This window comes from Aquimarina sp. BL5 (genome assembly GCF_003443675.1).
Classification (GTDB): domain Bacteria; phylum Bacteroidota; class Bacteroidia; order Flavobacteriales; family Flavobacteriaceae; genus Aquimarina.
The window spans coordinates 288,357-346,027 of sequence record NZ_CP031963.1 but is presented as its reverse complement, the minus strand read 5'-3'; the positions used below and the strand labels follow the sequence as shown (position 1 = coordinate 346,027).

Below are 57,671 nucleotides of genomic sequence, written 5' to 3'. Positions count from 1 at the left end.
ATGGAGAAAAACGTTTATATACTCATAAATTAAGGGTGATTAAACGAATTATTTAACTCTTTATCTTATTTACTTTCTCTAATAGGTAGATTTCATAATTACACAGATCATACCGATACAATTTCAAAACCCGTTGTGCATTTAGGAAAATGCAAGTTGAAAAAGTGTCAATTCAGGAGTGGTTTTTCATAGTGAAACAAAGAAAAATTAGCCTGCCTGTCCGCCTAAGGCGGAGTATCGAGAATAGCTTTTTTATCTAAAGCTCGTATTCGCGATAGCTCTGCTGAGCTTGTCGAAGTATACTTCCTCTCAAGTTAGAAGCACTTGAATTGATGAATTTTATATAAAAAAACCTAAATGCACAACGGGTTTTTAATAATATTTATTCAAGTATTTCGTTATCTGATTCTTCCTAATAACCTTAATGTATTTACATGTAGATTTTAATATGGTTTTACCATAAGAAAATCATTTATTCTGTAACCATTAATAGGAATGACAACTACAGTTAAAATACAACTATCACGTTTTCAATATTTTAACACACCCTATTTAATCTTTTCCTTTTAATTCTATAAAATAACTTAACAAATCATATGTACTCCCTTTTTAAATATCAGAATCAATTGTTAGCTACTCAATTTCATAAATTGTAAATGATTAATATCAAACATAATTATTAACTCTAAAACCTAAAACCTAACACAAATCATGAAACGCACACAAACTCGAATTTCATCATTAGGAACTATAATGATGATTTTAACTCTGTCCTTTATAGGACATACACAGACAGTAAATATCAACGGAATCCTACAAAAATGGCATAAAATAACCGTCTCTTTAACCCTACCTGGAGGCAATTTGTCAGAAGAAGCAGGAACATTTAGAAATACCCGAATGGATGTAGTTTTCACAAGTCCTAGTGGTAATAATATCAGGGTCCCTGGATTTTTTGCTGCCGATGGTAATGCTGCCAATAGCAATGCAAAAGCTGGTAAAGTTTTTAAGGCCTATTTAAGACCAAATGAAACGGGTAACTGGACATATAGAGTCCTGTACTATACAGGAAATGATGTTGCAATAAGCAATGTTGGTAATTTACCATCTCCAGTACACAATCTTACAGGAAGTATTGGAAGTATCGCTGTATCTAATAAAACAGCTCCTGATTTAAGAGCAAAAGGACGCTTAGTATACAAAACAACAGGTACTGACAGCGAACGTCGTTATCTTCAGTTTTCTGAAACAGGAGAATACTATCTAAAATTAGGCCCTGATTCACCAGAAAACTTCCTGAATTATAATGATTTTGATGCTGATGTAGCCGGTAATGTGAATTCAGGATTTACTCCTGAGCATCAGTTTAACCCACATGCATCAGATTTTAACACCGGAAATCCAACTTGGGATGGCGGTAAAGGTAAAAATATCATTGGAGCCCTGAACTATCTAAAAAATCAAAACATGAACTCTGTTTCTATGAGTCTTTTTGGTGGTGATGATAAAAATGTATATCCATGGACAACAGCTGGCGCTAAATTCGTATATGATGTGTCAAAACTGGAGCAATGGGAAATTGTTTTAAACCATGCTGAACAAAATGGATTATTATTACATTTAAAATTAGCTGAAAATGAAAATTGGGATGCCTTAAACAGTACTCAGTTAAAAACGTATTACAGAGAAATGATCGCTCGTTTTGGGCATCACCTTGCTATAGAATGGAATTTCTCTGAAGAGTATAGAGGGACTCCTGCCAGTGCTATTGAGCGTATAGATTTTATGGCAGCTAATGACCCTTGGCAAAATCATCGCGTAATTCATACGTATCCTGATGAGCATAATAAATATACTACTTGGTTAAATCTTGACGCAAAATTAACTGGAGCTTCTATACAAAGTTCTAGTAAAAACAATTATGCTTCTGCTTATAATGGTCCTGACGGAATATTAACTTGGATTAATAATTCAAAGAATGATGGTACTCCTTGGGTAGTAGCCTCTGACGAGCAAAACCCTGGTGGCACTGGAATATTTACTTCTCAAGACATTGCAAATAGTAATGTAAAAACAGAAGCAAGAACGCGTATCCTTTGGAAAACTATGATCGCTGGTGGACCAGGTGTAATGTGGTATGGTGGTGGACAAGGTGATTTTAAAACCGAAAATTTTAATCGTTTTAACACATTATTCAACTGGTCACGTTATGCAGTAATTGACTTTTTCCAAAATAATAATATTGAATTTTGGAAAACTTCTAATAATGACAACCTAGTATCTGGTTCTGCAAATTGTCTAGCAGAAGCAGGAAGAACTTATGTAATTTATCTAGAAAATGGAGGTTCTACTAACCTAAATCTTAATGGACAATCAGGAGATTTTTCTGTACAATGGTTTAATCCACGTAGCGGAGGGGCACTTTTAAATGGTAATGTTACTCAAGTTGCAGGTGGTGCTAACAGGAGTATTGGTAATCCTCCTAATTCTGCAAACTCTGATTGGGTAGCTTTAGTAAGACAAAATGGAACAGACCCTGTTTCTGGAGTGAGTATCACACAAGCATCTGTATCTTTTAATGTAGGAAGAACATCTAATTTAACAGCGGCTGTAATTCCTTCATCAGCCGCTAATAGAGATGTAACATGGAAATCTAGCAATACAGCTGTAGCAACAGTAAATGCAACTGGAGTTGTAACTGGTGTTGCAGAAGGCACGGCTACTATCACAGTGACTACTGTAGATGGTGGTTTTACAGATACTTCTACTGTTACTGTTACTCCTGCACCAGTAGTAACAGGTGCTTGGGTAGAAAATGATGGGTATTTAGTAATTGAAACTGAATCACTTGATTTTCCTACAAACTCACTTTGGTCAAAAAAGACAACTGGAGGAAATCAGCCATTAGGTAATGGTTATATGCAATATGATGGCCCAGATCGTCAATTTGTTGATCCACTTCCTGATGGAGTATTAAAGTATAATATCAAGATAAATACTCCTGGTACTTATCAATTTATTTGGCGTACAGGGTATGGGTTCAATTCAACAACATTTGATGGTGCAAATGATTCTTGGTTAAAAGTAAACGGAACCGATTTCTATGGAACTAAAGGAGGAGCTAAAACAGGAAGCTTGAATGAATGGATGAAAGTATGGGTGCAAAAAGATGCTTTTGTAAATGAATGTACCGGAGAACATGCTGGTGTAAATGGACTTACCATTTTTGCAGACTTCGATACACCTGGTTATTATTCAATTGAAGTAGCAGGACGTTCAAAAGGTCATGTTATCGATAGACTATTCATGTTTCAAGATGGAAAACGTGCTATTGCTTTGAACAATAGTACTCCAGAATCTCCGCGAGAAGGTAATACCAACCCTATAGCGGTAACTGGTGTATCTGTTTCTCCTGCAACGGTTTCAATCAATGCAGGACAAACTAGTGCTTTAACACCTATCTTCACTCCTTCTAATGCAACGAATAGAGCAGTAACTTGGGAATCAAATAATACTTCAGTTGCCACAGTTAATATTAGTGGTGTAGTTACTGGTATTGCAACAGGTAATGCTATTATAACTGCTACTACGGCCGATGGCGGGTTTACTGCTAGAAGTACTATTACTGTAGGAGGAGGATCCTCTTGTTCTAATATAACCCTAGGTGCTGTAAGTGATTTTTCAAATTTTGAACTTACAGGATTCGTACCAGGATATATAGATACTGCTAGAAATGCTTTAGCTATTGATGCTTCACAATACAAAGACCAATTTGCTGCTGCAACAACTTCATTTAGTGGTCAAGCAGGAACTTATGATGTGGTTATTAATACACTTGCTGAATTAGATGGTGAGAGTACCTATAGAATATTTATTGATGAAGTCTTAATTGGAACATTCCAAAACCCAACTACTACTGTAGATTATTCTCCAGCTAGTCAAACTTTTACTGGTATTACTGTAGCCAATGAAGCTGTACTTAGAGTAGAATTTAATTCAAACTCAAATGGACAAGTACCAGAAGGAGGAGGATTTGCTTTTTCTAGAGGTCGTTGGACATCATTAGAGTTTAAATGTACTGATAGTACAACTCCAACGGTAGATTGTAGTACTGCTCCAACTGGCTTGGCAGTTTCTAACGTAACTGACACATCAGTTACATTATCTTTTGATAATACAACTACAGATACAAGAACTTTTGAATTAAGAGCATTCCCTGAAGGTGGATTTACGGGTGATATAAACACTGGAGGTGTTGGTTTTGCTGCTGCTGGTGCTGGGAGCTCTTCTGTTACTATGACTGGTTTAGTAACTGGTACTGCTTACGATTTTGTTTTCCGTGCGTTATGTGCCGGAGGAACTCCAGGAACAAGTCCATTAGCTCCAACGGTTGTAGGGACTACCTCAGGAGGTACTACAACAATAGCTGTAACCGGAGTTAGTGTTTCTCCAACAACAGCTTCAATTGAAGTTGGACAAACTAGTAGTTTAACGGCTGCTGTTGCTCCTGTTAATGCAACAAATAAGAATGTAACTTGGTTTTCTAGTAATACAGCCGTCGCAACAGTAAATACAAATGGTGTAGTTACTGGAGTAGCTGAAGGTACTGCAACGATTACTGTTACTACTGCTGATAGCGGGTTTACTGCTACAAGTAGTGTTACTGTAAATACTGTTACTTCACCAAATATTTTTGCTATACCAGGAACTATACAAGTAGAAAATTTTGATTCGAAAAGTGGCGATGTAAAAGCCGAAAACACACCAGGAACAAATGGAGGTCAAAATTTAGGTTTCATTAAAAACAATAATTATACCGAGTATGATATTGATGTAGCTTCTAGTGGAACGTATACGCTTACTGCTTTTACTTCTTCTAATGGTGTTGGAGGGAATATTGTGTTATCTATTGGTGGAACTAACTTAGGTACTATTGCTGTTCCTGTTAACAACGAATGGCATAATTATAATACTCCCGTTACAACTGATATACAATTGAGTCAAGGTACGCAAAGACTTAGATTAACATATACAGGAGCTGCAGGTTTCTTATTTAATTTTGAAAGAGCAGAGTTTACTTTAAAAACTACAACACCAACTGCAGACTGTAGTATTGCGCCAACAAGTATAGCAGTATCAAGTGTTACCGATACATCAGTAACTTTATCTTTTGATAATACCCCTAACGATACTAGAACAATTGAGGTAAGAGCATTTAATGATGGTACTTTTACAGGTGCTTTATCTGGTGCTTTCGCTTTTGCTTCTGGATCTTCAGGTATAACGTCAATTATTGTTAACAACTTAGTAGCAGGTACAACATACGATTTCGTTGTACGTTCTTTATGTGGTGCGGGAGGAAATGGTCCAAGTCCGGTTACTACACTTTCTGGTAGTACTTCTGGAGGTACCACTACTACACCGCAAACAGCAACCTTAAACCCTGTAGACGATGCATATATACAGGCTAGTAATAATTCTACAATAAATAATAGTGTTCTTTATGTTGATGGAACAAACCGTGTTTCTTATTTAAAATTTGATGTTTCAGGTATCAACGGAACTATTACATCTGCAAGCTTAAAGCTTACCGGAAGTACTGACGCTGGTAGTGGAGTAATTGACATTAATCTGGGAGCTAACAGCAATTGGACAGAAACAAATTTAACTTCTGCAAATGCTCCTGCTAAAGGTGCTTCATTAGGAAATGTAAATGGTCCTTTCTCTAATGGTACGGTTAAGGATATTACTTTAACAGGTGTTACTGTTAGTGGTAACTTTTTAACCTTAATCGTTAGTCAGGCTATCGGTGGAGATGCTAACTTTAATTCTTCTGAAGCTGCGACTGGAGAACCCGAGCTAACGATTGCTTTTAACGGTACAACAAATCGCATCAATAGGTTGGACGATAAGATAACAAACAATGCTTTAATTGTATACCCTAATCCAATTGTTGGAGATCAATTCAATATAAGTCTTGGAGATAACAATGGTAAATCTTATGTACGAATTTATGATATCCTAGGAAATGTTATATATCAAGAAGCTACCAATACTAAGAATCTAACTTTAGATTCTGGGATATTTACTTCTAAAGGAATATACATTATAAGCGTTAAAACCCTAAGTACCACTAAAACACTTAAATTAATAGTTCAGTAGTTCAATAATGTAAACCGCCACTATTCTGTGGCGGTTTTACAAACTTATTATTATGAGCTATTCCAACATATAATTAGCTTTTTATAACACTATGCTTTAAAGTAATAGCTAAGCACAAGTATTTTTTTAAGCTAACTATAAAGAAAGAGTGGTTAATTCTTTAATCGCTAACTGGGATATAAAAAACCCTGACAATAATGAAATTCTTAAAACCTTTTTAAACACTATTAATCATGAAAACTAAAACTAGTATTTTTTTAACTATGATCTTTTTGGTTATGTATTCAGTAACCTTTGCTCAACGTCCCAGTTTTAATAAAAATAAGGATATTTTAATTGCCTGTTTTGACATTAAGCCCGATCCTGATGATATTCACGCAGTAGCTGCACTAGGTAGTATGCTAGTGCACCCCGATTTAAGCGGCGTAAATTATTTTGCCGTAGCTGGTGCATATGGTAGTCAAGGTGGCAGTTACCTCCAGTCTAATTCGCTTTTTAACTTGGCTTTTGGTAATAACTGGACTGATGCACATTCCAATAGATCTGCTGCTATCGCTGCTATTACTAGCAAGGTAACCCCAATACTTCAAAACGGAGGAAAAGTTTGGGTACAGGAAGGAGGTCAATCAGATGTTACTGCTGATTGGTTGATGCCATTGATTAATGCCAACAACGGTATCAATTCGACAACAACTAAAAACAATGTCATTCTTGTACAACATGATGATGGTTTTAATGAGGGGCAGGCAAACCAATCGAAACTTAACAATGTAAAAGCTAACACAAGGTATTTTCTTCTGGATGATGGTAATGCAGGTTGGACAGATTCTTGGGGAGATCATGGACCCTGGTCAACACCTATGTACAGGAATAGAAGTAACTCATTTGTTGATAATGCTAAAAATTCTCCTAACACAGTAGCTAAAAATCTATGGACAGAAGCGGATCGTCTTTTTAACAGTTATTTTCCAAATGGATTTCCTCATGATTGGTCATTCTTCTTCACTGATGGCGTTGACTATTCTGATTGTGTAGAAAATTGGTGGATTTTTGAAATAGGTACAAATGCAGATACGCATGCCAAATTTTGGTCAAGATATGTGATGAACACGAATAGTGGCGGAGGCAATAATGGCGGAGGTGGTAACCAGTTGGCCATTGGTTGTGCTAATATCCCATCTACAATTACATCTGCAACTTCACTTAGTGTACCTATAACATATTCTCACAATGAAGCCGGAAATAAAGACATTGTTGTCGTGGCTTGGCAGAATGGTACTTGGAAAGGAAATGGTTTTGCAAGAAATATAGCAAAAGGTGATAACAAGTCGGTTAATGTTACAGTCAACATCAATCCCGCTCCATCGGGTTCTGGTTGGAAGTTAACAGCTATTATTAGACCAAACGCTACAGGATGGGTACCTGCAGATAAAGAATGTGAGAAACCCATAACATTTTCAAGTAATCAAGGTGGAAACAATGGAGGTTCCGGTAGTGGATTTTATATAATCAACAGGCAGACTAATTTAAAAATTCGCCCACAAACGACTGCAGATGTATCACCAATTATCCAAGTTGCCGCTTCTCAAACAGGTAATGATGTTCTTTGGGAAAAGATAGATACAGACAATGGATATTTCTATTTAAAAAATGTAGCATCTGGAAAGTACTTTAGACCATCAACTGATGCAGACGGTGCTCTTCTAGAGCAAAGACCAACAAGTTATAGTGGAAATTACACGCAATGGAAGCAAGTAACTTCAAGCGGAGGATATTTTTATCTACAAAACAGACAAACTAATAAGTACTTTAGACCAGTTGGGAATGACGTAAACAGCCCTATGGAGCAACGTCCTGCTACATATACTGGTAACTATACACAATGGAAGTTTGAGAATACAACAAGAGCCAAAAACGGAAATGGTTTGAATGCAGATCTATCGGATACTTCTAAATTCCTTGTTTACCCTAACCCATCACATAACTTTATCAAATTAAAAGGGGTGTCATCAGGAGATATCGTTACAGTTATTGATCTTTCTGGTAAATTAATAATCAAAAAAACAATATCCAAAAACGAAAACGCGGAATTAGATCTATCCAATATTGAAAGTGGAGTTTATTTTGCAACTGTGAAAAATAATGTAAAAGAAAAGACCATTCGATTTATTAAACAATAGATGCTACTCATATAATTAATTTGAATTAGACTAGGAAAAGGTTATCTGTATAAAAGAGATAGCCTTTTCTTATTATGAAAACACTAATCATAAAAAATCATTTAGGTAAACTATAATTTTTCTTTACTTATTTTCTCTTATCAATAATAAGAAGTAAAGAATTACCAACTTCGGTTATAAAATATTCTACTCGATAAGGTATTTCAACATAAGTTTTTCTATCCTGTAAAAAATAAATAGATAGCATAATTTGAAATAATTTTAACTACGTTTGGTACTATATCCAAACCGTTTTTTCTATATTTAGTAAGGATCAACACTACTACTAAATGTATTCGCATCATTTAAAATTTATTAATGTCAAACCAGAAGATAACCATAAACTTCTGGAAATTGGGCGTCAGACATTTTATGATGCCTTCGGACCTCCTATTAACACTAAAGAGAATATTAGTCATTATCTAAGTCAGAAATTTACTTTAGAAAAAATTACGAACGAGATTCTAAACCCTGAATCACAGTTTTATTTTGTTTTTCATAAAGACGAAATTATAGCATATCTTAAATTAAATTTGGGAAAAGCACAAACCGAAATTGTAAAAGGAAAATCACTAGAAATCGAACGAATTTATGTAATAAAACCCTATCAAGGCAAAGGTATTGGTCAACATCTTTTTAACTATGCTAAACAAATAGCAGATGAAAAAGCTTTGGAATTTATATGGTTAGGAGTTTGGAATAAAAATAAAAGAGCTATTCAATTTTATGAGCGAAATGGATTCAAAACCTTTGATAAACATACTTTTATGCTAGGGTCTGAGAAACAAACAGATGTCATGATGAAGTTTATACTTTAACAAAATGTAAAACTTTAGTATTTTTATAACATTAATATTTCAGAATTATAATTAATTTTGAAACGATCATTTCAATAACATGCCAAAAGTAGAAACATTTAATAGAACAGAGGTCTTGCAGAAAGCGACAGAAGTATTTCATAAAAAAGGATACAACGGTACTTCTATGCAAGATTTGGTAGATGCAACCGATCTAAACAGATCTAGTATTTACAATTCTTTTGGGAGCAAATTAGGGATTTTTATGGAAGTCCTTTCATTTTACCAAAATAATACAGATGAGAATTTTGGTAAAAGACTAGCTAAGGCCTATAATGCTGCAGATGCTATTAATGTGATTTTTGAATATACATTAAATGATATTATTAATGATACTGATAGCAAAGGATGTCTTATTGTTAATTGTAAATCTGAAATGACTAATCAAGACGTAACTATAAAGTCATTTATAGAGAAGAATCAGGACCAAGTGGTTGCAATGCTTGAAGACATTGTAAATAAGGGTCAAATGGAGAAAATATTTAACACAGATCAGACACCTAATCAATATGCATTATATTTATATACTTCTCTTCAAGGATTAAGAATGACCTGTATTATAAATAAAAGTGAAGAAGATCTAAAAAATATAATCAAAACAGTACTAAAAGTACTATACTAATTTTTTTTAACCTAATTTGAAATGATTGTTTCAAATAAAAATTTAATATAATGAACAAATTGAAAAACAAAGTAGCTGTTATTACAGGAGCCAATAGCGGTATCGGATTAGCAACCGCCAAATTATATTTACAAGAAGGTGCGAAAGTGGTAATTTCTGGACGACGTCAAGAAGCCTTAGATGAAGTAGCTAAGGAATTAGAAGGTGATTTCATAACTGTTAAAGCGGATGTAGCTATAGCAGAAGATAATAAACATTTAATTCAGGAAGCAACTAACAAATATGGAAAAATAGACATTTTATTTTTAAACGCGGGAATAGCGCCTCCCACTCCTACTACAGATATCACAGAGGAACATTATAATCACATATTTGACATTAACGTAAAAGGCCCTATTATAGCAACAAAAGAAGCATTGCCTCATATTAATGATGGCGGAACTATTCTTTTCACCAATTCTGTTGTGCATCAAAAAGGTTTCGACGGATTAGGAATCTATTCTGCCTCTAAAGGAGCGTTAAGAGCATACCAAAGAGTACTTACATCTGAAGTAAAAACCAGAGGTATTCGAGTAAATGCAATTGCTCCAGGACCTATAGACACACCTATTTATGGAAAAATGGGATTGCCAGAAGATGTTGTAGAAGAAATGGGGAAAGGATTTGCTCAACAAGTGCCACTTGGGCGTTTTGGAACATCAGAAGAAATAGCAAAATCGGCTTTATTTCTAGCCTCTGAAGATGCATCCTATATTAATGGAGTAGAATTAGAAGTAGATGGCGGATTAAGTCAGATATAATTAGATATTAGCTTATTAAAAAGCAGTAAACCTTTCAGATTTCTATAATTTGAAAGGTTTACTTTTTATAAATTCAACCAATATGTAATCTTCAAGACAATAGAACGAGTCCGTACATCAAAAGCAAATCGATTCATCGGATCTACATCACCAGTAAGGTAATTGTCTGTATAAACCAAAATAAGATCAGATACAGGTGCAAACCTCCATTGAATACGAGCATTGATGTTTGTATTATCATTTTGTGAATTATACTGTACAAAAATAGAAGTAAAAAAACTTTTGGAAAAAGTATAATCTATCCTTGGACTGATCAAATAGGTTTGTCTAGTTCCGTCTAAATGTGGTAAATCAAAGACATTTACAGCATAGTTTAAAGAAAGAAATCCCTTAGGCTGAAAACGTAAATTAAAGCCACCTCTAGTACCATAGCGCCAACCATTAAAATATTCTCCAATATACGGGCTTAAATTCCAACTGAACACTTTTCTTCTGTCACTTCTATAATTTCCGGTAAAACTAACCCACGAAAAGTCTTGATCAGCTGCAAGTTCTTCTGAATCCGTACCTGTAGGATCAAATGGATCGAATAAATACACGTAGCTATGATTCAGATTAAATCCGAAGTTCGATCTTTGGGTTAGCTCGCCACCCCATCCAACTGACAAAAAATGATCTGTTTTACCAAATCCTGGACGCCAAAAAATATCTGCTTCCGCTCCATAGCTATGATTATTCAAAAAATCATTCTGAGGATAATAGCGCAGTTCGGCGTTAGGACTTATTCTAAAGTAATCAGTCCTTGGAACGAATCCAACCTCTGCGTTATAGTCTTCATGAACATATTCGTGTTTCCAAAGTGCTCCAAATTTTCTTGTATTATAATTTAAAGTAGTTCCTTGAGCAATAGCTACATCGGTATCAGGAGAAAAAGTTCCATGGACAAAACTTTTACCAAACCAAGTATTGCTTCGTGTAGAATAATTATAATCAATACCAGCCATTCTATTGTACCTATTAATATCTAGCGTATCTAAGTTTTCATCAAAATTGACAGCTTGCTTATTGACTGCAATAATTCCGATATTCGATCGTATTCCTATTTTACGCTGTACAACCGCTACTCCAAAGTTAGTTCCAGGTATACCTTGCTCCTTACTGGATGCTGTTTGCATATTTAGTAAACCTACTCTCGTCTTAGGATCCAGTTTCCCACTAATACGCAATCCTCCATAAATTCTATTCTGCACCAATTCTTCTGTAACAACATCCTCGGCAGCACCAATACGTCTAGAAAAGAATGGATTGATATTAGAAAAACCAAATTGCCCAAAAAGATCTGCATTTTCTAAAAAGAACTGCCTTCGCTCTGGAAAGAAAATTTCAAAACGATCAAGGTTTGTAATCTGCTCATCTACTTCTACTTGAGAGAAATCAGGATTTACGGTTAGATCGAGATTTAATCCTGGTGTCAAGGCAATTTTAGCATCACCACCAACTTCAAAAATCTCTTCAGTAGGGGTGTGATCTTCATAATCTTTATTAATTCCAGATGAAACAAAAGGTATTAAGGATACTGCACTACTCTTGGTTATTAAATCTTCTTCCCAAATCATATCTGCAGTATATGCTAGCGTAAATACAACTTGATTACGAGGTGTACCGGGATATGTACTAATCTCATTAGATTGTGTATCGAAACGGTAGCTTGTAAACCCCCACTTTTTTGAAGGTATTGGATATCTAAAAGTGCTAAAAGGAATTTCTAATTCGGCTGTATAATAACCATCATACTTCTTCGCTTTTCCTTTCCACTTATTATCCCAGGAAGTAGAAAAGTCCTGAAACGTATTTCCTCCATTACTAATCGTACCTTCTCTTAGAACGCCTTCTGGATTTATTCCAAAATAAAATGCATTTGTTTCATCATCAAAAGTATCAAACAATAGCGTGATGTTATCATTTCCTCCTGCTCTATAATCTCTTCTCAATGATTCTACAACCCAATCATTCCCTTTCGCATAACATTTAATCCCTATATACAGATTCTTTTTATCTGTGCACATATAGATCTCCGTTTGCGCAGCAGCAGGCAAAGAATCATTAGGAAAATATTGAGCAAAATCTTTTGCAGGGGTCAATTTAGTCCAGATAGCTTCATCTAATTGACCATCTATGTTCATGATCTCATCTGTAGTCCCAACTACAAAAGATTTTTTTTCTGTATTTCCTGATTGAGCAAAATTTTGATATCCCCAGACTATGCAGAGTACAATGATCCAAAACCTCATATTGAAACTTTCGTATTAATTTGTGATGCTTTCTTACTTTTAATATTGAATTCTCAAAAATAGAATACGAAAATTAACTTTGTGTTAAAATTATTACAAACAAAACAAGTAGAGACTTTGGAAATAGCAAAATAGAATAAACCATTACAATTCTAAAATCTGTCGAATCATTTGATTAGTAAATCCCCACTCGTTATCATACCAGATCATAACCTTGACTAAATCGCCATCTACAACTCTAGTCATAGACGCATCAACAGTTGAAGCATATGGATTCATCTGAATATCAGAAGAAACGATAGGTTCATAAGTAACATCTAATACTTTAAGATATCTATCTGTATTCGCTTCTTTCTGAAGTATTTCATTAATCTCCTCTGCTGTAGTATTTCTTTCGGCAATAAATGTAACATCACTAATAGAACCTACAGGAACCGGAGTTCTAATCGCTATTCCATCGAACTTACCTTCAAACTGAGGCAATGCTTTAGTTGTTGCAACCGCTGCACCTGTAGATGTTGGAGTAAGATTGACTGCTCCTGCTCTACCCATTCTTGGGTTTTTCTTAGAAGGTGCATCTACTAATGTTTGTGATGCTGTATATGCATGAATTGTATTAAGAATAGCTTTTTTAATTCCAATTGTCCTTCCTAATATCTCTACAACGGGGCTAATATTATTGGTTGTACAACTTGCACAAGAGAATATAGCGGTTTTCCCATCTTCAGTATTCACTCCGTGAACGACAGTGGGTGTATCTTTACTTTTGGTTGGACCAGAAATTACAACATTAGTTGCACCTGCTTTTATATGTTTTTCAGCATCTTCGCTATTGGTAAAAAAACCAGTACTTTCGATTACAATATCAATATCATTCTCTTTCCATGGAAGTTGTTCAGGGTCTCGCTGATTAAAATATAATATTTTTTGTCCATCCACCTGTAAATGATCTTCATGAACACGAACTTCTTTATCATAAATACCATACACACTATCATATTTCAAAAGGTACTGCGCATTTTCTATCGACATTAAGTCATTTACTGCAACAACTTGTAATCCTGGCTCTTCCATGAGTACTTTAAGTGATGCACGCCCTATTCTTCCAAATCCATTAATTGCTACTCTTTTCATGTTTTTATTGTTTTGTTGATTAACTGTACGGTTAAAATTATTTTATAGTTGACGAGAAATGTAAATAAAAATTACATTATTATTCGATTAAAGATACTCCATTAAGGTCCGTAGTTAATACATCACTCATATAATCAAAATAAGGGCGTAATAATTCATAATGATAAATCAGTTTATCTAAAAAACCAGAAGAAAACACCTCCTTATCGGTAAATTTATGCTCTACAAAAAACGACTTATTTTTAATCAAATCAATAGCGGGGTGATCTTTACTAAACCCTTTGGGTGCAGTCTTAACCTGATACCCCGTATTAAAACTACCAAATGCTTTCTTGAAATCTGAATTAGCCAGAATCTCTCGTATTTCTTGATCATCCATTTCAAATTCTTTACGGATACGTAACAAATCTTTTGGCTCCGGACTAAAAAAACCACCAGCCATTAAAGAATTACCAGGTTCTAAACGCAGATAATAACCTCCTCGACGATAAGCTCCTGACCTACTAAAACTTACACTTCTATGTACATTATAAGGTGTTTTATTTTTGCTGAAGCGAACATCACGGTTAATCCTAAAAACCTTTAATTTCTCTATCTCATCGTGCTCATTCAGTCTTTCTTGGACTGAGGTATAAAATACTTTCAACTCCTTTTCATTGGCTTGATAACGTTTTTTATGTTCTTGCATCCATTCTCTGTGGTTGTTCTTTTTCAAATCTTTTAAAAACTCAAAGGAAGATTTTGGTATCGTACTCATAAAATTACTTTAGTGTTAAAATTACTAAAATCTAATCGCTGAGTAGAAGTTTAACTAAATTTTAAACAATGAAATCCTCTTCACTTTTTGCTTTAGCCTAAAATGCAAATATGAATGCAATACAAGAAACCTTCTTTAAACGAAATCAAAGAAGGTTTGTCTAGCAATAATTTGGACTGACTAAGAAATATTGTAAATGATACTAAAACTGTTCTAACAAATAGTTTATTAAATCAGTAGTTGTTACGATTCCCGCTAGTTTACCATTGTCGATAACTGGTAATGCGTGGAATTCTCTACTAGCCAGTATTTCAGCCACTTCCTTTATTGTTGTACCAGAGCTAACACTTACTAGATTCTTTGCCATTACTTGTTCTATAGTGAACATCTCATACACTACGGTATCTACATTGCCATCATTATCGTTGATTGCATCAGCAAAACTTATACGCAGTAAATCTGTATAACTTAACATTCCAATAATCGAATCGCCTTTAACTACAGGTATATGTCGGATTTTATGCTCTTTGAATAGCATTTCTGCAGTTTCTAATCCGTTTGTACTATTTAATGTGATTACATCAGAAGTCATTATTCTGGAAACTGGAGTCCTTTTTTTCATGTTGAATTACTTTAAAAATGATATTCAAAAGTATCATCCTACTCCAATAAAAATTATGATAAATATCAGTGGATAAAAGAATAAAAAATAAAAGAATTTTGATAGATGTATATTTCACAAACCATATATGTTATTCACGTATTTTTTAAATATACATGGACAAAACAAGATTGTTTTCTTCTGAGTTTTTAACCAAATTTTATGGATTACTATCAATTCTTACCATTCTTTGTTATTATTATTGTAAAAATGTAAGTAATTATGGCATATTAGGACGAATATATTCTTTATTCTATATATTTACTAGACTTTTCAAAAAAGGCGTAATGACAAAAGCAAAAGATCAAATCATAGCTAAAATTGAGGAACAGAAAAAAAATCCTAATCTTAGACTAAAGCTAAAAGAAAGAACTGAGTATTTTACCAATCTACTTTTCTATACCTTATTCGATTCTGAAACTGAAGTAGAGAAGAATATTGATATTTTAGAACAAACCTTCGAGGAGCTGGTTGATCTTGCGTGTTGGGAAACTGAAAAACCATGTAGCAGTATCTGGCAATCCTATTTAGAGAAATTACCGGAGGTTTTACAAAAATTAAATAAAGATGCAGACTCATTTATAACCAGTGATCCCGCAGCTAATTCTATAGAAGAAGTGTATCTGGCATATCCAGGATTTTACGCAATTGCTATATACAGGTTAAGTCATGAATTATTAAAATTTGGTTTACCATTGATCCCTAGATTAATGACTGAATATTCTCACAGATTAACAGGTACCGATATCAATCCCGGTGCAGAAATTGGAGAATCTTTTTTTATTGATCACGCCACAGGAATCGTTATTGGGGAAACAGCAATTATAAAAAATAATGTGAAAATATATCAAGGTGTTACATTAGGTGGTTTATATGTAGATAGAAAACTTCGTAATGTAAAAAGACATCCAACCGTAGAAGATAATGTAACCATTTATGCAAATGCTACTATACTTGGTGGCACAACAATAATTGGCGCTAATAGCACTGTTGGCGGTAATGCGTGGATTACCTCTTCTGTACCAGAAAACTCCATTATATCCAATACTTCAGAAATCAAGATCAAAAAAGTTGTTTAATGTCGCATAGCATTTTAGACCTCATAGGAAACACACCTTTAGTAAAGGCTACTTCCATTATTAAAAACCCGAATATTACATTATATCTAAAACTAGAAGGACATAATCCTGGTGGTAGTGTAAAAGATCGTGCAGCATATAACATGATCAAATCTGCATTAGACCGGGGCGATATAGATCAAACTACTAAACTTATTGAAGCAACCAGTGGAAATACAGGTATTGCACTGGCTATGATTGCTGGGATTTTCAAATTAGACATAGAACTAGTCATGCCGGAGAATTCTACAAAAGAACGTGTACAAACCATGCGTGCATATGGAGCAAAGGTTACATTAACTTCTGAAGACGTTGGTATTGAAGGAGCGCGAGACTATGCTGAAGCTAAAGTTACTAATGAAGGTTATATAATGCTTAATCAGTTTGCCAACGATGATAACTGGAAAGCTCATTACAAAACGACGGGGCCGGAAATCTGGAGGGATACGGAAGGAAAAATTACTCACTTCGTCTCCTCTATGGGAACTACTGGAACTATTATGGGAACTTCTACTTATCTCAAAGAACAATCCCAAAATGTACAAATAGTTGGTGTGCAACCTACGGATGAATCTAGAATTCCTGGAATCCGAAAATGGCCAAAAGAATATTTGCCAAAAATATTTAATCCTGATAAAGTAGATCAAGTTATAGAAGTTAGTCAGGAAGAAGCTACCGAAATAGCTAAAAGACTAGCAAAAGAAGAAGGTGTTTTTTCTGGAATGAGTAGTGGTGGTTCTGTTACTGCAGCCCTAAAATTAGCAGAAACTCTGGATAGTGGAGTTCTGGTAGCAATTATTTGTGATCGAGGGGACAGATATTTAAGCTCTGATTTGTTTTTATAAATAAGAACAAATTTTACAACCTGCAGTAAACCAACCACAACCATTAACAAACCATAAATATCAGCATATGAAACATGTTTTCGTGTATCTTCTTATTTTATCTACTATAACATCCTGTTCAGAAAAGAAAGTGACTTATAAAAGCTTTACAGAATACCCAACTCCAACAGAAACAAGCCTTTGGCTAGAGTACACTAAAGAAGCTACTATTTTCAAAATATGGTCTCCCATTGCCGAAAAAGTACAACTTCATTTATACAAAGAAGGTAATGGCGGGACTCCCTTAGAAACTGAAACTTTGAAACAAGAAGAAAAAGGGATTTGGACATTACGGATTGATAGAGATTTACACGGTACTTATTATACGTATCAAACGATGGTCGATGGTAAATGGTTAGAAGAAACTCCTGGTATTTATGCAAAAGCTACTGGAGTAAATGGTAAAAGAGCTATGGTGCTGGATTTTGAAACAACAAATCCTGATGGATGGGATCAAGATAAAGGTACTGCCCTTACATATCCAAATGAAGCTATTATCTACGAATTGCATATAAGGGATATGACGATACATCCACAATCAGGATCAAGTAAACCTGGTAAATATCTCGGACTGGTAGAAGAAGGTACTAAAGGTCCCGATAGTGTTGCAACAGGAATTGATCACCTAAAAGAATTAGGTATCACACATGTTCATCTTTTACCAACTTATGACCACTACTCTATTGATGAAACAAAATTAGATACGCCACAATTTAATTGGGGATATGATCCACAGAACTATAACGTGCCAGAAGGTTCATTTTCTTCTGATCCATATAAAGCCGAAGTGAGAATCAAAGAATTTAAACAAATGGTCAAGGCATTTCATGATAATGGAATTGGAGTCATTTTAGACGTGGTTTATAATCATACTGGAAGAACTGAGAATTCTAATTTTAATTTAGAAGTTCCTGGGTATTATTATCGTCAATGGGAAGATGGTAAACCTTCTGATGCTTCGGCTTGTGGAAATGAAACAGCTTCAGACCGAGCAATGATGCAAAAGTATATTACCGAGTCGGTAGCATATTGGGCGAAAGAGTATCACTTAGATGGATTTCGTTTTGATTTAATGGGTATCCACGATACCGAAACGATGAACAAAGTAGCCAAAACGGTAAAGACTATAAACCCAAATATCTTTGTATATGGCGAAGGATGGACCGCTGGTGACTCTCCTCTGCCAGAAGAAAGAAGAGCTTTAAAAAAGAACACTTTGGCAATGCCACAGATTTCTGCTTTTAGTGATGACTTAAGAGATGGGCTAAAAGGTTCTGTTTTTAAGGAAGAAAGTATTGGTTTTGTTAGCGGAGCAAAAAATGCTTCAGCATCTGTGAAAATGGGAATTGTAGGATCCATAAAGCATCCACAAATTGATTATACAAAGGTAAATTACTCAAAAGCACCTTGGGCAAATGAACCTTGGCAGTCGGTATCTTATGTTTCTTGTCACGATAATCATACTGTATTCGATAAACTAAAAATCTCCAGAAAAGATGCAACGAAAGATGAACTTATCGCGATGCAAAAACTGTCAAACGCTATTGTGATGACGTCTCAAGGAGTTGCTTTTATACATGCCGGAGCAGAAATGCTACGTACCAAAAATGGAGAACATAACTCTTATAATCTTCCAGATAGTATTAATCAGATAGATTGGAGTTGGAAAAACACACATGCTGATGTCGTTACTTATTATAAAAACCTTATAACACTTAGAAAAACGCATCCTGCTTTCAGAATGACTAAAGCAGATGATGTAAGAGAAAATTTAGAGTTTAAAGAAGACAAAAACGGATTGATTAGTTATCAGATTAAGAATAATGCTAATGGAGATAGTTGGAAAAACATTCTTGTGGTATATAATAGTAACCCAAAAGCTATAGCCTACCAACTAAACGAAACTTGGCAAGTAGCCGTTTTAGGAGGCAACTTTGATTTTGAAGAAACAAAAAACGTAAAAAGCAAAATAAACATACCTCCTATATCGTTGATGGTTTTATTTCAGGAATAGAATACTAACCCTATTTTTCTGACAATCATACACTAAAATACATACTGAAATTTTAGTTAAAGATTTTTCGATTAAATTGGTCGTAATTATTTAATACAAGTGCTAGTTGCTTATGTAATTACATCTCAAATTTTTTGAATTGGTTTACAAATTAAACAAGAAATAAAACACACAGAAAAATCGATTAGTTCAGGCATAATTGTCTTACTACGTTTCATATATTTGGCTTTAGCAACAGTTAAAATTAACTATCTTAAATGATTGCATCCAACTCCATTCTATTTACTATCATCTGTGTATTTGCTTTTCAAGCTATGTTTTTGAGTGGCTTAATTATCTTTAAACGTCCGAGAAAATTATTTAATATTTTTCTGGCTATTTTGGTATTTTTTTATGCTCTAATGGCAATAAATATAGTGATGGTTAATATATTAAAAGACCTAGGTAGGCTTGATATATTTAGATATATCCAAATGGAGATGTTATACGGTATAGGACCAGCACTTTATTTTTACACTAAATCCATTTCGAATCCAAAATTTAAATTTACCAAATTTCATTACTTGCACTTCTTACCATTGGTATTTGAATTTATTTTTTATAGAACTTCAATTTACAGAATTGGATCAGATGGTCTATACTTAGAAGAATTGCCATCCTACTCCTATGTATATTTAACACAACAATGGATTGGAATTCTTTCTATATTAATTTATAGCTTTATCTCGTTGAGTATTCTAATAAAATACCAAAAACAGCTTAAAGAATATTACTCAAAAATTGAACACCTTTCTCTTAAGTGGTTACAAGCACCTGTCATCATTTTTGGAAGTTATTTTATGTTATGGAATATTCTGACAGAAATAGATAGATTTGCTTTTGACGGAAATCTACGTGAACATTACTTTTTACCAAATTTTGTAATACTTTCTATTGTTACTTGTTGGATTGGATTTAAAGGATATATTCAAAAAGAGCTTGATATAGTACAATTACAACCTGTTTTAAGAAAATCAACACCTATTGAGATTGAAAAAGATGAAGCATTTCTTTTAAAGATGAAACAACTTATGGAAAACCAAAAGCCATATCTCAACCAAGAACTTAATCTATCGATACTTGCAGAATCTTTACAGATGAAACCTAAAGAATTATCCTTAAAGATTAATCAAAACTATAATAAAAATTTTTATGACATTATCAATTTTTATCGTATTCAAGCTTTTAAAAGTAGGTTAAAATCTTCTGAAAGAGATAAAATGTCTTTACTTGGTCACGCCTATGAGTGCGGATTTAATTCTAAGTCAACTTTTAACCTTGTGTTTAAAAAAACGATGCAACAAACTCCTAGTGAGTATCTTAAAAAGTTGAAAAATACGTCCAGTTAGAAGCATTCGGTCGATTAAACATTATATATCATATATGTTTGACGAAAAATATTTTTATAATGAATAAAACAAAATTATTCAATAGCAATTATTGTACTGTATTTCTATTTTTCCTTGTTGGTTTAGTACATATTCAAATTTCCGCACAACAGTTTTCAAAAGCAGAAGTATTATCGGATTTAAAATACTTAAAAAAGTCGCTTGAAGACACACACTTCAACCTATATGCATATACTAGTAAAGAAGATTTTGAACAAAATTTTGAATCCATTAAAAATGAGATTAAAAAGGACAGTTTTAACCTATTAGAAGTAACGAAATTATTTCAAAAAATAGTTTCTAAAGCTAATAATGGCCATACAAGAATTTCGTTTGTCCAACCTTACAAAATGTATGTTAAGACAGGTGGAACAGTTTTTCCTCTAGAAATAGCTATCGAAAACGGTAAAGCTTTTGTAAGAAAAAATTGGTCAATAAATAAAGACATCCAAATTGGCGCTGAGTTAAAACGTATAAATGGACTTCGGATTAAACAAGTTTTAGAAAAAATATATCCATTAGTTTCAGGAGAAAGAACGTATTTTATGAATGCTCAAATTGAATATTTGACGCTTCCCAGATATTATTGGCTTGCTTTTGGTGAACAAGAGAATTTTGAGATTGAAATATTTCAAAATGAAAAATCTAAAGTAATTAAAATCAATGCGATTAGTGCTCTGGATGATTTTGAAATGAAGCGTTACGACATCATAAATCATGAACGTACGATTAAATTTTATCCTAATGCAGCATACTTAAATCCAGGACATTTTGGTGGAAAATTCGAACAATATAAACAGTTTATTGATACTACTTTTATTCAAATCAAAGCTAAGAACTCTAAAAATCTAATTATAGATTTAAGGAACAATCCTGGCGGAGATGATGCTTTTAGTGATTATTTAGTATCATATATAGCCAATAAACCCTTTAAGTGGGCGTCAAGATTTCAACTTAAAACAAGCGCTCATTTAAAAGAAAATACTAGACATACTAAGGATACTACAAAAGCGTATTGGAAATCTATCTTAGAGCACAACAATGGTGAGATTTATGACTATAATTTCAGCTTTAATGAGCCACAAGCCAAAACAAAACTTTTTCGAGGAAAAGTCTATGTACTTGTAAATAGACAATCCTATTCACAATCCACGGTGACCGCTTCACAGATCCAAGATTACGGTTTTGGAACTATTGTAGGAGAAGAAACCGCTGAATTTCCCAATCTTTATGCGTCAGTATACAACTATAAATTACCTGAAACAGCTATAATTGTGGAGGTTTCAAAAGGAAAAATAGAGCGTATCAATGGCATAGATAACGGCAAAGGTGTTATACCAGATATTCTAATTAAAGATCATTTGTTAGACGAACAAGATGAAATTTTAGAAGGATTGTTAAAAAGGATACATTAGATTGTTATTAATCTTTTCTTGATGAAGAGAATTTTGTTTTAATTTTAAATCAGAATCAAAGAAGAAATCAACGTTTTTTTAATGTCCAAATCTGAAGCATATTTTAGCAAATTTCGATATAACTTAGAACATTCTGTATAAGGTAGTTACTATAATTCCATTATGATTATTTAAAATAATTGATGATAATTGTTTTTCTTCTTTTACCTTAAAATTAAATGGTGGAGCTAATACATCTAAACCACTTTGTTTTTTTAGTCTAATTCCTTGTCCAGAAATGATATCTATATTTGGTTCAAAGTATCCTTCAGGTATGTGCTCGGTCAAAATCACATATTTAAAATTGGTTAACTTACTCAATATGCGATGTATTTCTACATTGGATAGGTGCTGTAATACTTGTCGCAATAACACACAATCACCAGAAGGCAAAGCATCTGCAGAAATATCCAAACAATGAAATTCTAAATTTTCTTCTTTAAATTTTTCTTTGTTATGCTTTATAAGTTCAGATACAATATCAACAGCAATATACCTTTTAGTATGTGCTACCAATTCTTTTCCTATATTAAAATCCCCACAACCTAAATCACATACAGTAAGTAGACCTTTAAACGATCCTAAAAAAGAAATTAAAACATCTATATAGGGTTTTACTATTTCAGGATCATGTGACCCAGAACCTGAATAGAAAAGAGAACTATTACTACCCCAAAGATTCTTTTCATAAATCTGTTCCATTGCATCTTTTGTCGGCCAAGGCTTTTTTGTTCTTTCTACTATATTGCCTTTATTTTTCATACCGTATAAACTACAAAATATAATTACACCTATTCAAATATAATATCTCTAACATTGAAAAATGTAACGAATGCTCCTATTCTTATACTTATATTGATGAATCTAATATATTATTACATTATGAATACGAAAACAGGTACTACTAAAAGAAATGATTACATACAATGGGGAATAGCTTTTTTAATGATCTTCTGGTTTATAATAACTGCTTTCGTTCATAATCAATATCACTAATTTAAATTTAGTATCTTTTAAGAGTTCAAACTTTTGACAAAAAAATAACCTATTTTATATATAGGATTAGAGTCATATAAATCAAAAACTATAAAAAGATGAAATTAGGAGCTTTTTCGATAAGTCTAAATGTAAAAGACATTAACGTATCGAAAGAATTTTATGAAAACCTTGGTTTTAAAGTGTTTGCTGGAGATATCGAAAATAATTATTTGATAATGAAAAATGAAAACAATCTAGTTGGTCTCTTTCAAGGAATGTTTGAAAACAATATTATGACCTTTAACCCTGGATGGGATACCTCTGCTAATAAACTTGAAAGTTTTGATGATGTAAGAGAAATTCAAAAAGATTTAAAAAAGAAAGGCGTAAAGTTAGAACAAGAGGCAGATGAAGATTCGAGCGGTCCAGGAAGTATTGTATTAATGGATCCTGATGGCAATACAATTTTGTTAGATCAGCATGTCTAAGTAGTTCTAAAAAGTAGAAAAGAAATTAATATGCGCCGATAAGATCGTTTAATTTTTAATGGCTTTTTCCTTTCTTTGCATTTATGCCAGAACAACAACAAATTCTTAGTACCTTAAAAGAGTATTTCGGATACGACAGCTTTAGACCGTTACAACAAGAAATCATTGATTCCGTATTCAATGGATTGGATAATATGGTTGTCATGCCTACGGGTGGAGGAAAATCCATCTGTTACCAATTACCTGCACTATTACTTCCTGGTATTACCTTAGTAATTTCTCCATTAATTGCATTAATGAAGGACCAAGTAGATGGGTTATTATCTAATGGCGTGCAAGCATCTTTTGTGAATAGTAGTCAAAATGAAAATGAACAACAAGAAATCTATCAAAAACTACTAGATAAAGACATTAAATTACTCTATGTTGCTCCAGAAAGTTTGAGTTTCTTAGATAATATACTTTCACAAATTACTATTAGTTTAATTGCTATTGATGAAGCGCATTGTATATCATCTTGGGGGCACGATTTTAGACCGGCATATACACAATTAGGATACTTAAAAAACAGGTTTCCTGATACTCCGGTTATTGCATTAACGGCTACCGCTGATAAGGCAACCCGACAAGATATTTGTAAACAATTAAATATTCCTAATGCAAAGCAGTTTTTAGCATCCTTTGACCGTGAAAATCTAAGTCTGGAAGTACGTCCGGGTAATAAGAGAGTAGAACAAATTATAGATTTCCTGGAAGACAAACCTAATGATGTCGGTATTATCTACTGTTTGAGCAGAAAAACAACAGAAATGTTGGCAGAAAAACTACAAAGTAAAGGGTTTATCGCAGAAGCTTATCATGCTGGTATAGATCACAAGAAAAGAGCCAAAGTACAAGAAGGTTTTATAAATGATACTATACAAATTGTATGCGCTACTATTGCCTTTGGTATGGGAATCGATAAATCTAATGTACGCTGGGTGATTCATTACAATTTACCAAAAAACATAGAAGGTTATTATCAGGAAATTGGACGTGCCGGTCGTGATGGATTACCTTCTTCTACGGTACTATTTCACAGTTATGCTGATGTAGTGCAATTACAAAAATTTGCAACAACATCTGGCAATCAAGAAGTACAGATGGCCAAGTTGGATCGAATGAAACAATATGCCGATTCTCTTAGTTGTAGAAGAAAAATATTACTTAGCTATTTTGGAGAATTAATTGAAGAAGATTGTGGTAATTGTGATGTTTGTAAAAATCCGCCAAGTTTTATTGATGGAACTGTTATTGCGCAAAAAGCATTATCTACAGTAGCAAGAATCAAAGAAGAAGAACCTATAGGAACAGTAATTGACGTTCTTAGAGGAGCTCAAAATGCTATGGTTTTGGATAAAGGATATCAAAGCCTTAAAACGTATGGCATTGCTAATGATATTTCTTGGAGAGATTGGCAACAATATATTATACAGTTAATTAATCAGGGATATCTGGAAATTGCTTTTCATCTTAACAACAAACTTAAACTAACTTCCCTTTCTAAAAAAGTACTTTTTGAAGGAGAAAAAGTTAGCCTCGCCAATCTTGCGGAGTTTGAAAAAATTAAAGAAATAGCTGCTCAACAGGTTAAAAAAGTAAAAGCAAATACATTGTTCGATAAATTGCGTGAACTACGCTTAGAACTAGCTAAGGAAGCTGGTATTCCTGCTTATCAGATTTTCAATGATGCTTCCTTAAAAGAAATGGAAAAGTCGAGACCTATGAGTGATGATGAATTCATGCAAATCAGCGGTGTCGGTAAACTTAAAATGCAAAACTATGGATATCAATTCATAAAGGCAATCATTGATTTTTCTGCAGAAAAAACTAAAAAGAAAAAGAAAACCAATAAGAATAAGGGGAATTCTCACAAAGAAACCTTGCATCTATATCAACAAGGATTATCCATAGAAGAAATTGCACAAGAAAGAAAACTGGCACAGTCTACCGTTTTTTCTCATATTATGAAATTATACAATGATGGTGAAGATATTGATTTAAAACAATTTGTAAGTAAAGAAGATATCATTTCGGTAAAAGAAGCAAAAGAAACGCTGGATAGTCCTGAAACTCTAAAACCCTATTTCGAACATTTCGAACAAGCAATGGATTATAATACAATAAAACTGGCTTTAGCTGTTTTGGATAATGAATCATTATAATAGTTAATTTTTAGTAATCGGAATCATACGATAAAATGGTCCTTGATCACAACCATCTGCAACTTGAGCTAATCCAGTTTCTATTAAAAACATCTTATGTTCGACAGATAAAGAAACATTTACTATGCTTTGATATAACAAACAATTTTCATGAATATCGGTACCTCCATTACAGCAAAAACCATGGGAATTTACTTGAGGTAATATAAATTTTTCACTTTTACACACTTCATTAGATACATTGACTTCTACGTACATCTTATTATCAATAGGATCTACTTTTTGATCAAATTTTAGAATCTCTTTTAATGTATAATAGTTATCACTCTCTAAAAGTTTCTTTACTTTTTCATAAATAGACTTTTGTTTTGCAACCATAAATTCATCAGCCTCTTCACTTGGTGACAGAATAATTTCATCTAACAACTTTCCATCACTGGAACGTATCTTTTGTAACGAAAATCCTAAATCAACACAACAAGAATATTGACTGTAGATAATCAGATAATGCAACCCATCTTCTGAAATAGCTGGAAAATTATCACAAACAAGATTATCACCATAATGTGCAACAAATGGTCTTAATACTTGCTGAGCGCTTAAGAACTGACTTCCTGTTAATACTAGTAATAAAAGAAGTAGTCTATATTTCATATATAAATAGTATTAAATGATTTATAAAAGCATGCTACAAACTTCATATAATCATTAAAAGAATTATACACTGTAAACAGTGAAATTACTTACAACTTTTCAAAATTTTTGTTACAATTGTTTTAGAATCATTAAAGATTGTTCCCAGAATTCCACCAAGTTTGTAATTATCAAAACCTACAAAAAATAACCCCTTATGGTCTCCATTTCCAATTGCGTTTTTAGGAACATTGTATCGATCAAATAATCCTTCTGTATTCTCTATAAACTGTTCCACTTTTGCTCTATATCCTGTTGCTAGAATTACAGTATCTATTTCTAATTGTGTTCCGTCTTTCAGTTGAACGCCACACTCATAAAAAGATTCAATATCCCCTACTAATTTGATCTTACCAGATTTTATTTGCTTTACCGTTCCTAAATCAATGACTGGAGTTTTTCCGGTTTGTTTAAGATGGTCAATAGGATCTTTTTTAGATATTGAAACTCCATATTTAGATAGATCACCAATAACAATTTTTCTTACTTGCTTACCAATCCATCTTCCTAATCCAAAAGGTAACTTCTCTAATTTTTTAGCTGTCGTTTGAACGGGTCTGCCATTAATATCTCTAGGAACGATTAGCAATGAACTTCTTACAGAAATGGTGACATCGATATCGTGTTCGCTAAGATCCAGTGCTAATTCAGCTCCTGTATTCCCCATACCTATTATAAGTACTTTCTTATTCTTAAAAGGAATTACATTTTTATAATGTCTACTATGAATAATTTCACCTTTATAATTTTCCTGATTTTTCCAAACTGGTAAAAAGGGAATTCTATTCACTCCAGTGGCAACAATTACATTGTATGATTTGTAATTTTCTTTATTGGTGGTAACGATCCAATAATCATTTTCTTTTTTAATAGATTGAACTTCTAAATTGAATCTAGGTTTAATATTAAAATGTTTTGCATAGCTCTCATAGTAAGCAGCTAGTTTAGCTTTCGGAACATATCTTGGAAATTCTTCTGGAAATTCTAAATGAGGTAAATGAGAAAGTTCTTTTACTGTATGTAATAATAACCGGTCGTAGTGGTTATGCCAACTCCATGCAATTTTATCGGTCTGCTCAACTATTTCAAAAGGAATACTTTGTTTTCTAAAACGACCGGCTATAGCGAGACCTGCAGGTCCTGCTCCAACAATTAGATTTTTAACTTCTCTTGTATTCATTAATAAAGGGGCCTTATTCTTCCTTAATCTATTGTATACGTTGATTTCTTTTTACTTTCTTTATGATAATCAATACTTAACAATTATCTTTTTATTTAGAAATGGAACTCCCATACCGATTCAAGATACTTTTCTTGTTGTTTACGGTAACAAAAGGATTGTCAAGTGCTTTTTTAGCCAAATCTAAATATGAATTTTGATCATAAAGCAATCGATACATATCACGAATAGATATTCCATCCTTATGTATTTCCTCTGCCATCAAAACATCGTCTGTTTTAACTTCTCCAGAAGTCAAAACTCTTAGATAAACACCTGGCATCATGGCTTCGATAAACTGTTTTAAAACAGTTTGTGTTCCGAAACGCACTCCTAATTTATAACAAGGTTGTCTTGGTTGCGAAACCTGAACTATGGCATCTCCTAATTGATATACATCTCCTATTTTAATAATACCTTCATCTAGCCCCAAAACCGTAAGGTTTTCACCAAACATACCATAACTCCAATCTAGATCAGGATATTTGCCTTTCCAGTATGGATAATGTTCTGCTGCATATAAATAACAGGCTTTGTCAACACCGCCATGAACACGCCGATCCATAACGTGATCACCTTTTACATCTTCGGTATCAAGAAAAATAGGTTCTATAACGGGGTATTTATAAATCCCTGTCTTTACTTCTTTCCCTCTCCATGAAATAGTCTGCGGTTCTCCAATATTAGTAGATACTACTTTCATAATATTTCATTTTTAAGTGTTACTGAATTTAAAATCAATCCGGAACCTGGAACAATATGTTCTAAAGTTATCTTTTCTCTATCCGGATCTAATGTCTGTTTAATAAAATCTATATCTATTTTGCCTTTTCCCAGATCTAATAATACTCCCATCATCAATCGAATTTGGTTTCTTTTAAACCCTTCTCCCTTTACTCGAAGTAAATAACTTTCTTCCGGAAAAAAACTAGCTGTATATAAAGTATTCTTTACAATTTCACATTGTATAATTTCTCCATGTACAATTGTATTCTCATTCGGTCTATGGCAATAGGATCTGAAATTATGCTTTCCTTCAAATAATTTGGCTGCTGTTACCATTAAATCAATATTAAGATCTTCCGTGATATTATACATAAATGGCGCACTAAAAGGATGAAACTTTTTACCAAAAGTAAAAAGATATATGTACTCTTTTATTTTTGGATGTTGTATGATATTAAATTGCTCATCTGTCTCCTGTATGCTTATAGCTCTTATATCCTGTGGTAGATTTTGATTAAATAAATCAAAAAAATCCTTTAGTTCTAATGGCGTATGATCCACAAACAATTCTATATAAGCTTCATTTGCCGAAACTTTAGCATCTGTTCGCCCAGCTGCTAACACCTTAAAATCTTTGGTCTCCAATACATAATTTATAGTACGTTCTACCATTCGTTGTAAAGTATTCACATTTGGTTGTTTTTGCCATCCATGATATCTAAATCCCAAATATTGTAATTGGATAATATAATAGAATCGTTTTCGAAACATATTGACTTTTATTTATAAGCATTCGAATATAGATAAATTATGCATTTCATCGATTATAAGATGTTTTTTAATCAGTAAATTATATAAAATCAATTTTATAAATTATTATATTTGAGTAAATCTAATTAATAATTTATAAAATCAACTTAGTTATGGTTAAAGCAAAATATCAAGATGTTTTGGATCTAGGACAAGAATTGAATATCCAAAATGGAGACGTTTCTGAAGATAATGGAGTACTTAAAGTAAAAGGAACTGCAAATACTCAATATGAAAAAAATCAACTTTGGGATAAGATAAAAGAAATTGGAGGAGAAGCCCCTGCTGATATTGTAGCGGATATTGATGTAGCAGATACATCTGTATATCACAGACATACTGTAAAAAGTGGAGAGTCTTTAAGTAAAATAGCGAAGCACTACTTTAAAGACCCAATGAAGTACAAGGAGATTTTTGCTGCAAACACTCATATTCTTAAGAATCCTGATGTTATTCATCCTGATCAAGAATTAATTATCCCTAATCTATAAGATACATTTTAAAACATACTTTATAATATAGGCCTTCCAAAATGCTAGTGGATGGCCTTTTTTTTGATAAATATTTATTAAAAATTTCGAACGTTCCATCGATAAATTAATAAAATTTAAGTGTTTCTTGAAAAATACTGGTCAAAAACAATAAAATGTTTAAATTTGAGGTTTTACCGTAACACACACAATCCAAATCTGTAAATAATTATGAAATCGATTTTATTTTCATTCTTCTTAATGTTGGTAATATCTGGGTATGGGCAGGCTTTATCTAAAACCAATATTATTTTTGAATCCAAAAAAATTGTGGTCATGAACAATGGCAAGGAATACAAAATTCTTAAGGAAACACCTCTATATGCTATTACTGATACCACTATTCCCCTAAGATATACTTTCGAAGACAAAACACTTATTCTTAATCGTGTACTATTAGTTAAGGAAAAGAATGAAAAAAAAGAACTAATAGAATGGGTGAAAGGAAAAATGACTTTCTATGAACTTAGGGAACCTAAAGAGTAGGAATAAGAAGTCTAAGGAAAAACTTATTATTTACTATTAGCTTAATAAGTTTTTTTGGGCGATAGCATCCTTTGCTATAGTATGTATTTGATCAAATTGTTCTACAAGAGTAAGATTAGAATTATCAATTGTTATAGCATCATCAGCCTTGCGAAGTGGAGAATCTTTTCTTGTACTATCGATATGATCTCTATTAACTACATTTTTTAGAACATCTTCATAACTAACATTTTCTCCTCTTTCCAAAAGTTCATTATACCTCCGCTCTGCCCTATCTTTTGCGGTTGCTGTCATAAATAATTTCAATTCTGCATTCGGAAAAACAACTGTTCCAATATCTCTGCCATCCATCACTATTCCTCTGTCTTTACCCATTAATTGTTGTTGTTCTACCAATTTTCTTCGAACCATTGATATAGCAGCAATTGGGCTTACTTGTCTAGAAACCTCTAGCGTTCTTATTTCTTTTTCTACATTTTCATCATTCAACATTACTTCCGCAAGCCCTGTTTCCGAACTAACCTCAAACCTAATATTAATTAAATGAAGGCTCTGTTCTAATGCTTTTTTATCAATCTCAGACTCATCGATAAACTTATGTCGCATAGCATATAAAGTAACGGCTCGATACATAGCCCCTGTATCCACATAAATATATCCTAATTCTTTTGCCAATTGTCTAGCTACAGTGCTTTTACCAGTAGATGAATGACCGTCTATTGCAATGATTATTTTTCTATCCACTATTGAAGATTTACATTTACACCAAAAGTACTGGAAGAAGCTGCAGAATTGTAACGAGCATAAGAATAAGCAAATCTAAATTTACCAAGTTTTAGAGAAAATCCACCGCTAAGTCCTGCAAATGATCGTTGATCTTCTATTCTTAATTCTTCAGATCTTCTGAAATTATACCCTAAGCGAATATTAAATCCACTTTCTGGAAAAAACTCCAACCCTACCACCACGTGGCGCAACGCATTATTTAAAAAACCAGGATCATCAGCTTCCACATTTCCTTCTAGATCCGTAATATCCCGTGCAGGATTTCGGAATGCTACATCCCATACCTGTAAATTTTCAAGAGTTAGATTCCATCGGATTGGAACATTTTTTAATGTTTGAGCAAATCCCATATCCACTGATAGTGGTAAATCCTCTCTTGTATTCTCATACGTGGTAAATTGTGTCCCCAAGTTACGAACAGCTAGTCCAAAATCAAATTTTGAATCAGGATTATGATATATCAAACCTAGATCTAATGCACCACCCAAGGATGTATATTGCTCTAACTTCGAAGAAATAAATTTTCCGCTGGCACCTACATGAAAATTCGAATTAGGTATAGCATATCCGTATCCTACTGATATTGCTACTTCACCAGCTCCAAAATCTCCGGTTTCATTTCCAAATTCATCAAAACCATCAAACTTACCATAATTTATATAGGTGATTCCGGCATGGAATACTCGTCTTTTTTCTCCAAAAGCTTTTGCATATGATACAGACCCATAGTTAACATCGGCAATATAATTCACATAGTTTACAGCTAATTGATTATCCATATCGATATTAATCGCTGCTGGATTAAGCATCGCAGAAGTAGGGTCCATATTATAACCAGTAACGTACTTACCACCAAGTGCTGCCTGTCTTGGAGACGAAACCAAATTCAAGAATTGATAGGTATATCTCCCTCCTATTTGTGAATAGGTCAAAGCGGTAAAAAAAAGTAGTACCAGAAATATGTATTTACGCATCATTAGCAGCAAAAATAAAAGAAACTATCTGGAAAACGATAGTAAGTGATAAAAATTTTACAAGGCACTAAATAAAACCTAAAACATACTTAAAAATAATACCAAAGAAAAAATTACTCAAAATTTTCTCCTAACTACTTATAAATCATATTTTGAAACAAAACAATTTTCAAAACACTGACTATTAAGTGTTTACAAAAAACCTACAATATTATATGTTTATAAGAGTTATCATGAATTAGCAACCCAAATGTATGAATATGATCGAACTATTTAATATTTATACAACTCAAATCAATCTAACTTAACCAATAACTATGGGCTTTTTTGATTTTTTAACTGATAAAATAGCAGTAGATCTAGGAACAACTAACACGCTAATAACACACAAAGGTAAAATAGCAATCGATGCTCCTTCGATTATAGCTGTTAACAGAATTAGCGGAAAAATAATCGCAGTCGGGAAAGAGGCTAGTTATATGCGGGGCAAAATTCATAAGAATATTAAAACCTTTTATCCGCTAAGAAATGGAGTCATTGCCAATTTTGATTTATCCGAGAAGATGCTCAAAATTCTCATCAAGACACTATCTGATATAAGCAGTGCTATTTTTATTAAATCTTACAAAATGATCATAGCAATTCCCTGTGGAATCACTAAAGTAGAAATGCGAGCCGTAAGAGACTCTGCTAAACGTCTTAATGCAAAAAAAGTATACTTAATTGCAGAACCTATGGCCGCAGCAATTGGAGCTGGAATTGATGTCCTACAACCTAAGGGACATATGGTAATAGATATTGGAGGAGGTACTACAGAAATTGCAGTAATTACACTTGGCGGAATTATATCAGGCCAGTCAGTAAAAATAGCAGGAAATGTGTTTAACGAGGACATCATTCAGTACATAAGAGAAAACCATAATTTGCATATTGGAGAAGGTACTGCTGAGGATATTAAAATTAAGATTGGTTCTGCTTTAGATATATTAGAATCACCACCAGAAAAAATACCTGTACAAGGTAGAGATATGCTAACAGGTAAGCCGAAACAAGTTTATATTACTCATAAAGAAATTGCTAAAAGTCTGGATAAATCCATTACACAGATAGAAAATGCAGTACTAGATACGTTATCAGATATTCCTCCTGAAATTTCTGCAGATATATATAATACCGGTATTTTCTTAACCGGAGGTGGATCTATGCTTAGAGGTCTTGATAAAAGATTCTCTAGGGCTACAGAATTACCTGTTTACAAAGGAGAAAATCCGTTGGAAGTTGTTGTAAAAGGAAGTGAAATGGTCCTAAAAAATCTTAATAGATACACTAATGTCTTAATAAAAAACTCGTAACGTGATTTAGACACTTACAAGTGTTTTAAATAAAATCTTGTTAAGATAACATATTTATAAAACTAAATATGTATATTTGACTCGTGAATAAGGAAAAAGTATTAGTAATAAAAAAGGCTTTGGCAAATTCCACTAGGTTAGATATACTGCAGTGGTTAAAAGATCCGGATTCTAATTTTCCACCACATGTAGAATTAGGACACTTTGATTTTGGAGTTTGTGGCCAATTAATTCAAGATAAGTCTGGCTTATCACAACCTACTATTTCTCATTATTTAGCTACGATGCATAAAGCTGGTTTGCTTATACCAACCAGACATGGGAAATGGACTTATTTTAAAAGGAATGAACAGATGATTCAGGAATATATTACTGAAATGAAAGATAATCTATAAAAATTTTATAGAAACATATTTACAAAACTAAATATATAATTATGAAGATTTTAATTATAGGAGCAACCGGAACCATAGGAAAAGAAATTTACAATTATCTTAAAAAAACCAACGAAGTATACGGCGCACATAGAAACAGTAGCTCCTATCCTATTGACATTACAGACAAAAACTCTATAAAATTACTTTTTAAGAAATTGCCCAAACTAGATGCTGTCATTAATGCTGCTGGTACCGCTTCATGGAAATCACTTTCTGATCTCGAGGAAGAAGATTATTACATGGGAATTAAAAGCAAATTAATGGGACAGGTAAATCTTGTTCACATAGCTAAAGATTATCTTAAAGAAAATGGTTCTATTACATTAACCACAGGTATTCTTGCTGAACATTATGAACCAAATGCTGTAGCACTTTCTTTGGTTAACGGTGCCATTCATAGTTTTGTTAATGCAGCTTCCCAGGAACTAACTCGTGGTATTCGACTTAATACTGTAGCTCCTGGAGCAATAGCCGGTGATTTCCCTAAAGATCAGAAATTTGCGGGATATTTACCTGTAGAAATTCAAGATGTTGTAAAAATATATGAGTATATACTAACTAATAAAAATACAGGTCAAATTCTAAAAATTTATTAACCTTATGAAAATTCCAATATACCAGATCGATGCATTTACGCAAAAACTCTTTGGAGGTAATCCAGCTGCTATCTGCCATTTACCTCATTGGTTGGATGATGAGACTTTATTAAACATTGCCATCGAAAATAATCTTGCTGAGACAGGCTATTTTGTAAAAAAAGATGACATCTATGAGATTAGATGGTTTATGCCCTATGCAGAAATTGATTTATGTGGTCACGCAACCTTAGCTTCTGCTTATGTAATTTTTAATTATATAGACACTACAATTAATGAAGTAACATTTTCTTCTAAAAGTGGTATCCTAAAAGCTAAAAAAGAAGATAACGGATCTATTACATTAGATTTCCCTTCTCGACCTCCTAAACCTGTTGATATTCCTAAAGAAGTATTTGAAGCTTTCCAAGCTAAACCGTTAAAAGCTTTTGCTGGAAGAGATCTTATTATAACTGTTGGCTCTGAAGAAGAAGTATTAGCAGAAGAACCAAAGTTAGAACTTCTGAAAGGACTCCCCTATTTATGTACCATAATTACTACTGAAGGTGAAAATTCGGATTTTGTATCCAGAGTATTCGATGCTAATCCTGAAATTCCTCTAGAAGATCCCGTTACGGGCTCCGCTCATGCTGCTTTAGTTCCATTTTGGGCAGAAAAACTTGGTAAAACAGCACTTAAAGCACATCAATTATCCAAGCGGGGTGGCGAACTTGATTGCAAATTAGTGGGAAACCGTGTTTTTCTTAGTGGATATTCAGTTCCATATTTAATTGGGGAAATAGAAATATAAAGGAATAAATTATGAAAACAATAGGATTAATTGGAGGCATGAGTTGGGAATCTTCAACAGTTTATTATGAATTGATCAACAAAAAAAAAAGAAGAATTAGGTGGTTTTCATTCTGCAAAATCTATTATGGTTTCTGTTGATTTTGCAGAAATTGAAAATTTACAAAAAAAAGATGATTGGGATGGTTTGACTAAATACATGATCAAATCAGCAAAACAATTAGAAAATGCTGGAGCAGATTTAATAATTCTTTGCACAAATACCATGCACTTATGTAGCGATGAAATAATTAAAAACGTAACGATTCTCTTTCTACATATTGCCGATGCTACAGGAAAAAAAATTCAATCCAAAGGATTGCAAAAACTTGCACTTATAGGTACTAAGTTTACCATGGAAAAAGATTTCTATAGAACAACTCTTAAAAAATACGGTATTGATGTTATAATTCCAGATGTTGATGATAGAGAGATCATACATAAGGTTATATATAAGGAATTAGTTCTTGGGAATATTGAAAATAATTCAAGAGAAGTATATAAACGTATCATAAAAGATCTAGAAAACAAAGGAGCTGAAGGTGTCATTCTTGGTTGCACCGAAATACCCTTGTTAATAGAACAAGACGACGTAGATATTCCAATATTCAATACTACAAAGATTCATGCAGAAAGTGCTGTGAAAATTGCTTTAAACAACTAATTGACAACAAAATTATCACTCAACAATATGTATTTTAAGAAAGTGAACGAATTTAGAAACAGACAGTGAATTTATATCAAAAGACCTTAAAAACTGCTTGATCAAGGTCATTATACATTAAAAGAAAATGTAAAATAGACCTATTATAAGAACATTTGATTGATTTTGGAACGTAATTTTCGACCGTAATCTTCTTGTAACCAATCTCTATAATTTTTTGTGCTTTTGCTGATACAGTAAGAATATCGACGAACTCTATATTCGATATCTTGATCTAATAGTTTACTAAGAATTCGTGCATCGAAAACGTCTTCACTATTTTCTACACACATCTTGGCATGTTGTTCTATAGATTTTTCTAAAACGCTTTTACTACGTAAACCATATTTTTTGGTATTGGCGTATTCGATTTCGATATCAAAATCTATTTCAGTAGAATTACTAAATTGCTTTCGGACTTCTTCCGGCATTACGTATTTAAATTTACGCTCTATCTCATCATCACTAACTAAGCTCTCATAATAAAAATCAGGCGACCTAAAAATAGACTGCCAATCAATTTCTCCATTCCAAAGTCCAAAACGGGCTGTATTATTTCCCATATCAATAATAGAAAACTCTGGTTTTTTAGGAAGTATTCTGGATCCCCTACCAATCATCTGAAAATAGAGGGTTAAAGATTTTGTAGCTCGATTAAGAATTACGGTTTCTACTGTAGGTTCATCAAATCCAGTAGTCAAGATACTCACTGAAGTAAGAATTGCATCATCTGTATGCTTAAACCATTTTAGTATATCCACTCTTTCTTGTCTACTATTGGTATTATCCAAGTGTCTTATCGGATATCCTGCTCTATAAAAAACATCATAAACTTGAATAGAAGTATTAATACCGTTATTAAAAATTAACGTCTTTTGTCCTTTTGCTCTTTCTTCATACGCTTTTAGTAACTTATCCTGCATCAAAGCGTTTGTATACAGATCTTCGGAAGATTTCACGGTATAATCCCCATTCATCCCGATCTTAAGAGAGCCTAGACCAACATCATATGTATACGTGATCGGTTTAGCTAAAAACCCATTTCCTATAAGAGATGTAATAGTATCTCCCACAATCAACTCCCGATAATTATCTTTCATTGGAAGTTTCATATTAGAACTAAGAGGTGTAGCTGTAACACCCAAAATAAAGCAAGTGTCAAAAAAACGAAATAGTTTTCTGAAAGAGTTATAATGTGCCTCATCAATAATAACCATTCCCACATTATCAATCTCTAATTGATCATCATTTAGTCTATTATTGAGTGTCTCTACCATAGCCACAAAACACATATACTCATGCTGATCTTCAAGCTTTTTTACATTACTATTAATGATCTTATTTTTCACATTAAACTCAGTAAGCATTTTAGAAGTTTGATCGCAGAGTTCGATACGATGTGTTAGGACTACGACTTTCTTCTTTGTAGTTTCTATATACCTCCTTACAATTTCTGAAAATATAACTGTTTTACCTCCACCAGTAGGTAATTGATAAAGTAAATTATAACTTTTTGGAAACTCTTGCAAACGCCCAAAGATCTTATCAATATCTCTGGCTTGATAACTATAAAGTACTTTCTGTTCCTTTTTTTGTATTTCAGTGGGTTCCACCCGCATTTGCTTTAGATTAAAAATAAGCTACTAAATTAAGCACTTTATAAACTTATATAAAAGAATTCATAAAATATATTTCGTTTTAATTCATTAAATCTCTTCTAAAGTGTTAATTATTCATAATATTTCTCACAACCTTTTTTGTTGTTTTAATTTTAAATAAAAATTGATTATTCATTAATGACTAAGATTGATAAAAATCTAATACCAGTCCAAGCACTACTTATTCCTAAACCAATTTTATATACTGGAAAAGTATTGAACTCGATTTCTCCTTTTTTAGCTTCTAGATTTGCTGCGCGTTTATTCTTAACTCCGTTTAAGTATAAAAGACCTGAACGAGAAAAGGTTATGGCGATAGAAAGTCATAAAGAAAAAGTAAATATCAAAAATATAAATAGAGATGTAATTGTTTACAATTATGGAAACTCAAACAAAAAAATTTTACTAGTACATGGTTGGTCTGGTAGCGGTACTCAGCTTTCTAAGATTGCAGATCAATTATTGCAAAAGGGTTTTAGTACGGTAAGTTTTGACGCTCCTGCACATGGCGAAGCTCCTGGAAAGAGAAGTAACATGCTACACTTCATTGAAACCATACAGCAGTTAGAAAAAACGCATGGACCATTCTATAGTGCTATAGGACATTCATTAGGAGGAATGTCTTTATTAAGAGCAACCAAATTAGGTTTAATGATTGAAAAACTAGTAATAATAGGCACTGCAAATAGTATCACTAAAATAACCAAAGAATTTGCTAAAAATCTACAGTTAAGTCAAAAAACAGGTATCTTAATGAAACGATACCTCGACACACGTTATGGAGAAGATCTTGACAATTATTCTGGTGGTGTCTCTGCAGAAGCTGTAAAAATACCGACATTAGTTGTTCACGATAAAAATGATGTAGACGTACATTATGCGGAGGCTTTGGAGATTAAGGAAAAGTTAACCGAAGGAAAATTACTGTTAACTGAGAAATTGGGTCATAGAAAGATTCTTGGAGATCAGGAAGCTATTCATAAAATAATTGACTTTATTACAGAATAAAGAATCTTATGTTATGGATAGTACAGATATACGACTATAAACAGATAAAACTATAATTTAAATAAAATGAAAAAGATTCTAATACTATTCATCGGTATTTTAACAATAAGTTGTACTGGTAATGCACAAAAAGAAACCAAAAAAGAAAAGAAAGAATATGCAGTTTCTAAAACGAATAAAGAATGGAAAGAAATTCTAACAAACGATCAGTACTACATCTTAAGGCAAGCTGGCACAGAAAGACCTTTCTCTAGTCCTCTAAATAAAGTGTATGCATCAGGAACCTTTCATTGTGCAGGATGTAACACACCGTTATATGAGAGTGAACATAAATTTGATAGCGGTACAGGTTGGCCTAGTTTTGATAGAGCTGTAAAAGGGAATGTATCTGTTGATACTGATTATAAATTAGGTTATGCCAGAACTGAGCTAGTATGTGGAACTTGTGGTGGACATTTAGGACATGTTTTTAATGATGGACCAAGAGAAACCACTGGAAAAAGACATTGTATTAATGGAGATGCTTTAATTTTTGAACCAAAACAAACCAAGTAATGAGTAAATACCCTTTTGACAAGACAGAAGACGAATGGAGAAAAGAACTCTCTGAAGAACAATATAGAGTATTGAGACAAAAAGGAACTGAACGTCCTTTTACTGGAGCATATAATATTCACTCAGAAGATGGGACCTATAAATGTATGGGATGTCATGTTCCATTGTTCGAAAGTACGTCAAAATTTGATTCTGGATGTGGTTGGCCTAGTTTTGATCAATCTATCGAAGGAAGCGTGGAATATATAAAAGACACAACTCATGGCATGATAAGAACAGAAATCTTATGTGCTAACTGTGGTAGTCACTTGGGGCATATTTTTGATGATGGACCTACAGAAACAGGACAGCGCTATTGTGTGAATTCTGTAAGTATTGATTTTGATAAATCATAAATTTTATACTTTGGAACGCTTATTGATAAATACATTGAATATCATAACAACAAATTATTACATATTATGAAAAAGATTTTCACACTTTTATTTTTATCAACAATATTATTTACCGCATGTGAAGGGGATCAAGGCCCTCCAGGATTTGATGGTTTGCCAGGACCTCAAGGACCAGCTGGAGATGTTGCCAGTGTTTTTGAAATAGACAATGTAGATTTTGTTTCTACGAACGGTACAACGGCATCAATAGGAGTAACTATTCCCAATCAGATTGAAGTATTTGAATCTGATGTAGCATTGGTGTTTGTAGTAGATCCAATTGCAACAGCAGCTAATAATGGAGTTGAAGTATGGGAACCGCTTCCAAGAACATTTTTATTTACTGATGGAGGTTTTGCTCAATTCAGATATAACTTTATTTTTGATGACCCAAGCGGTATATTTGATCTAGAAATCATTTTAGAATCAGATAATTTCACAACATTAGATAACTCTTTTACACAAAATCAAATCTTCAGAATAGTAATTGTGCCGGGCATTTTTGCACAAAACAAAAATGTAGATTTTAATAACATGGAAAATATTTTATCTTCCCTAAAATTAAATGCAAATGACATCGTTAAATTTTCATTAGATTAAATCAGAAAATCTAACTATAGATGTTAACAATAAGATATATTTATTAAAAATTAACACTATCCTTAGGGTAGTGTTTTTTTATGCAAATAATTAGTGTGAATAATCACAAAAATGGAATGGTTAAAACCTTTTTTGGTTAACCTAATTATCCGTAAATTCGTGTCTTCAAAAAATTCACATTTATGAGCGCATATGATATTATCGTATTAGGAAGTGGACCTGGTGGTTATGTTACTGCTATTAGAGCTTCTCAATTAGGGTTTAAAACTGCTATTATTGAAAAAGAAAGCCTTGGAGGGGTATGTTTAAATTGGGGATGTATACCTACAAAAGCACTGTTAAAAAGTGCACAGGTATTTGACTACCTTAAACATGCGTCTGATTATGGCCTAACTGTGGAAAAATTTGACAAAGATTTTGATGCAGTAGTAAAACGTAGTCGTGGCGTTGCAGAAGGAATGAGCAAAGGTGTTCAATTCTTAATGAAAAAAAATAAAATTGATGTAATCGAAGGTTTTGGTAAATTAAAATCCGGTAGCAAAGTAACTGTTACTGATAAAGACGGAAACTCTTCAGATTATGACGCAAAGCATATCATTGTTGCTACAGGAGCAAGATCAAGAGAATTACCAAACTTACCACAAGATGGTAAAAAAGTAATTGGGTATAGAAAAGCCATGACTTTAGATTCTCAACCTAAGAAAATGATCGTAGTAGGTTCTGGAGCAATCGGTGTAGAATTTGCGCATTTTTATAATGCAATGGGAACAGAAGTTACCATAGTAGAATTCCTTCCTAATCTAGTACCGCTAGAAGATGAAGAAGTTTCTAAGCAATTTGAAAGAAGTTTCAAAAAAGCCGGAATTAAAGTGATGACCAATTCTTCTGTAGAAAGTGTAGACACGAGCGGTGATGGCGTAAAAGCAACGGTGAAAACTAAAAAAGGAGAGGAAATTCTTGAGGCTGACATCGTATTATCTGCTGTAGGAATCAAAACGAATATAGAAAACATTGGATTAGAAGAATTAGGAATTGCTACTGATCGAGATAAGATTGTGGTAAATGACTGGTATCAAACTAATATTCCTGGAGTTTATGCTATAGGAGATGTTGTATCTGGTCCGGCACTAGCACACGTTGCTTCTGCAGAAGGTATTACTTGTGTAGAAAAAATAGCTGGTATGCACGTAGAAGCAATCGATTATGGTAATATCCCTGGATGTACATACGCTTCTCCGGAAATTGCAAGTGTAGGAATGACAGAAAAGCAAGCCAAAGAAGCTGGATATGAGCTTAAAGTTGGTAAATTCCCATTTTCTGCTTCTGGTAAAGCAAGTGCAGCGGGAACTAAAGATGGTTTTGTAAAAGTAATTTTTGATGCTAAATATGGTGAATGGTTAGGTTGCCATATGATTGGAGCTGGTGTTACCGATATGATCGCAGAAGCTGTATTAGGAAGAAAATTAGAAACCACAGGGCACGAAGTACTTAAAACCATACATCCACACCCAACAATGAGTGAGGCTGTAATGGAAGCAGTGGCAGATGCTTATGACGAAGTGATTCACTTATAAAACAATCTAAAATATATTTAAAATAAAAACACCTTACCTGTTAAAAATTGGTAAGGTGTTTTTTTATCTAATAATATTATGATTTTAATTAGAATTCGTTGGAATTGATCCAATATTAAAAGAAGGCACTGGTAATCTCAATCCAAAATACCAGTATGGATCACCTGTAAAAACGTTAATAGCTGCCCCTGTCTGCACATAATCGTGTAGTATTGAAACTACTAAACCGGCACCTAACTCAGGAACATCATCTCCATCAAAATCCGGAGCAGAAACATGAAGTCCAATTCCCCAATCAAATATTCTATTATACGCTACGCTTTTTCTTCTTATTTTTTGATCCCATAATCCTTTTAGAATCAAGTTATAATAAGGAGCCATCTGAAATTGTGTTTTTACATTTGTTCTTGCTAGAGGATCCGCAAAAATGACACCTACCGTACTTTCTATATGTGGTAAAATTCTAAACATATACACTTCCCTATTTTCTGTATAGAGTGTTTTTTCTTTAGAAGTAATTTCAAACTTAAATGCAATTCTGTCTCCACTTTGTCGGACTCCAGCTGTATATAAATCCAAATCTGCCTGTTTTGGTAAATCCTTTAATGACAATTTAAAAACCTTATCACTAAATTTTAATAGCGCAAAATCTACCGAAGTTCCTTTTAGAAGTTCTTTTATTTTAGAAATGTTAGTTTTTTCTAATGTAGTATCCAGCCAAATTTTTAATTGATTTTTAATGTTTTTTGCAAACTCTTCTAAGGCATCGACATTGTTAATGGTACTATTGATTAGTTTTTCAATAGCATCATATAGTTTAGTAGCTTGATCAAGTAGCGCCTGTCCATCGTTTTTAATAAAATCCACATCACTTTCTATCCTCGTTAACACCTGAATTACAGAAAGCTCAGAGTCTATATTTAAATCTTCATAATATGAAATACGTTGTTTCACATCATTTTTAAAACTCTCAAGATTCTCTTTGAAAGATGCTATCTCCGTAGTGATAGGTTTAATTCGATCGTCAACTATTTGTTGTGCTTGACTATCCAAGGAATCAATTAATGCGTTAAACTGCCCTTTAAGCACTTCTTCTAATTGCACTACTTGTATATCAATAGTTTCTTTAAGAACTGACAATCCTTTATCTTTATTTTCTTTTGCTAGGTTACTTGCTTCCTGTAATTGCGCTAACTGCTCTTTTGTCGGAAGTATTCTCCATCTATCTACCTCATAAGGTGTTTGAGGTTTAATGGAATCAAAACCTGGAATATGCAAAGGAGTATTTTGATTTTTTTTGCTATATAACCAAGCTCCAAATTGAATATAAATACCTTGTTTATCAGCAAAAACTTCCACCTCTTCACTCATACGTGTTAATTCTATCTGCGCCCTTTGATAGGTAGGTCCAGGTCTAGAACTCACATTCTTATCATTTGGATCACCGAATTCTATAAAACTACTTACATCCCAAAGATCAACTACAGAAATCGCGGATCGCTGCATAGCTGCCGCCCATTCTTCATTCTCCTTGGGAATTTCCTTAAACGTTTCATAATCATAGCTTTTTAGTAAACTATCGAATGCTTTCAGAACTTGCTTACGTTCTTTTAACGCCTTAGTAAGCTTACTTATTTTCTCACCAATACCAGCTGGTAAACCTTCTGTGTTAGATGCTACTTTAGATGTAATAATCCCCAGATCTAAATCTATTTGTAAAATACTATTAATATCTACGATCCGATTATTAATATATGTAGAATCTTTATCTTGATAACCGGCATCTCTATCTCTTTCTAAAACAGAAAACACAGATTTCCGATCCTCATCTTCTACTTGATTCTGACCATAAGCTACTGCAGTTGATACACAATAACAGAAAATAAGTATATAATAATGGAGATTTTTTATAACACTCATATCACTATTGATTTAAATTTTGGTCGTAAGCCATTGCCAACATAATAGATTTTTCTATGTAGTAAGTAGACCTATTATCATATTTAGAGGATAATACTACATTTCCAATATTATTAAAAACATTAGAAATGGATATAATCAAATAAGAATCAATAGAATCCCAATCTATGTCATCTAATCTTGGACTAACTTTTAATCCTTTAAGAGTATCTAAAATAAAACTAATATTAGGAGCTTGTAATGCTATTACTCCGTTATAAAAATGGTCATCAGAATTAATAAAAGAAGAAAGTTTTTGCACAGCTCCGTTGGATTGAGCATTATCACCTATTACTAGCATAAGTGTCGCCGGTTCATTCGTCAACGCATTATTAAATACATTATTGGCCGAAGTAGCATCCGTTTTGGATAAAATAATAGGTTCTATCATACGAGTATATTTTAGAATAAAGCTTAAGTAGTTAAAAGTATATAAAAATATATCCTTAAAAAAGGGGGAAAACACTTAATTCTATTCAAAAAAACACTATTTCACAATCAACTCGGAGTCAAATCACAGTACCAAAATGAAGTATCCCAACCTTTATTCTCTTCATCCGTAAAACAATTGTCATCATCATCAGAAGGTGTATAACCTCGGAGTACCTTCTCTCCTATTTCATAAGCGATGGGTTCGCTAAAAATCGGACCATCAAATACAAACGTATGGAATTCACCATTCTCGCCACAGGGATCAACATTTTCAGGTAAATCTTCTAAAAACGATTTATTCAAAACTCTACCACAGAATGATTCATCAAGATATTTCGCATTTACACATACTGTAATCGCTTTAAATCCTAGGTCAATAAATTCTAACAACAATTCTTTAGTATTTCGTTTCCAGAGTGGAAATATACCTTGAATACCAATACTTTTTAACTGGTCTTCTCGATATTGTCTAAGATCTTCTAAAAAAATATCTCCAAATACACAGTGCGTATTTCCCTGATCTTTTAAGCGCTCTATACTACTCTTCATTGCTTCATTGTATGAAGCCATAGAAACATCGGCTGGAAGTTTAATTTTATGTATAGGAAAACCTAAGCTTTTTACTTGAGCATCTAACAAAGATTCTCGTAACCCATGCATAGAAACACGCTCGTAATCTTTATTAACAGTAGTCAATAAGGTAGAAATCCTAAATTCTTCTTGTTGCATCATATAATACAAGGCCAACGAAGAATCCTTACCACTACTCCAATTAAAATAGGTTTTATGCATTTTTTCTATAAAAAACTTTGAATCGCTAACTCGTAACTCCGTAAACCGAAACCAAGAATAACCCCTTTAGCATTTGGAGAAATATAGGATTGATGTCTAAATTCTTCTCTACCAAATGTATTAGAAATATGTACTTCGACCACAGGAACAGTAACTGCTTTGATAGCATCACCAATACCGATAGAAGTATGTGTATAAGCACCTGCATTTAAAATGACACCGTCATAAGTACCATCAGCTTCCTGAATTCTAGTTATTAGCTCGCCTTCGATATTAGATTGAAAATATCCTAACTCTACATCTCTGAATTTCATTTGCAACCCTGAAAAAAAATCTTCAAAAGATTGATTCCCATATACACCAGGTTCTCTTTTACCCAAAAGGTTAAGGTTTGGTCCGTTTAATATTAAAAGTTTCATTTATTGTTCTCGTATGATTCTTCGATTATTTTTTGTCTTAAACAAATATCCTATTGATAATTGAGCAACTGAATTCCTATTGGTTACATCCATGATACTTGTATCATTAATATTAGTTAAACCTAAATTATATCGTAACTGAAAAAACAAGCCACTTTCCAGTTTATAACCAGCTCCGAAAGCCCAACTAACATCAAAACTATTAAAAGAATCAAAAAAGGGATCATTATCCGCTACATCATCATTTCCCACATTAGTTACTAAAGCAAACTGTGGTCCTGTTTCTAAACTAATTCGTTCTGTTATATATGTTTTAGTGATAATAGGTAGCGAAAAATAGTTTACACTAATTTTCTGTTCCTGACCTCCAACATCTACTTTGTAACCTTGTGCAGAATAGAGTAATTCTCCTTGTATAAAAAACTTACTTGAAATAGGATATTCTACAACTGCTCCAAGATGTATTCTTATCCTTCCTTCAGTACCATCGGCATCACCCAAAATATTACTATAATTAATACCACCTTTAAATCCTGCTCGTGCATATAACGGATCTTCATCATCAAGCTTCTGCGCATTCACAGAAACAAAACTTAGGATCATCATAAGTATAAAAGTATTTCTTTTCATCCTTTACTATAAGTTTATATCCAAAAGTAGCTTTATTTTTTTATACAAAGTAAAAGGAAACAAAAAAACCTTCGTTTAATAAAAAATGTAATAACAGTTGTTGTTTTAATTTACTGGGAAAGTAAACTCGAATGGCAAATGTTATACATATAAAAATGTACAACAGATATTGAAACAGAATATATTCATTCTTATTATAAGGCAAATTTTACCTAAAAAAGGAACACCCTTATTCATTGATTACTAAACAATTACACTCCTCAAAGCGTAATTCACTTAAAATTTTAGTAACAAACATTCCATAATTGTTACTAATGGGTGTAATAAACCATAAACAGACAATTATCATGAAAAAATTAATTTTAACTGCAGTAGCAGTATTTAGCTTAGCTTTTGCTAATGCTCAGGATGGAGAAGGATTCGCTAAAGGGGACGTTTTTGTATCTGGATCTTTTGGATATAACTCACAAACCGTTGGTGATTCTAAAATAACATCCTTTGAAATTGTACCAAGAGTAGGCTACTTTGTTTCTGAAGCTATTTCTATTGGCGCTAGATTAGGTTATACGACCTCAAAAAGGGATATTCCTTTTACGGATGAAGTGAAAACAAATATTTTCAATGTAGGTGTCTTCGGAAGATACTATTTCACGCCTTCTAGTAAATTCTCTATTTTTGGTGAAGCAGGTCTGGAATACCTTAACATAAATTCAGACATCGGGGTAATTGAAAGTAAAACTGATGGATTTGGCATCAATGTAGGACCAGGAGTAAGTTATTTCTTAAGTGATCATTTTGCACTTGAAGCTTTTTGGGGAGCATTAGGATACTCTACTTCAAAAGAGGATGGAGCTACAGACTCTACAGATTTATTTCGTATTGGGTTAAATCTTAATGATATCAATCTTGGATTGGTATATAAATTCTAAATTTTTTATTTAATAATATGTAGAAACCCCCATCATAATCGATTATGATGGGGGCTCTTTTCACAAACAAAATGTAATTCACTTTTAAAACTTATAACCAACCGAGAATTGTATTACAGAATTTCTTAGATCTGAATCATCATCATCTCCAATATTTGTTATACCATAATTATATCTTCCCTGAAAAAATAATCCCATATCTAATTGATATCCTAATCCTATATTAGCACCAAGATCTAATGTTTTAAATTGATCTTTCACATCTGTATCATTACTATCCGCCTTCGCCTTTGCTGATACTAGAAAACCTACCTGAGGTCCTATTTCTATATTCAATCCTTCTATAAAGTAATACTTAAAAATTAACGGAACATTAATGTAGTTTAAGTTTAATTTAAAATCAACACCTGCTTCTTCTTCTTTAACTCCTTGAGTTGAAAATAATAATTCTGGTTGAAAAGCAAACTTTTCTGTAATTGGAATCTCTACAACCGCACCAATATGAAACCCTAATTTAGACTCTGCATCATCATCTGCATCATCCCCTACAAAATTTGCTACATTAAGACCTACTTTACCTCCAAAGCGAATTGACTCTTCTTGAGCATTAACAAATGTAAGCGCCCCAAATGTGAATGCTAAAAATAACTTCCTTACCATGTTTTGTTTTTTTAAGTTAATAAATATTATCAATCAGGATCTTTAATAAATAACCCTATTCAATGATCCAAAATTACCAGTATACTTCAAAAATTTTAAGAATCTGTTCCCAATAGACTTCTTTACGTGGCTAAACAGATCTATTATTGGGATCTATGCTTGCTAATCTAAAAATCTAAATTATTGTTTCGTTATCTGTAATTTATTGTTCAAAATTAGTAAACAATCAAAAAGTAGGTTTTTTCTTTCTTTTAATTGATTTTAAAAATATAATTGCTTGATCAAAAACATAAAATCGTGTTAAAAAACATTGTTGCAATATAAAACAAGTCACCTAGGTGAGTAGCTATCATATATTGACAATCAGATGTTTATATCCAAACTCAGGAATTGTGGGGAATATCTAACAAAAAACCCCCTGAAAACAGTGGTTATTGTCTCTATCTGTTTATCTAAATTTGCTTTAAACTATAAACAAACAATTATCATGAAAAAATTAATTTTAACTGCAGCAGCAGTATTTAGCTTAGCTTTCGCTAATGCTCAGGATGGAGAAGGATTCGCTAAAGGAGATATTTTTGTATCTGGATCTTTTGGCTACGACTCAGAATCAACGGGAGACAATAAGAATAACTCCTTTAGCATTACTCCTAGAGTTGGTTTTTTTGTTACCGAAAATATTACCGTAGGAGCCAGACTTGGTTATACAACTCAAAAAATTGAAGTTGGTGGTGGAGAAACCAAAATCAACACACTGAATGCCGGCGCTTTCGGTAGATACTACTTCACACCTTCTAATAAGTTTTCTATTTTTGGTGAACTTGGATTTGATTATGTATCTGCTAAAACAGAAATAGCGTCAACCGATTCTACTACTGATGGATTTGGTATAAATGTTGGACCAGGTGTAAGCTATTTCTTAAGCGATAACTTTGCACTTGAGGCATTTTGGGGTGCATTAGGATATGCTACAGCCAAAGCTGATGGTGCCACAGATTCAACTGATCTTTTCTCAATAGGCCTAGATCTTGACGATATTAATTTAGGATTGGTTTATAAATTCTAATTTATATAATTTAATTATTATATAAATTTTAAATCCATTCGCAGTTTGCGGATGGATTTTCTTTTTTATATTAGGATACATGAAATGGAGTCACGCCATAAGGGATTATGAACATTATTTACGAATCGAAAGAGGGCTTTCTGATAATTCTATTATTAATTATAGTTTAGATATCCAAAGACTCATTAAGTATCTAGAAGAAAATGATATTAAATCCACTCCTATTGCTATAGAAAAAGATATGCTAAAGCAGTTCATTTATGAAACTGCAAAACTAGTCAATGCCAGGTCTCAGGCTCGTATAATTTCTGGTTTAAAAAGTTTTTTTAATTATCTAATTTTCGAAGATTATAGAGAAACCAATCCTATGGAACTTATAGAAGCTCCTAAAATAGGCAGAAAGTTACCAGATACGCTATCACTAGAAGAAATAGACAGTATCATCGCACAAGTAGATTTAAGCAAACCAGAAGGAGAAAGAAATAAAGCTATTATCGAAACACTTTATGGGTGCGGACTTCGAGTTAGTGAATTGATCGATTTAAAACTCTCTAATCTTTTTTTTGATGAAGGTTTCATTAGTGTAACAGGAAAAGGAGATAAACAAAGATTTGTTCCTATTGGAGAAATAACACAGAAGTATATCAATATTTATAAAAACGAAATAAGAATTCACCTCGATATTAAGAAAGGCCATGAAGATACGTTGTTTTTAAATCGAAGAGGAAGACAGCTTACCAGAGCCATGATTTTTACTATTGTAAAAAGACTTGTTGAAAGAGCTGGCATTCATAAAACCATAAGCCCACATACCTTTAGACATTCCTTTGCCACGCATTTATTAGAAAATGGAGCCGATCTAAGAGCTATACAGTTGATGTTGGGGCATGAAAGTATAACGACTACGGAAATATATATGCATCTTGACAAAAGTCATCTTACTGAAGTTATTAATACATTTCATCCCAGAAAGTAATATGTATATAAATAATTTAGGAAAGAAAATCACTTGTATTATATTCTTTAGTTGTTCTCTTCTATACTCCCAGCGATTTAAAGCAGATGGAGGTATTATGTTAAAAACAGAAATAACTTTAGGGAATCAAAATCAATGGTTAAAACTAGGTGTTTTTGGTTTTGGAACTCTTAATTATGGTGATATTTCTTTAGAAAGCGGATTATCTTTTGCATCCTATCAATTTCTAAAACGACATACAGTAAAAACTTCTGGGTTAGCATACTCTTATGAATTCTTTGCTTTAGCCGGCATTGGTAAAAACAGTAACTTACTCGGATCATCCGTTTCTAACCTGAACACTTCTATTATATTTAATCCAACAGGGAAAGGTGGATTTAATGGATTAGGCTTCGGGTTTAGTAAGGATAATCTCCCTAAAAACCTTAAAACTTATGGCTTAAGGAGAGGAGCTTTACTGATGCGTTTTAGTAATGCTAATCATAATATACATCTTACATTTCAAAATGACTTTAGCATAGGTCTATTTAAAGGATCGGGAACAGATTATGGGGTTACTGGTTCATTAGATATAGGCTTTACAGAAATCACGAATCTGCAAACAGTGTATAAACTGGGAATAGGAATTGACTTATTTACTGCTAGACCAGATTATAGTTTATCACCAAGGAATCCAATTAACTCGGATGATGGACGTAAAAATGTATGGTTTACATTACCTCCTCTTAAAGAACTTTTTTATGGTAATTTATATGCATATGGCACCTATCAGGAAAACGATTTTTCTGTAGACTCTAAGCTAGGTATTAACAGTCAGAAAGCTGGCGCCTATATTCAAAATATACTACACGATGGATTAGGGTTAAACCCCAGATTTCCGTGGCTTGTAGAAACCAAGGATAAAATCTATATAGAAGTAAGCGGAAATATATTTCTTAATACCATTACAGATGATTAAAAAACTATTGTTTTATATCTCCATATCATTGCTATTCATTGGCTGTTCTACCTATACCACATTTTATAGTACAACCTATCAAGAAATCAACCTAGATACATCATCAAAAATTCATCGTTTAGATCTTAGCAATCAAGAACTTGAAGAGTTACCTAGTGCAATAGCTAACTTAAAAGACTTGAGAATGATCAACTTAAGTAATAATAGTAAACTTAACATAGATAGTACATTAAGAAAACTAGCTGTTTATAAAAACCTGGAAGTATTAATCTTAGATAGTTTAGATATTAAAGAAGTTCCGCCATCTATAAAATTGTTTTCCAATCTTAAACAAATTTCCTTAGTACATAATCCTAACATTAATCTAGAACAAGCAATTACCCAAATTTCAGAGTTACCAATTGAATTTTTGAACCTAAAAAACAACAAACTTACTAAGCTACCAAAGAATATAATAAGTCTGAAAAATCTGAGGGACTTGAATTTGTCTTATAATACGATAGAAGATGAGAAAAGTTATTCCTATCTAGGAAAATTACCTAAGCTATATTCTCTATGGATCGATCACAATAATTTAAAAGAACTGCCTAGTACAATTGGAGAACTAAGTCAAATTCGTTTTTTTTATATGGACCATAATGAATTGAAAGGATTACCAGATCAACTAACTGAAATGAGAAAAGCATGGGTCATACACGCCGGATACAATAAGTTTAAAGAGCTTCCTGTTGTTTTCACCACACAAAAATCTTTATTAATGGTACATATTAACAATAATCAGATTAAACATATCCCGAAAGTTTATGAAACTGAAAAGTATGCACTAGCAGGATTAATTTTAGATAACAATCCACTCCCTGAAACAGAAATACTAAGGGCTAAAAAGATTTTTAATGGATTTTTCCTGTTATCATTTAAACAGAAGGTTTATTAATAAAAAAACTCTCGAAATTTTCGAGAGTTTTTTTATTAAATATAAATTTTAATGTCTTATCGAATTACCTGTCCTTGAGGTATTGCAGTACTTGCATTCATTGTTAATAAATCTCCAGGAGCATCTGTTAACTGTATATTTCCCGTAAGAGGTTTTAAGAAAAATGGTGCTTTATCAAGATCATTTAAAGGTTCTACAGAAATAACAACAGTCGATCCTCTAAGATCCACAGGAAATGTAACTCCATCAGGAGATGCAGAATTGTTCAGAAAATCCTCACCAGGAAATGGTGGAGCTGGGTTAGCAGTACTACTAAATGGATTGAAATCATCTGCTTGTGCAGGATCTGTAAATGTACCAGTAGAAACAGGAACATTATTAATTACTACCCAACCTTCATATTTCCAACCATTTTTTAATGGATTAAGTGTTAAACCAGCCATTGCAGAACCTGAAGAATTATCAATAAACCAAACACCTGAATCCTCATTGGTGTCATCATTATCCGTTGGTGTACCCATAAAAAATGTTCCAGCCGTACCATTAAAAGATGTTACAGCATCTTCGAAACTTAAGGAAGCTGAATCTTGATTAAAGTTACCTTTTAGAATTCTAGTTTCTGAAGGTACATTATCATTATCACCTGCTTGCTCTATGGTTAGAATAAACTCAGTAGCTCTATTTAGTTCATCAGCAATAAAAGTAAATGTTTTATTTCCACTTGGGTTAGCAAATTTTGGAGTTGGCTTTGCATCTCCATCAACAATTATCCAACCTTGATAGGTAGTACCATCAGTTAATGTTTCTAAATTAAATGTTTGTAATGTTAGATTCGCTACAGCTGGTCCATCATCACTAGAACAAGAAACTCCTAATAATCCCAAGGCAATTGTTGCAATCGCCATCATTTTTTTTGTCATCATTTTCTGCTTTTTAATTTATGAGATAAAATTATAAAAATCATCAATATGCATAACTATAAAAACCAAACAAAATTGTACGCGAAAACCACTATTTTTTTAGGTACAATCAGTCTTGAGGTTGTGGTTGTTCTGGTTTTTTGAACAACTCTATATATGATTTTCCAATATGTGAAACAATATCACTAGCTAACAATCCCTGATAACCAGTTCCCTGAATTGCTATATCTGCCGAACTACCATGTAGATATACTCCAAAAACTGCTGCGTGCAATGGATCGTATCTCTGAGAAATCAATCCAGTAATTATTCCTGTTAAAACATCACCGCTTCCTGCAGTAGCCATCCCAGGATTTCCAGAAGTATTGACATAAATATCATCATGATAAATAATCAAAGTGTTCGCTCCTTTAATTACAACAATGCAATCGTGTTTTTTAGAAAACTCTTTTACCTTACTAATTTTCTCAAAATCATCCTTCCATTCACCTATTAAACGTTTTAGTTCACCTGGATGTGGTGTTAATACTGTATGTTTAGGTAAGAACTGCAAGAATTCTGATGCTTTGGCTAAAATATTAATAGCATCAGCATCTACGACCAACCTTGCTTTATTTTGTTTTAAAAATTTACCAAAGGCATCTACGGTTTTTTCGTGAGTGCCAAGCCCAATTCCTATCCCAATTACTGACGGATCATAATCAACGGATATTTTAGAAATATAATTATCCTCATCATCGGTAATAACCATAGCTTCAGGAACTGAGGTCTGTAGAATATCATATCCACATTCAGGAATATAAGCGGTTGTTAGACCAGCTCCAATACGTAATGCTGATTTTGTAGCCAGCACTACACTACCGATTTTACCATAACTACCTCCAACAATTAGACAATGTCCATAATCTCCTTTATGAGCAAATTTATGTCTTGGTCTATATAAAGAGAGTACTTCGTTTTTACCTACTAACTCAGCAAAACCTGGAGTCTGCGCAATAAAATCTCTATCTAATCCAATATCTATAACTTCTAGATCCTGAGAATACTGACCGGTTTCCGGTAAGAAAAAGATCAATTTTGGCAATTGAAAAGTAACCACTATAGATGCATAAATGACACCTTCCGGATTATCAGGAGCTTTATCTGCATATAAACCAGATGGTACATCAATCGATAATGTAAAACATCTGGAGGCATTTATATGCTTGATCAAATTGACTACCCAAGGTACTAAAGGCCTATTTAGTCCTATACCAAAAATAGCGTCAATTACCATATCCTGTTGTTTAATATCTGGTAAATCTTCTTCTGATTTTAACTGTATTGGCCATTCTGCGCCAATAGCTTTTAAGCGATCGTAATTTGCCAAAAAATCCTCAGATCTGTTATCGCTAAAATTAACAATGTACGTTTTCACATGGTATCCGTGCTCTATCAATAATCGAGAAATTACAAGTCCATCTCCCCCATTGTTTCCTATACCACAAAAAACGTGGATTGGAATTGGGGCACCTTGTAAACGTTGATGCAATACATTGAATATTTGAGTAGCAGCTCTTTCCATCAATTCTAAAGAAGTAATTTTTTGAGATTGAATAGTAACTTCGTCTGCTTTTCGCATTTGAGTAGCGGAAAATATCTTCACAAGTTTAATTTTTAATAATTATTTTATAATACGTTTTCAAAATACAACAACTCTTTTTAATTTATTTTTTAAGAATGCTTTAACGAATCAACATATAAATTAAAGGATCAATAAAAGTTTATGATTAGTAACGTTTTTATTTTGTTCAAAAGTAAAAAATTATACATTTGAACTTAAATATAAAGCAAACTAATGTTTAGTACGGTTTCAATCTCGGTTTTACTTTTCGCGTTAGGAACAACAGGGGCGGATGCCTACACTTCTTTTACACGTACTACAGCTACAATTATTACCCTTAGGGGTTAATCTTTTATATATCACAGAAATCGAGTAAGTAGTTTATTTTACGTAAAAAACTACCAAAAAACTATATCAAATACATCATTTTAAAAAATATCATATGAACGTTCTAAAGTTTGGAGGTTCTTCAGTTGCAAATGCAGCAACGATAGAAAAAGTTATAGAAATCATAGAAAAGCAGTCTAATAATCGATCGCTTTATGTAGTTGTTTCTGCGCTGGGAGGTATAACAGACCTTTTAATAAAGGCAGGAAAGGAAGCCTCCTCTAACAACGAAAAATATAAAAACACTCTGCTTACAATAGAGAATAGACATCTGAATGCTATTAAAGAGTTAATTCCGGTTGTTTCTCAAAGTTCTATAATTAGCAAAGTAAAATCAGAATTAAATAAGCTGGAGTCTCTATGCGAAGGAGTATATCTCTTAAGTGAGTTATCACCTAAAACGGAATCTGTAATTGCTAGTTTTGGTGAAATGCTATCCTCCTTCATAATCGCTGAGGCGGCAAAGGTAAAAGGATTAGATATTGTTCTTAAGGATTCTAGAGATTATATTATCACTACGGATGCTGCAAAAGTAACTATTGATTATGAAGAAACTAATTTTAGAATCAAAAGATATGCACAGGATAATACACATCAAATTAGTTTATTCCCAGGTTTTGTAGCTAAAACATCAGAAGGCGAACCTACTACTTTAGGTAGAGGAGGTTCGGATTTTACTGCAGCAATCTTAGCTTCTGCTGTCCAGGCTGATAAATTACAGATTTGGACAGATGTTAGCGGTATGTATACAGCTAACCCTAAATTAGTAAAACAAGCTAAACCTGTATCGCATATTTCATATCAGGAAGCGATGGAGTTGTCTCATTTTGGAGCCAAAGTCATCTATCCTCCTACTATTCATCCGATACTTGACAAGAACATTCCAATTGTAATAAAAAATACATTTCAGCCTGAAGATGCGGGGACATTAATTACAAGAGAAGTAATTAACAGACAAAAACCTGTTACTGGAATTAGTCATATCGATAATATCTCTGTAATATCGTTAGAAGGAAGCGGAATGGTTGGTATCCCAGGTTTTTCTAAACGATTGTTCGAAGCACTATTTCTAGAAAACATCAATGTGATTTTGATTACTCAGGCCTCTTCTGAGCATTCTATTTGTTTGGCAGTAGATGCAGCCGATGCGGAAAGAGCTAAACTAGTTCTGGATACAGCATTCGAATTTGAAATTACAAAACATAAAGTAGATCCTGTAAAAATTGAAAACGAAGCCGCCATTGTAGCATTAGTAGGTGATAATATGTATCATCACCAAGGGTTAAGTGGTAAAATGTTTAGCACACTCGGTAAAAACAATGTAAATATCCGAGCGATTGCGCAAGGAGCTTCAGAAAAAAATATTTCTGTAGTCATTGAGAAGAAAGATATAAAAAAGGCTTTAAATATTTTACACGAACGTTTTTTTGAAGTAAAAACAAAGCAACTAAACTTGTTTGTAACAGGTGTTGGAAATGTTGGTAGTAAATTACTTGATCAATTAGAGCAACAGCGAACGTATCTAAAAGAAAAACTTCGTCTTAAAATACGTGTTGTGGGAATTTCTAATTCCAGAACTATGATTTTTGACGAAAACGGAATCAAACTAGATTCATGGAAAAATAGATTAAGTGAAGGAGAAAAAGCAGATTCTGAGAAGTTTTTCGATACGGCTAAAGAAATGAATATTCGAAACTCTATATTTGTTGATAACACAGCTAACCCTGATATAGCAAAGGTTTATAAACACTATTTAGCAGAAAGTATGGCTGTCGTTACCTGTAATAAGATAGCCTGTGCAGATGAATATGTAAATTATTCAGAGTTACAGGAGCTTTCTCGAAAATTCAGCGCTTCTTTTCTTTACGAAACAAATGTAGGAGCTGGATTACCGATCATAGACACGCTAAACAACCTAATTGCTTCTGGGGATAACATTCATAAAATTCAAGCGGTGTTATCCGGTAGTCTTAATTTTGTATTTAACAATTATAAAGAAGGAGTTAACTTTTATGATATTGTAAAACAAGCACAAGAAGAAGGGTATACAGAACCAGACCCTAAGATTGATCTTAGCGGTGTAGACGTTGCTAGAAAGATCTTAATTTTAGCACGCGAAAGCGGGAATATCATGGAACTGGAAGATATCGAAAAAGAAGCTTTTCTACCTCTAGAAAGTCTAGACACCAGTAATGTTGATGATTTCTTCGAATCACTAAAAGCTAATGAAGCTCATTTCGCACAAATTCTAGATGAAGCCAACAAAAAAGACTGTCGACTAAAATATGTTGCTCAATATGAAAACGGGAAAGCAAAAGTAGGATTACAGCATATCCCTGCTGATCATCCTTTTTATAACTTAGAAGGAAGTGACAATATCGTTCTTTTTTACACAGATCGATATCCTAAACAACCGCTAATTGTAAAAGGTGCCGGTGCTGGTGCAGAAGTTACAGCTTCAGGTATATTTGCAGATATCATTAGAATTGGTAAAAAGTAAAACTTAATATTTAGAATGAAACGTATAAAGATCTTTGCCCCTGCCACTGTAGCCAATCTTTCTTGTGGCTTTGATGTGCTTGGATGTTGTTTAGATACTGTGGGAGATGAAATGATCATTTCGTTGACCTCAGAATCAGGAGTTAGAATTACCAAAATTGAAGGAGCAGATTTGCCCTTAGATACTAAGAAAAATGTAGCAGGTGTAGCGGTTGAAGCCTTGTTAGAAAATTACGATAAGGAAGTAGGTGTTGACATTGAGATTTATAAAAAAATCAAAGCAGGCAGTGGTATAGGAAGTAGCGCAGCAAGTAGCGCAGGAGCTGTTTGGGCGGTGAATTATCTTCTGGATAATCCCTTTGCACCACATCAACTAATAGCTTTTGCCATGGAAGGTGAAAAACTTGCCAGTGGAAATGCACATGCAGACAATGTAGCTCCTGCCCTTCTCGGAGGATTTACATTAGT

52 protein-coding genes (2 of these 52 cut by a window edge) are annotated in these 57,671 nt (G+C 33.1%); 32 read left to right on the top strand and 20 right to left on the bottom strand.

The window, feature by feature from the left end:
• The 6 genes from D1818_RS01630 to D1818_RS01590 all read left to right on the top strand — a co-directional run.
• Positions 1-56: the final stretch of a C40 family peptidase gene (locus tag D1818_RS01630; protein WP_118455749.1), read on the top strand. 694 nt of this gene lie to the left of the window's left edge; the window shows 56 of its 750 coding nt (coding positions 695-750); its start codon lies beyond the left edge, outside the window; it ends in the stop codon at positions 54-56.
• Between the two features lie 655 nt (positions 57-711).
• On the top strand, positions 712-6,162 hold the full coding sequence (locus D1818_RS25675) for an Ig-like domain-containing protein (protein ID WP_233558591.1): 5,451 nt from the start codon (positions 712-714) through the stop codon (positions 6,160-6,162).
• Between the two features lie 233 nt (positions 6,163-6,395).
• Positions 6,396-8,342: a T9SS type A sorting domain-containing protein gene (locus tag D1818_RS01605; protein WP_118455747.1), complete on the top strand. Its 1,947-nt coding sequence runs from the start codon at positions 6,396-6,398 to the stop codon at positions 8,340-8,342.
• Positions 8,343-8,671: 329 nt separating this feature from the next.
• Entirely contained in the window at positions 8,672-9,199 is a 528-nt protein-coding gene (locus tag D1818_RS01600) for a GNAT family N-acetyltransferase (RefSeq protein WP_118455745.1), read from the top strand.
• A 79-nt stretch (positions 9,200-9,278) separates the two neighbouring features.
• Positions 9,279-9,860: a TetR/AcrR family transcriptional regulator gene (locus D1818_RS01595; protein ID WP_118455743.1), complete on the top strand. Its 582-nt coding sequence runs from the start codon at positions 9,279-9,281 to the stop codon at positions 9,858-9,860.
• 50 nt (positions 9,861-9,910) lie between these two features.
• Positions 9,911-10,660 (top strand): SDR family NAD(P)-dependent oxidoreductase, encoded by a 750-nt coding sequence (locus D1818_RS01590; protein ID WP_118455741.1) that lies wholly within the window; start codon positions 9,911-9,913, stop codon positions 10,658-10,660.
• Between the two features lie 65 nt (positions 10,661-10,725).
• On the opposite strand, the gene D1818_RS01585 is transcribed toward D1818_RS01590, so the two are convergent.
• The 4 genes from D1818_RS01585 to D1818_RS01570 form a co-directional block, all read right to left on the bottom strand.
• Complete coding sequence (locus D1818_RS01585) at positions 10,726-12,951, bottom strand: DUF5916 domain-containing protein (RefSeq protein ID WP_118455739.1); 2,226 nt, start codon at positions 12,949-12,951, stop codon at positions 10,726-10,728.
• A 144-nt stretch (positions 12,952-13,095) separates the two neighbouring features.
• Positions 13,096-14,085 carry a type I glyceraldehyde-3-phosphate dehydrogenase gene (gene gap / locus D1818_RS01580; protein ID WP_118455737.1) on the bottom strand — a complete coding sequence of 330 codons (990 nt, stop codon included), beginning with the start codon at positions 14,083-14,085 and terminating at the stop codon, positions 13,096-13,098.
• Between the two features lie 79 nt (positions 14,086-14,164).
• Positions 14,165-14,842, bottom strand: a complete 678-nt coding sequence (locus D1818_RS01575) for a DUF2461 domain-containing protein (RefSeq protein ID WP_118455735.1) — start codon at positions 14,840-14,842, stop codon at positions 14,165-14,167.
• Between the two features lie 202 nt (positions 14,843-15,044).
• Complete coding sequence (locus D1818_RS01570; protein WP_118455732.1) at positions 15,045-15,464, bottom strand: CBS domain-containing protein; 420 nt, start codon at positions 15,462-15,464, stop codon at positions 15,045-15,047.
• Between the two features lie 326 nt (positions 15,465-15,790).
• On the opposite strand from D1818_RS01570, the gene epsC reads away from it, so the two are divergent.
• The 5 genes from epsC (at position 15,791) to D1818_RS01545 (ending at position 22,361) form a co-directional block, all read left to right on the top strand.
• Positions 15,791-16,582 carry a serine O-acetyltransferase EpsC gene (epsC, locus tag D1818_RS01565; RefSeq protein ID WP_118455730.1) on the top strand — a complete coding sequence of 264 codons (792 nt, stop codon included), beginning with the start codon at positions 15,791-15,793 and terminating at the stop codon, positions 16,580-16,582.
• Positions 16,582-17,466 carry a cysteine synthase CysM gene (gene cysM / locus D1818_RS01560; protein ID WP_118455728.1) on the top strand — a complete coding sequence of 295 codons (885 nt, stop codon included), beginning with the start codon at positions 16,582-16,584 and terminating at the stop codon, positions 17,464-17,466. The genes epsC and cysM overlap by 1 nt, the downstream gene beginning before the upstream one ends.
• A gap of 67 nt (positions 17,467-17,533) precedes the next feature.
• A complete protein-coding gene (gene pulA / locus D1818_RS01555; RefSeq protein ID WP_118455726.1) occupies positions 17,534-19,519 on the top strand; it encodes a type I pullulanase in 1,986 nt (661 codons plus the stop codon).
• Between the two features lie 257 nt (positions 19,520-19,776).
• On the top strand, positions 19,777-20,907 hold the full coding sequence (locus tag D1818_RS01550) for an AraC family transcriptional regulator (protein ID WP_118455724.1): 1,131 nt from the start codon (positions 19,777-19,779) through the stop codon (positions 20,905-20,907).
• Positions 20,908-20,966: 59 nt separating this feature from the next.
• Entirely contained in the window at positions 20,967-22,361 is a 1,395-nt protein-coding gene (locus D1818_RS01545; protein ID WP_118455722.1) for a S41 family peptidase, read from the top strand.
• 123 nt (positions 22,362-22,484) lie between these two features.
• Here D1818_RS01545 and D1818_RS01540 read toward each other — a convergent pair whose 3' ends face one another.
• Positions 22,485-23,162, bottom strand: coding sequence for a class I SAM-dependent methyltransferase (locus D1818_RS01540; RefSeq protein WP_118455720.1), 678 nt, complete (start codon positions 23,160-23,162; stop codon positions 22,485-22,487).
• Positions 23,163-23,494: 332 nt separating this feature from the next.
• Between D1818_RS01540 and D1818_RS01535 the strand changes: the two genes are divergently transcribed.
• Both D1818_RS01535 and recQ read left to right on the top strand, forming a co-directional pair.
• Positions 23,495-23,866 (top strand): VOC family protein, encoded by a 372-nt coding sequence (locus D1818_RS01535; RefSeq protein ID WP_118455718.1) that lies wholly within the window; start codon positions 23,495-23,497, stop codon positions 23,864-23,866.
• An 83-nt stretch (positions 23,867-23,949) separates the two neighbouring features.
• Positions 23,950-26,070: a DNA helicase RecQ gene (gene recQ, locus D1818_RS01530; protein ID WP_118455716.1), complete on the top strand. Its 2,121-nt coding sequence runs from the start codon at positions 23,950-23,952 to the stop codon at positions 26,068-26,070.
• Between the two features lie 3 nt (positions 26,071-26,073).
• Here recQ and D1818_RS01525 read toward each other — a convergent pair whose 3' ends face one another.
• The 4 genes from D1818_RS01525 to D1818_RS01510 all read right to left on the bottom strand — a co-directional run bounded on the left by D1818_RS01525 (position 26,074) and on the right by D1818_RS01510 (position 29,479).
• Positions 26,074-26,724, bottom strand: coding sequence for a hypothetical protein (locus tag D1818_RS01525; protein ID WP_118455714.1), 651 nt, complete (start codon positions 26,722-26,724; stop codon positions 26,074-26,076).
• Positions 26,725-26,809: 85 nt separating this feature from the next.
• Entirely contained in the window at positions 26,810-27,943 is a 1,134-nt protein-coding gene (locus D1818_RS01520) for an NAD(P)/FAD-dependent oxidoreductase (RefSeq protein WP_118455712.1), read from the bottom strand.
• 91 nt (positions 27,944-28,034) lie between these two features.
• Positions 28,035-28,685 carry an MOSC domain-containing protein gene (locus D1818_RS01515; RefSeq protein WP_118455710.1) on the bottom strand — a complete coding sequence of 217 codons (651 nt, stop codon included), beginning with the start codon at positions 28,683-28,685 and terminating at the stop codon, positions 28,035-28,037.
• Positions 28,682-29,479 carry a tRNA pseudouridine(38-40) synthase TruA gene (locus D1818_RS01510; RefSeq protein WP_118455708.1) on the bottom strand — a complete coding sequence of 266 codons (798 nt, stop codon included), beginning with the start codon at positions 29,477-29,479 and terminating at the stop codon, positions 28,682-28,684. Before D1818_RS01510 ends, D1818_RS01515 begins: the two co-directional genes overlap by 4 nt.
• 152 nt (positions 29,480-29,631) lie before the next feature.
• Here D1818_RS01510 and D1818_RS01505 point away from each other — a divergent pair, with 152 nt between their 5' ends.
• Positions 29,632-30,009, top strand: a complete 378-nt coding sequence (locus D1818_RS01505) for a LysM peptidoglycan-binding domain-containing protein (RefSeq protein WP_118455706.1) — start codon at positions 29,632-29,634, stop codon at positions 30,007-30,009.
• A 210-nt stretch (positions 30,010-30,219) separates the two neighbouring features.
• The gene (locus D1818_RS01500) at positions 30,220-30,534 is read left to right on the top strand and encodes a hypothetical protein (protein ID WP_147406224.1); all 315 of its coding nucleotides are present in this window, start codon (positions 30,220-30,222) and stop codon (positions 30,532-30,534) included.
• A 36-nt stretch (positions 30,535-30,570) separates the two neighbouring features.
• On the opposite strand, the gene cmk is transcribed toward D1818_RS01500, so the two are convergent.
• Entirely contained in the window at positions 30,571-31,278 is a 708-nt protein-coding gene (gene cmk, locus D1818_RS01495; protein ID WP_118455703.1) for a (d)CMP kinase, read from the bottom strand.
• On the bottom strand, positions 31,278-32,297 hold the full coding sequence (gene porQ, locus D1818_RS01490; protein WP_370449459.1) for a type IX secretion system protein PorQ: 1,020 nt from the start codon (positions 32,295-32,297) through the stop codon (positions 31,278-31,280). Before porQ ends, cmk begins: the two co-directional genes overlap by 1 nt.
• Positions 32,298-32,611: 314 nt before the next feature.
• Between porQ and D1818_RS01485 the strand changes: the two genes are divergently transcribed.
• From D1818_RS01485 to D1818_RS01465, 5 genes are all read left to right on the top strand, one after another.
• Positions 32,612-33,646, top strand: a complete 1,035-nt coding sequence (locus D1818_RS01485; protein WP_118455697.1) for a rod shape-determining protein — start codon at positions 32,612-32,614, stop codon at positions 33,644-33,646.
• An 83-nt stretch (positions 33,647-33,729) separates the two neighbouring features.
• Positions 33,730-34,041 (top strand): helix-turn-helix transcriptional regulator, encoded by a 312-nt coding sequence (locus tag D1818_RS01480; protein WP_118455695.1) that lies wholly within the window; start codon positions 33,730-33,732, stop codon positions 34,039-34,041.
• Positions 34,042-34,082: 41 nt separating this feature from the next.
• The gene (locus D1818_RS01475) at positions 34,083-34,679 is read left to right on the top strand and encodes a short chain dehydrogenase (RefSeq protein ID WP_118455693.1); all 597 of its coding nucleotides are present in this window, start codon (positions 34,083-34,085) and stop codon (positions 34,677-34,679) included.
• Between the two features lie 4 nt (positions 34,680-34,683).
• Positions 34,684-35,469 carry a PhzF family phenazine biosynthesis protein gene (locus D1818_RS01470; protein ID WP_118455691.1) on the top strand — a complete coding sequence of 262 codons (786 nt, stop codon included), beginning with the start codon at positions 34,684-34,686 and terminating at the stop codon, positions 35,467-35,469.
• Between the two features lie 126 nt (positions 35,470-35,595).
• Complete coding sequence (locus D1818_RS01465; protein WP_233558639.1) at positions 35,596-36,171, top strand: aspartate/glutamate racemase family protein; 576 nt, start codon at positions 35,596-35,598, stop codon at positions 36,169-36,171.
• Between the two features lie 143 nt (positions 36,172-36,314).
• Here D1818_RS01465 and D1818_RS01460 read toward each other — a convergent pair whose 3' ends face one another.
• Entirely contained in the window at positions 36,315-37,829 is a 1,515-nt protein-coding gene (locus tag D1818_RS01460; protein WP_118455689.1) for a DEAD/DEAH box helicase, read from the bottom strand.
• Positions 37,830-38,006: 177 nt separating this feature from the next.
• Between D1818_RS01460 and D1818_RS01455 the strand changes: the two genes are divergently transcribed.
• The 5 genes from D1818_RS01455 (at position 38,007) to lpdA (ending at position 42,039) form a co-directional block, all read left to right on the top strand.
• Positions 38,007-38,876 carry an alpha/beta hydrolase gene (locus D1818_RS01455; RefSeq protein WP_118455686.1) on the top strand — a complete coding sequence of 290 codons (870 nt, stop codon included), beginning with the start codon at positions 38,007-38,009 and terminating at the stop codon, positions 38,874-38,876.
• Between the two features lie 66 nt (positions 38,877-38,942).
• Positions 38,943-39,431 (top strand): peptide-methionine (R)-S-oxide reductase MsrB, encoded by a 489-nt coding sequence (msrB, locus tag D1818_RS01450; protein WP_118455684.1) that lies wholly within the window; start codon positions 38,943-38,945, stop codon positions 39,429-39,431.
• Complete coding sequence (gene msrB / locus D1818_RS01445; RefSeq protein ID WP_118455682.1) at positions 39,431-39,826, top strand: peptide-methionine (R)-S-oxide reductase MsrB; 396 nt, start codon at positions 39,431-39,433, stop codon at positions 39,824-39,826. Before msrB (D1818_RS01450) ends, msrB (D1818_RS01445) begins: the two co-directional genes overlap by 1 nt.
• 66 nt (positions 39,827-39,892) lie before the next feature.
• A complete protein-coding gene (locus tag D1818_RS01440) occupies positions 39,893-40,465 on the top strand; it encodes a collagen-like protein (RefSeq protein ID WP_118455680.1) in 573 nt (190 codons plus the stop codon).
• 182 nt (positions 40,466-40,647) lie between these two features.
• Complete coding sequence (gene lpdA / locus D1818_RS01435) at positions 40,648-42,039, top strand: dihydrolipoyl dehydrogenase (RefSeq protein ID WP_118455678.1); 1,392 nt, start codon at positions 40,648-40,650, stop codon at positions 42,037-42,039.
• A gap of 84 nt (positions 42,040-42,123) precedes the next feature.
• Here lpdA and D1818_RS01430 read toward each other — a convergent pair whose 3' ends face one another.
• From D1818_RS01430 to D1818_RS01410, 5 genes are all read right to left on the bottom strand, one after another.
• Positions 42,124-43,959 (bottom strand): hypothetical protein, encoded by a 1,836-nt coding sequence (locus D1818_RS01430; protein WP_118455675.1) that lies wholly within the window; start codon positions 43,957-43,959, stop codon positions 42,124-42,126.
• A gap of 4 nt (positions 43,960-43,963) precedes the next feature.
• A complete protein-coding gene (locus tag D1818_RS01425) occupies positions 43,964-44,389 on the bottom strand; it encodes a hypothetical protein (RefSeq protein WP_118455673.1) in 426 nt (141 codons plus the stop codon).
• A 107-nt stretch (positions 44,390-44,496) separates the two neighbouring features.
• Positions 44,497-45,222, bottom strand: a complete 726-nt coding sequence (locus D1818_RS01420; RefSeq protein WP_118455671.1) for a diphthine--ammonia ligase — start codon at positions 45,220-45,222, stop codon at positions 44,497-44,499.
• Between the two features lie 5 nt (positions 45,223-45,227).
• Positions 45,228-45,641: a type II 3-dehydroquinate dehydratase gene (gene aroQ / locus D1818_RS01415; protein WP_118455669.1), complete on the bottom strand. Its 414-nt coding sequence runs from the start codon at positions 45,639-45,641 to the stop codon at positions 45,228-45,230.
• Positions 45,642-46,271 carry a porin family protein gene (locus D1818_RS01410; protein ID WP_118455667.1) on the bottom strand — a complete coding sequence of 210 codons (630 nt, stop codon included), beginning with the start codon at positions 46,269-46,271 and terminating at the stop codon, positions 45,642-45,644.
• A 347-nt stretch (positions 46,272-46,618) separates the two neighbouring features.
• On the opposite strand from D1818_RS01410, the gene D1818_RS01405 reads away from it, so the two are divergent.
• On the top strand, positions 46,619-47,200 hold the full coding sequence (locus D1818_RS01405) for a porin family protein (RefSeq protein WP_118463418.1): 582 nt from the start codon (positions 46,619-46,621) through the stop codon (positions 47,198-47,200).
• 84 nt (positions 47,201-47,284) lie between these two features.
• Here D1818_RS01405 and D1818_RS01400 read toward each other — a convergent pair whose 3' ends face one another.
• Positions 47,285-47,860 carry a porin family protein gene (locus tag D1818_RS01400; protein WP_118455664.1) on the bottom strand — a complete coding sequence of 192 codons (576 nt, stop codon included), beginning with the start codon at positions 47,858-47,860 and terminating at the stop codon, positions 47,285-47,287.
• Between the two features lie 487 nt (positions 47,861-48,347).
• Between D1818_RS01400 and D1818_RS01395 the strand changes: the two genes are divergently transcribed.
• The 4 genes from D1818_RS01395 (at position 48,348) to D1818_RS01380 (ending at position 51,794) form a co-directional block, all read left to right on the top strand.
• Positions 48,348-48,926, top strand: coding sequence for a porin family protein (locus D1818_RS01395; RefSeq protein ID WP_118455662.1), 579 nt, complete (start codon positions 48,348-48,350; stop codon positions 48,924-48,926).
• A 79-nt stretch (positions 48,927-49,005) separates the two neighbouring features.
• Positions 49,006-49,902, top strand: coding sequence for a site-specific tyrosine recombinase XerD (xerD, locus tag D1818_RS01390; RefSeq protein WP_118455660.1), 897 nt, complete (start codon positions 49,006-49,008; stop codon positions 49,900-49,902).
• A 1-nt stretch (position 49,903) separates the two neighbouring features.
• Complete coding sequence (locus D1818_RS01385; RefSeq protein WP_118455658.1) at positions 49,904-50,860, top strand: hypothetical protein; 957 nt, start codon at positions 49,904-49,906, stop codon at positions 50,858-50,860.
• Complete coding sequence (locus D1818_RS01380; RefSeq protein WP_118455656.1) at positions 50,853-51,794, top strand: leucine-rich repeat domain-containing protein; 942 nt, start codon at positions 50,853-50,855, stop codon at positions 51,792-51,794. Before D1818_RS01385 ends, D1818_RS01380 begins: the two co-directional genes overlap by 8 nt.
• 56 nt (positions 51,795-51,850) lie before the next feature.
• Here the strand turns inward: D1818_RS01380 and D1818_RS01375 are convergent, their stop codons facing one another.
• Both D1818_RS01375 and D1818_RS01370 read right to left on the bottom strand, forming a co-directional pair.
• Positions 51,851-52,717 carry an anti-sigma factor gene (locus D1818_RS01375; RefSeq protein ID WP_147406199.1) on the bottom strand — a complete coding sequence of 289 codons (867 nt, stop codon included), beginning with the start codon at positions 52,715-52,717 and terminating at the stop codon, positions 51,851-51,853.
• Positions 52,718-52,823: 106 nt separating this feature from the next.
• The gene (locus tag D1818_RS01370; protein WP_118455652.1) at positions 52,824-54,359 is read right to left on the bottom strand and encodes an NAD(P)H-hydrate dehydratase; all 1,536 of its coding nucleotides are present in this window, start codon (positions 54,357-54,359) and stop codon (positions 52,824-52,826) included.
• A 400-nt stretch (positions 54,360-54,759) separates the two neighbouring features.
• Between D1818_RS01370 and thrA the strand changes: the two genes are divergently transcribed.
• Positions 54,760-57,204: a bifunctional aspartate kinase/homoserine dehydrogenase I gene (thrA, locus tag D1818_RS01365; RefSeq protein ID WP_118455650.1), complete on the top strand. Its 2,445-nt coding sequence runs from the start codon at positions 54,760-54,762 to the stop codon at positions 57,202-57,204.
• Positions 57,205-57,219: 15 nt separating this feature from the next.
• Positions 57,220-57,671: the 5' end (the start) of a homoserine kinase gene (locus tag D1818_RS01360; protein ID WP_118455648.1), read on the top strand. 472 nt of this gene lie beyond the right edge of the window; only the first 452 of its 924 coding nucleotides appear in the window; the start codon lies at positions 57,220-57,222; its stop codon lies off the right edge, out of view.

What these genes read in the sequence shown, in the direction of transcription:
- D1818_RS25675 (WP_233558591.1), top strand. Translation starts at nt 712, where the DNA reads ATGAAACGCACACAAACTCGAATTTCATCATTAGGAACTATAATGATG.
- D1818_RS01605 (WP_118455747.1), top strand. Translation starts at nt 6,396, where the DNA reads ATGAAAACTAAAACTAGTATTTTTTTAACTATGATCTTTTTGGTTATG.
- D1818_RS01600 (WP_118455745.1), top strand. Translation starts at nt 8,672, where the DNA reads ATGTATTCGCATCATTTAAAATTTATTAATGTCAAACCAGAAGATAAC.
- D1818_RS01595 (WP_118455743.1), top strand. Translation starts at nt 9,279, where the DNA reads ATGCCAAAAGTAGAAACATTTAATAGAACAGAGGTCTTGCAGAAAGCG.
- D1818_RS01590 (WP_118455741.1), top strand. Translation starts at nt 9,911, where the DNA reads ATGAACAAATTGAAAAACAAAGTAGCTGTTATTACAGGAGCCAATAGC.
- D1818_RS01585 (WP_118455739.1), bottom strand. Translation starts at nt 12,951, where the DNA reads ATGAGGTTTTGGATCATTGTACTCTGCATAGTCTGGGGATATCAAAAT.
- gap (WP_118455737.1), bottom strand. Translation starts at nt 14,085, where the DNA reads ATGAAAAGAGTAGCAATTAATGGATTTGGAAGAATAGGGCGTGCATCA.
- D1818_RS01575 (WP_118455735.1), bottom strand. Translation starts at nt 14,842, where the DNA reads ATGAGTACGATACCAAAATCTTCCTTTGAGTTTTTAAAAGATTTGAAA.
- D1818_RS01570 (WP_118455732.1), bottom strand. Translation starts at nt 15,464, where the DNA reads ATGAAAAAAAGGACTCCAGTTTCCAGAATAATGACTTCTGATGTAATC.
- epsC (WP_118455730.1), top strand. Translation starts at nt 15,791, where the DNA reads ATGACAAAAGCAAAAGATCAAATCATAGCTAAAATTGAGGAACAGAAA.
- cysM (WP_118455728.1), top strand. Translation starts at nt 16,582, where the DNA reads ATGTCGCATAGCATTTTAGACCTCATAGGAAACACACCTTTAGTAAAG.
- pulA (WP_118455726.1), top strand. Translation starts at nt 17,534, where the DNA reads ATGAAACATGTTTTCGTGTATCTTCTTATTTTATCTACTATAACATCC.
- D1818_RS01550 (WP_118455724.1), top strand. Translation starts at nt 19,777, where the DNA reads ATGATTGCATCCAACTCCATTCTATTTACTATCATCTGTGTATTTGCT.
- D1818_RS01545 (WP_118455722.1), top strand. Translation starts at nt 20,967, where the DNA reads ATGAATAAAACAAAATTATTCAATAGCAATTATTGTACTGTATTTCTA.
- D1818_RS01540 (WP_118455720.1), bottom strand. Translation starts at nt 23,162, where the DNA reads ATGAAAAATAAAGGCAATATAGTAGAAAGAACAAAAAAGCCTTGGCCG.
- D1818_RS01535 (WP_118455718.1), top strand. Translation starts at nt 23,495, where the DNA reads ATGAAATTAGGAGCTTTTTCGATAAGTCTAAATGTAAAAGACATTAAC.
- recQ (WP_118455716.1), top strand. Translation starts at nt 23,950, where the DNA reads ATGCCAGAACAACAACAAATTCTTAGTACCTTAAAAGAGTATTTCGGA.
- D1818_RS01525 (WP_118455714.1), bottom strand. Translation starts at nt 26,724, where the DNA reads ATGAAATATAGACTACTTCTTTTATTACTAGTATTAACAGGAAGTCAG.
- D1818_RS01520 (WP_118455712.1), bottom strand. Translation starts at nt 27,943, where the DNA reads ATGAATACAAGAGAAGTTAAAAATCTAATTGTTGGAGCAGGACCTGCA.
- D1818_RS01515 (WP_118455710.1), bottom strand. Translation starts at nt 28,685, where the DNA reads ATGAAAGTAGTATCTACTAATATTGGAGAACCGCAGACTATTTCATGG.
- D1818_RS01510 (WP_118455708.1), bottom strand. Translation starts at nt 29,479, where the DNA reads ATGTTTCGAAAACGATTCTATTATATTATCCAATTACAATATTTGGGA.
- D1818_RS01505 (WP_118455706.1), top strand. Translation starts at nt 29,632, where the DNA reads ATGGTTAAAGCAAAATATCAAGATGTTTTGGATCTAGGACAAGAATTG.
- D1818_RS01500 (WP_147406224.1), top strand. Translation starts at nt 30,220, where the DNA reads ATGAAATCGATTTTATTTTCATTCTTCTTAATGTTGGTAATATCTGGG.
- porQ (WP_370449459.1), bottom strand. Translation starts at nt 32,297, where the DNA reads ATGATGCGTAAATACATATTTCTGGTACTACTTTTTTTTACCGCTTTG.
- D1818_RS01485 (WP_118455697.1), top strand. Translation starts at nt 32,612, where the DNA reads ATGGGCTTTTTTGATTTTTTAACTGATAAAATAGCAGTAGATCTAGGA.
- D1818_RS01475 (WP_118455693.1), top strand. Translation starts at nt 34,083, where the DNA reads ATGAAGATTTTAATTATAGGAGCAACCGGAACCATAGGAAAAGAAATT.
- D1818_RS01470 (WP_118455691.1), top strand. Translation starts at nt 34,684, where the DNA reads ATGAAAATTCCAATATACCAGATCGATGCATTTACGCAAAAACTCTTT.
- D1818_RS01465 (WP_233558639.1), top strand. Translation starts at nt 35,596, where the DNA reads ATGGTTTCTGTTGATTTTGCAGAAATTGAAAATTTACAAAAAAAAGAT.
- D1818_RS01460 (WP_118455689.1), bottom strand. Translation starts at nt 37,829, where the DNA reads ATGCGGGTGGAACCCACTGAAATACAAAAAAAGGAACAGAAAGTACTT.
- D1818_RS01455 (WP_118455686.1), top strand. Translation starts at nt 38,007, where the DNA reads ATGACTAAGATTGATAAAAATCTAATACCAGTCCAAGCACTACTTATT.
- msrB (WP_118455684.1), top strand. Translation starts at nt 38,943, where the DNA reads ATGAAAAAGATTCTAATACTATTCATCGGTATTTTAACAATAAGTTGT.
- msrB (WP_118455682.1), top strand. Translation starts at nt 39,431, where the DNA reads ATGAGTAAATACCCTTTTGACAAGACAGAAGACGAATGGAGAAAAGAA.
- D1818_RS01440 (WP_118455680.1), top strand. Translation starts at nt 39,893, where the DNA reads ATGAAAAAGATTTTCACACTTTTATTTTTATCAACAATATTATTTACC.
- lpdA (WP_118455678.1), top strand. Translation starts at nt 40,648, where the DNA reads ATGAGCGCATATGATATTATCGTATTAGGAAGTGGACCTGGTGGTTAT.
- D1818_RS01430 (WP_118455675.1), bottom strand. Translation starts at nt 43,959, where the DNA reads ATGAGTGTTATAAAAAATCTCCATTATTATATACTTATTTTCTGTTAT.
- D1818_RS01425 (WP_118455673.1), bottom strand. Translation starts at nt 44,389, where the DNA reads ATGATAGAACCTATTATTTTATCCAAAACGGATGCTACTTCGGCCAAT.
- D1818_RS01420 (WP_118455671.1), bottom strand. Translation starts at nt 45,222, where the DNA reads ATGCATAAAACCTATTTTAATTGGAGTAGTGGTAAGGATTCTTCGTTG.
- aroQ (WP_118455669.1), bottom strand. Translation starts at nt 45,641, where the DNA reads ATGAAACTTTTAATATTAAACGGACCAAACCTTAACCTTTTGGGTAAA.
- D1818_RS01410 (WP_118455667.1), bottom strand. Translation starts at nt 46,271, where the DNA reads ATGAAAAGAAATACTTTTATACTTATGATGATCCTAAGTTTTGTTTCT.
- D1818_RS01405 (WP_118463418.1), top strand. Translation starts at nt 46,619, where the DNA reads ATGAAAAAATTAATTTTAACTGCAGTAGCAGTATTTAGCTTAGCTTTT.
- D1818_RS01400 (WP_118455664.1), bottom strand. Translation starts at nt 47,860, where the DNA reads ATGGTAAGGAAGTTATTTTTAGCATTCACATTTGGGGCGCTTACATTT.
- D1818_RS01395 (WP_118455662.1), top strand. Translation starts at nt 48,348, where the DNA reads ATGAAAAAATTAATTTTAACTGCAGCAGCAGTATTTAGCTTAGCTTTC.
- xerD (WP_118455660.1), top strand. Translation starts at nt 49,006, where the DNA reads ATGAAATGGAGTCACGCCATAAGGGATTATGAACATTATTTACGAATC.
- D1818_RS01385 (WP_118455658.1), top strand. Translation starts at nt 49,904, where the DNA reads ATGTATATAAATAATTTAGGAAAGAAAATCACTTGTATTATATTCTTT.
- D1818_RS01380 (WP_118455656.1), top strand. Translation starts at nt 50,853, where the DNA reads ATGATTAAAAAACTATTGTTTTATATCTCCATATCATTGCTATTCATT.
- D1818_RS01375 (WP_147406199.1), bottom strand. Translation starts at nt 52,717, where the DNA reads ATGATGACAAAAAAAATGATGGCGATTGCAACAATTGCCTTGGGATTA.
- thrA (WP_118455650.1), top strand. Translation starts at nt 54,760, where the DNA reads ATGAACGTTCTAAAGTTTGGAGGTTCTTCAGTTGCAAATGCAGCAACG.